Here is a 55,482-nt window from a genome sequence, read left to right as displayed (position 1 = left end):
GCTTGGAGCGCCACCAGAAGCTCGCGGCCGTCGACTACTCGCAGGTCATCACCCCGGACGCCGACACCAAGGAGGCGGAGGAGGCCCGCGAGCGCCACGGCGGCAAGCAGGGTGTCGAGGCGTACACCATGGCGTGGCGGTCCTGGATGCGTGACGGCAACCAGGACCTCACCTCCGAGGAGCGCAGCGTGCTGCGCACCGGCTGGATCGACGGCAAGGAGCTGCGAGCGGCGGGCGTGGCAACCGGCGCCGCCGGCGGCTACGTCGTGCCGACCGAGTTCCGGGCCAAGATGGTCGAGTCGATGAAGTTCTTCGGCGCGATGCGGCAGGTCGCCGAGGTCATCACCACGGAGTCCGGCGCGAAGATCCAGTGGCCGACGAACGACGACACCGCGAACGTCGGCGCGATCCTGTCGGAGAACACGCAGGTCACCGAGCAGGACGTGACGCTCGGCCAGCAGGAGATCGACTCCTACATGTACACCTCGAAGCTGGTGCGGGTCTCGCTCCAGCTCCTCCAGGACAACGTCCTGGACTTCGAGGGCTGGCTGGCCCGCAAGCTCGGCGAGCGCATCGGCCGCATCCAGAACGCCCACTTCACCACCGGCACCGGCTCCAGCCAGCCGGAGGGCATCCAGACGAACGCCGGCATCGGCAAGACGGGCGGCACCGGGCAGACCACGTCGGTCACCTACGACGACCTGATCGACCTCATCCACTCCGTCGACCCCGCCTACCGCCTGTCGGGCCGGGTGCAGTTCATGCTCGCTGACTCCACCCTCGGGTCCGTCCGCAAGCTGAAGGACTCCCAGAACAGGCCGCTGTGGGAGCCGTCGATCCAGGCCGGCGTGCCGGACCGGATCCTGGGCTACTCCTACACCGTCAACCAGGACATGCCGGCCATGGCCGCGAACGCGAAGTCGATCCTCTTCGGCGACTTCTTCGCCGGCTACCTGATCCGCGACGTCCAGGACGTGCAGCTGCTGCGTCTGTCGGAGCGCTACGCGGACTACCTGCAGGTCGGATTCTTGGCCTTCGCCCGGTCCGACGGCACGCCGCAGGACACCGCCGCCTACAAGGCGTACCGCAACTCCGCGACCTGATCGGCCAATCCCCGCCCGCCACGAGGCAGAAGGAGCAGGACATGGCGACCACGCCGAAGAAGGAGGAGGCCCCGGAGTCCGGGGTGCTCCAGGACAAGCCCACCGCCGCCGCGGCGAAGGCGGGCGACCATGACCGGATCGTCATGGCGTCGCGCCGCCCGGACGGCACGCCGGACCAGATCGCGCCGGAGTTCATCGGCGACAAGGACGTGGCGCTCGCCGCGGCCAAGGAGCAGCTCGCTGTGCAGGCCGCGTCCGCCGTGGACGTCGCGGCCCGCGGGGTGTCCTCCTCGCCGGAGGGCGACGGGGCGACCGCACCGCCGGACCCGGAGATCCAGGCGCTGAAGGACGCCCAGGACAAGGCCCGCGAGGAGGCCGAGGCCCGCGCGGAGCGCGAGGTCGGCAAGCTGCACCAGGGCCTGGGGGACTGACCCGTGGCCCGGATCCGCATGCTGACTGGCGTGTCCGGGCCGGGGTTCGTCTGGCGGCCGGGCGAGATCGTCGATCTGCCCGGCCCCGAGGCCTCGGTCTGGGCCGACGGTGTTCGCGCCGAGCTGGTCCGCGACGAGCCGATGGAGACCCCGGAAGGGGCAGCGGCCAAGCCGGAGCGCGCGGCCCGCAAGAAGGCGGCCACGGGGCGTGGCCGCCGCGAGCCTCGCACCTCGTAGAGGGGAGGACCTGTGCCGCTGCTGACCCTCGACGAGGCGAAGTCCATCCTGGCCCTGCCCGCTGGGACGCAGTACGACGACGAGCTGACCGTGTACATCGAGGCTCTGACCGAGGTCATCGAGGGGTTCGTCGGCCCGATCGAGGCCCGCGAGGTTGTCGAGCAGGCCGACGCCCGCGGGCAGACCCTGGCCCTCCTCCAGGTCCCGGCCCTGTCGCTGACGTCCTTCTCACCGGTCCTGTCTGGCGGGTCGGCTGTCGACGTGGCAGGCCTGCACCTGGACGGGGCGAGCGGCGCTGTTGGGCGGCTGGACGGCGCCGCCTGGACCGGCGGCCCGTGGACCGTGACCTACCAGGCCGGCCGGACCACCGTGCCTGCCTCGCTCACCGTGGCTGCACGGCTGCTGCTCCAGCACTGGTGGCGCACCCGGTACGGCGCGGCCCGCGGCAACCCGGGCGGCGGCGAGGACTACGACGTCAACGAGCCCGTGCCCGGCTACGGATATGCGATCCCCAACCGGGTGCTCCAGCTCCTGGAGCCTTACCGCCGTCCGCCGGTGGTGGCGTGATGGCGACCTCCCGCGTCCCGGCCGCCGTCGATGCGCTGCTCGCGATCCTTCGCGCGGATCCCGCCCTGGCCGATGTTCTGGTCCTGGACGGGCCGCCGTGGCAGGACCTCACCGGTACGGAGCGGATCTACGTCGGCTGGCAGCCGTCGGAATCTCCTGCTGTGTCCTTGGTGCAGGACTTCAACTCGGCCGGGGCTCGCACCCGGGACGAGGAGTTCACGATCAGCTGCTACGCCGAGGCCTGGGCCGGGGACACGGACATGCAGCCTCGGCGGGCCCGAGTGTTCGAGCTGGTCGCAGTGGTCGAAGAAGCGCTGCGGGCGACCGACGCGGCACCCGAGGCGCCGACCCTGAACGGCGCGGTCCTGTGGGCCCACATCACGTCCGGGGATCTTGCCCAGGACCAGACCACCGACGGCGCGCGCGCTGGCCTCCCGTTCGCGGTTTCTTGCCGCGCCCGTATCTGACCCCCCCTTCCTGAAGGAGTACTGCCATGGCGCGTGTGCGCTTCATCGGCCCGGAGCCGGTCACCGTGCCGGAGCTCGGGGGCCGAGTAGTCGAGCCCGACCAGCTCGTCGAGGTCCCGGACGACAGGTACGAGGGCTACGTCTGCCAGACCACGATGTGGGAGCCGGTCGAGGAGCCCACCTACCGCGGTGAGGACGAACCGGAGACGGTCGCCTTCACCGGCACCGAGACCGTGGCCGTCAAGAAGACCACCGCGGCCAAGCCGCAGAAGTCGGAGGGCTGATCCATGGCGATCGGATCCGGGCTCGGCGCGCAGATCGGCATCGCGACCGAGAGCAGCTACGGCACCTTCGTGGCGCCGACGCGCTTCATCGAGTTCACGAAGGAATCGCTGGCCCTAAAGAAGACGACGGCCCAGAGCTCGGGCATCGCCGCGGGCCGGCTGATGGCGCTGTCGTCGCGGCGTGTGGTGACGCAGCGGCAGGCGTCGGGCTCCATCGAGATGGAGGTCACCAACAAGGCCATGGGCGTCCTGCTCCAGGCGTTGATGGGGACCTCGGTCACGCCGGTGCAGCAGGGCGTGACGACCGCCTACCTGCAGACGCACACCCTGGCGGACACGTGGGGCCGGAGCCTCACGATCCAGAAGGGCGTGCCGATGACGACCGGCACGGTGACCGACAAGACCTTCCTCGGCTGCAAGATCGTCTCGGCCGAGTTCAGCTGCGAAGTCGGCGGCATGCTGACCGCCAGCTTCGAGTTCGACGCCAAGGACTGCGACGAGACGCAGACGCTCGCGGTCGCGAGCTACTCGTCGATGTCGCCGTTCCACTTCGGGCAGATGGGCCTGAAGACGGGCAGCTTCGGCGCCGAGACCGCGCTCGACGGCGTCCGCAAGGTCAGCATCAAGATCGAGCGCCCGCAGGCCACCGACAGGTTCTACGCGAACCAGTCCGCGCTGAAGGCCCAGCCCATCAGCAACGACTTGGTCAAGGTGACCGGCTCGCTGGAGATGGACTACGTCGCCACGACCGTGGACGACCTCCACACCAGCGACGGTGCGACGTCCCTCGTCTGGGAGTTCATCGGCCCCATCATCGCGTCGACCTACGCGGAAACGTTCCGGATCAAGGTCCCCGCCATCAAGATCGACGACGCTCCGCCGACCGTCGACGGGTACGGCGTGGTCCGCCCGACCTTCAACTTCACGGGTCTGTACGACGGCACGAACCCGGTCGCCATCGAGTACATCAGCTCGGACGTCACTCTGTAGGAGGTCGCTGTGGCCGTCGGCAACGTGCAGATCACCGGGACCGGTCAGCTCATTGAGCTGTCCCGGCGTCTGAAGATGGCTGGCGGCCCACGCCTGAAACAGAACTTCTCCCGCCGGATTCGCCGCGCGGGCGAGCCGCTGAAGAACGACATGCAGCAGACGATTCGGTCCCTGCCAATCACCGCCGACCCACGTAAGCCTGGATCGCGCGGCGGGCCCTCGCCGACTACGCGCCCGCTGCGAGCAACGGTTGCCGAGGCCGTTCGACTGTCCGTCCGAACGGCTGGCAATCCGGGTGCACGGATCTGGATGGACACCAGCCTTCTGCCCTCCGACTTGAAGGGCATGCCGAAGGCCATGAACAAGGCAGACGGCCGGATCCGCCACAAGGTCTTCGGCAACAAGAAGCGCTGGGTGAACCAGCACACCACCCCTTTGTGGTGGGACAAGACCGTCCAGCGTCACCAATCCCGGATGCGCGCCGAGGTCGCCCGCGTCCTCGACGACGTGCGCCGCACCATCACCTAGGAGAAACCTTGATCATCGTGTATGCCCCGGCCGGCGGGGAGGAGCAGCACTTCGACGCCCGGACGATGCGGGTGTCGGAGGTGTCGATCGTCTCGCGGACGATCGAGCAGAAGTGGCCGCAGATCCAGCAGGGCCTGGCCGACGAGGATCTCGACGCGATGCGCGGCGTGGCCTGGGTCCTTGCCAAGCGGGTGAATCCGTCGCTGCGCTTCGGGGACTTCGACCCGGCTGTCGACGAGCTCAGCACGCGGATGGACAAGGCCGAGATCGAGAACTACGTAACCGGCGCAGTGCTCATCGCCCGGCAGGAGCCGGACATCACCGAGGAGAGGGTCCGCACGCTGGTCGAGGGCGTCGTCCTGGCGGTGGCGCTCGACCCCGAGCACGCCCAGCGCATGATCGACAAGGCGCTCGCCGAGGCCCCAAAAGACCAGCCGGAGACGGCCGGCCTGTCGAACGGCGACCCGACACCTGCGTCGACGAGCAGCGATCTCAGTACCTCGGACTCTTCGCCCACCTCCTCCACATCCCCCCTGCCGGAGTCGACGACCTCCTGATCGAGGACTTCGAGCGGCTGGTGGCCTGGATCGACCGGCATCTCGCAGCCCAGACCGCAGGGAGTGACTGATGGCGTCCAGCCGGCTCAGCTTCGTTCTCGATGGCCGCGACAACCTGTCTCGCGTCTTCGACCGGGCTGGGGATGCCGCGACCCGTATGTCTCGCCGGGTCCTGGTTGCGTCCATCAACTCGGACGCGGCTGTCAGACGGTTCGCGAACAACTCCATCCGCAGCATGGCGGAGATGGACACCTCCTCGCACGACAGCGCGAAGGCCATGGAGGCACTGCGGGGTGCCGCGATCAGCCTGGCGCCGGCCGCCATCCCGATCGCGGCGGCTTTCGCGCCGATCGCCGTCAACGCAGGCGCGGCGGGGCTTGCGGTGGGAGCGTTCGGCGCCGCGCTGGCCGGACAGATCGGCCCGCTGGGCGAGGCGGCGGAGGCGGAGAAGAAGTACACCGACACGGTCGCGGAGAGCGGTGCCCGGTCGGAGGAGGCGATCAAGGCTCAGGCTGACTATGTCCGCCAGGTGGGGAAGTTGCCGCCGGCGACACGGCAGGCGGCGGCTGCACTGTCGGTGCTGAAGGACGAGTACAAGGGCTGGTCCGACAGCCTGGCCGAGCAGACCATGGCGCCGGTCACGAAGTCGTTTGCTGTCCTGGGTGCGCTTCTCCCGAAGCTGACGCCGCTGGCGCAGGGAGCCTCGCACGAGCTGGACCGGCTGGTGACGGTCATCGGCGGGGCGGTTGCGTCGCCCGGATTCGACTCTTTCGCGAACCGCCTCGACGGGTTCGCGACGGGGGCGATTCGGCGTGCGAACGATGCGCTGATCCACCTGATGCGGACCACGGACAGCGGGCAGATCGGCGGTGCGTTCTCCGAGTTCATGGACTTCGCCCGCGCTCAGGGCCCCGTGGTCGCGGACACCCTTCGGTCTGTGGCGACCGCCCTCCTCAACGTGCTGCAAGCCGGCACGGATGTCGGCGTGGGGATGCTAACCGTGGTCAACGGGCTGGCGGGCCTGGTGGCCGCGGTCCCGCCGGGGGCGATCACCGCCCTCTTGCAGCTCGCGATCGCTATCAAGGCCGTCCGGCTTGCCGCTATCGGCTTGGCGGCTGGCCGGGCGGCGCTGGCGGGGTTCGCGACCACGGTTCTCGCGATGCGGACCGCGGCGGCCGGGGCGAGCGGCCCTATGGCAACGCTGACCGCGTCGTTCGGCGCCCTGTCCCGGGGCGCGAAGCTCGCCCTGGCTGGCACTGGCATCGGTCTGTTCGTGATTGCGCTGTCTGAGCTGTCGCAGATGGGCCGGCAGGCGCCGCCCGATGTGGACCAGCTGACGCTGTCCCTGAAGCAGCTGAACGCCACAGGGCAGGCGACAGGCGAGGCGGCGAAGACGTTCGGCAGTGACCTCGGCGGCCTGTACGACAAGGTCCGGTCGCTGACCGATCCGAGCACAACGGACGATGTCCAGCAGTTCATCGTCACCCTCGGCGGCCTGGGTAGCTGGGATTCCACCCCGGTCAAGGACGCCAAGGACAACCTGGACGCGATCGACCAGGCACTCGCGAGTCTGGTGTCGAGCGGTCGGCCGGAGCAGGCCGCGGCGGCGCTGGAGCGGTTGACGGCCGAGTACGGGCAGGGTGGCCGGGACACGGCTGCGTTCACGGGGGCGATGGACGCGTACCAGTCGGCGCTGGCCGACTCCAAGTTCGAGCAGGACTTGGCTGCGGCGTCGATGGGGCTGTTCGGTCAGCAGGCGGTCGCGACGAAGGCGAAGCTGGACGCGCAGAAGGCCAGCGCAGACGGGCTGCGGCAGTCGCTCCAGGCGCTCAACGACGTCAACCGCGCGGGCCTGGGCGGGCAGATCGCTTTCGAGGCGGCCCTCGATGCGACGGCCAAGGCGGCGCAGACGAACGCGGGCGCCTGGGGCAAGAACGCCAGCACCTACAACCTGGCGACGGAGAAGGGCCGGGCGGCAGCCACTGCGCTGAGTGATCTGGCGGCGAAGACCGACGCGGCCACGGCGGCCGCGCGCGAGTCCGGGGCGTCGTGGTCCACAGTCAACGGGATCTACGACCGGGGCCGGACCGCACTCATCGCGTCCGCCCAGCAGATGGGTCTCAGCGAGACGGCTGCCCGGAACCTGGCCAATCAGATCCTTCGGACGCCCGACAAGACCGCGCGCCTCAAGGGCAACATGGAGGACCTGCAGGCGAAGCTGAACTCTGCGAAGGCACAGCTTGGCAGGGTCCCGGACTCTCGAAAGGCACAGGTCCGGGCGAACATCGCCCAGCTGGAAGCGCAGCTGGCGGAGGCCCGCCGGAAGCTGGCCGCGATCGACGGCACGGTCGCGACTGCCTCCGTGATGGTCACCTACCGCCAGCAGCACTCCGGAGCCAGCGACTTCACGAAGGCGATCGGCGGCTATGCGGGTGGCGGTGACCCCCGTCCGGGCGAGGTTGCGTGGGTCGGAGAGAACGGCCCGGAGCTTGTCCGGTTCGGCCGGGGCGGCGCTCACGTCTACGACCACGACACCTCGATGGGCATGCTGCGCCAGCTCGGCGCCGGGCAGGATGTGGGCGCCGGCCTGGCGGCCGGGATGCTCCAGTCCCGGACCGGCGTGGAGCAGGCGGCGCGCGGCATGGCGGCCGGTGTCGAGGCCGGCGTCCGGGCCGAGCTCCAGATCGCCAGCCCGTCGAAGAAGATGATCGCCCTGGCCAAGGACACCGGCCGAGGGATGATCGTCGGTCTGACCGGGACGAAGGCCCAGATCAAGGCCACGGCTATGGACCTGGTCAAGGACGTCTGGGCGGCGTGGAAGGGCCAGAAGACCAACGTCGACAACGACTTGGTCAAGCTGATCAACCGCGATCACGCCAAGCTCCAGGCCCTGGCCAGCAAGCGGGACGCGCTGCGGACCAAGCTCGGGAAGGCCCAGGAGCTCCTGAAGTCGCGGATCGAGGAGCGGGACCGGTACTCGTCCGACATCCGGTCTCAGGCGCGGTCGGACTCCGGCCTGTCGAGCCTCGGCCTGGAGGCGAAGCAGGTCACCGCTTCGTCGATCAAGCAGGGCCTCGGGCAGAAGCTCGCCAAGCTGCGGCAGTTCACCAAGTGGGTCGGGATCCTGACGAAGCGCGGGATCAACCGGAACCTGCTGCGGCAGGTCTTGGCGATGGGTCCGGAGGAGGGCTACGCCTACGCGAGCGCGCTGGTCGGCATGTCCAACGCCGACCTCAAGGCCGTCAACTCCCTGCAGTCCCAGATCGACAAGGAGTCCGACACCCTCGGCAAGAACGCTGCGAACACGATGTACGGCGCCGGCGTGGCCTCGGCCCAGGGGCTCGTCGCGGGCCTGAAGTCGCAGGAGAAGGCCGTCGTCGACCAGATGTACAAGTTGGCGAAGGCGATGGAGAAGGCCATCAAGAAGGCCCTCGGCATCAGGTCGCCGTCGAGGGTCGCCCACGGCATCGGCCTCAACTTCGGCCAAGGCCTCAGTGGCGGCACTCTCGCCTCCCTGCCGCTCGTCGGCCGGGCGGTCGACACGGTCGCAGGCCGGATGGCAGGCATCCGGCCCATGGCCGGCGCGTCTGCCGGCCTCGGCGTCCCGGCCGCAGCTGGGGGCGGATCACCGGTGTACATCACGGTCCAGGGGGCGGTCGATCCGGTGTCGACCGCCAAGCAGATTCGGACGCTGCTGCTGAAGGACAAGCGCACCAACGGCGGAAAGGATCTGGGGATCGGATGAGCAGAGTGACCGTGCAGTGCGGGTTCGGGTACTCGCCGATCGCATCGGACATCGCGTGGACCGACATCACCCGGTACATCGCGTTGTCCGACAGCGAGGGAATCTCCATCGGCCGCGGAGCGGGGGATGAGCTGTCGGACACGCAGACCGGGACTTTGTCCGTGGCCGTTGACAACTCGGATGGACGGTTCACGCCCGGAAACGCGTCATCGCCGTACTACCCGAACGTCCGCCGGAACGCACCGATCAGGGTAATCACGACCGTGCTGGGCGGGATCAACTTCCTGACCCAACCGGGCTTCGAGACCAATGACGGGAGCTGGACCGCAGTCGCCGGAGCCGCGCCTGCCAGCGTCGGACTGGACGCGGCTCACGTGAAGTCTGGGACGAACGCGCTGAAGATCGCGTGGGCAACCGCGGGGACCGGCGGCGTGGTGGCTTGCCAGCTGTACGGGCTTACGGTGGGCGTGTCGTACACGGCGTCGGTCTACGTGTGGGTGCCGGCCGGAGATCCGGCGGTCCGGCTCGACGTCGACGGCACCACCGTCGGCGCCGCGTCGACACTGACCGGAACGTTCCAGCGGATCTCCGTCACATGGACCACGACTGCGGCCTCCCATCTGCTGCGGATCACCACGACCACGACGTCACCGTCCGCGGGCGACTTCGTGTGGATGGACGAGGCCCAGGTCGAACAGGGATCCACGCCGACCGCCTGGTCGTCGACTCCGGCCACGCATCACACTCGCTTCTACGGGATGGCCACGTCCTGGCCGATGAGCTGGGAGGGCCTGTACTCGCAGGCGCAGATCACCGCGAGCGACATGCTGAAGTGGACGTCAAGGCGGCCGGCGCTGGGCCCGATGTTGGTCGAGGAGATCCAGTCCGACGGGGCCCAGCTGTACTACCCGCTGTCCGAGCCGGAGTCGTCCGCGACAGCTGGGGATCAGTCGGGGTACTCGCGGCCCTCGATGACGATCGGGCAGTCCGGGGCTGGTGGGACGCTCACGTTCGCGGCCGGGGTCGGGGCGTCGTCCGACGGCCTGGGCGCACCGCTGTTCGCCCCGGCGTCGGCGACGGACGGCAAGTACCTGCGGTGCAGCGTGTCGCCTCTGCTGACCTCCAGCGGAGCGACTGGCACGCCGATCCCGGGAACCCAGATCTACGAATGCTGGTTCAATACGGGCACCAGCGGCCGGACCATCATGACGTGGTCATCCGGGGCCACCCCCGCTTTCGACAGCGGGATCCGCTTCCTTCTGGAGTCCGGCACAGGGAAGCTGCAGGTTACCGAGTTCTTCTCGGTCGGGCCGACGACCTACACCCTCGCCACCCCGAACCTCGCCGACTCGACGATCCACCAACTCGTATGGGACGAGGCTGCACAGAAGGTTTGGGTCGATGGCGTTCAGTACTCCGTGGCTACGAGCACGTGGCAGGACCGCCTCGTCCTGACCATCGGCGCCACCGAGACCGGCACCAGCCTGTGGGTGGGCACCATCAGCCACGTTGCCGCCTACGTCGTCAACGGCGCCGGCCCCGCGACCGCCGACATCGTCGACCACTACGGCGTCGGTACCACCGGCAAGTCGGGCGAGACGGCGGATGCCCGCATGACCCGCCTTGCGTCATATGTGAAGATCCCCGGGGTCGTCACGTCCGGCACGTTCTCGACGGTCGCGTCGCAGGGCGAGCTGGGGGCGAGTCCGCTGTCCCACATGCGGGACGTGGAGCGCACGGAGGGCGGGAAGCTGTTCGCCGACCGGGCCTCGGCTCAGCTGGTGTTCCAGGCGAGGACGGTCCGCTACAACCCGGCCAGCACGGTGACCCTCGCCTACTCCGACCTGGAGACACCCGGCGTGGAATTCTCCGACGATGACCAGAAGCTGATCAACCTGATCACCGCGAGCAGGCCGGGCGGAGCCACGCAGCGGATCCAGGACGCCGACTCGATCAGCCTCTACGGCGTGTACGAGGAACAGCTCGACGTCCTCAAGACGTCGGACTCTGCGGTGATCGACGCCGCGACGTGGGCGATCATCCGATATGCCGACCCTCTGCCGGAGATGCGGCAGCTCCCTGTCGAAGCCTCCACCCTCGGGGTCACTACGTACCGGGCTCTGCTCGACGCGGACATCTCCAGCGTCATGACCGTCACGACTCTGCCGAGCCAGGCCATGGCGTCCACGGTGACCGTGACGGCGGAGGGCTACACCGAGCGCATCCTGCAGAACCGTCACTTCCTCGACTTCCACGTAAGCCGCTCGGACACCGACAGCGTGTGGGTCCTCGACGACTCCACCTACTCGGTCCTGGGCAGCACGACTCGCCTCGCCTACTGAGAGGACTCCCATGGGAGCGATCACCAGGGCGGAGGACTTCTACCGTCCCCCGCCCACCCTCGACCCTGCTGCTTGGGACGGGGATGCCCCGGCGGAACGAGTGATCCGCTGGACCGAGCACCACCAGCAGCGGCGCATCACCACCGACCCGGCCGCCCAGGCAGGCGAGCTGTACGCCCGGATCAACCACAGCAGGTGGGTGGCCGACTGTACCTGTGGCTCCGCGCAGATTGTCACGCCTGCCGACCCGCGCATGTGGTGCGTGGTGTGCGGCGCCGGCTGGTGGTCGCTCGTTTTCCCTGCAGACATCGATGCCGTCGAGGAGTCGCTCGCCGCCCTGCCCGTCATCGAGCGGAACTGGTGGGCGGTAGCTGACCCCGTGTTCCCAACTCTGGAGGTCTGACCCATGGCTCTTGCTGTACCCCGCACGTGGGTTGTCGGTGAGGTCGTGACCGCGGCCTACATGAACGCTGAGATCCGCGACCAGTTCACCGACCTGCTGGCGGCATGGACCGCGTACACGCCGACCTGGACGGCAGCCACCACGAACCCGGTCCTCGGCAACGGAACGATTGTCGGCAAGCACCGGAAGATCGGCCGGCTGGTCAACTTCCAGATTGACCTGACCATGGGCTCGACGACCACCTACGGTTCCGGCGCCTGGTCCCTCACGCTGCCGTTCGCGGCCGCGGCCTCGTCCGGCAGCCGCATCGGCGTGGCGCAGGCCCTCGGCGGCAGCCGCTTCCCGGGGCAGGTCGTCATCAGCCCCAGCGCCACGGGCACCAGCCCGTTCTTCCCGGCATCGGCATCCGTCTCGAACCTGTCGTCCGTGGCCGCGACCACCCCGTTCGCCTGGGCCAGCGGCAACGAACTCCGCATTACCGGCACATACGAATCCGCCACCTGACCCCTGACCACCCCGCACGCCCCGAGCCGTCGGCCGGGGCTTTCGTCATGTATGGAGGCCTCATGGCCTGGTACCCCGGTGCCATCAAGCTGGAGCTGCAACCGGAGTCGGACTCCCAGCCGGCCATCAGGCCGACGCAGTTCATCTTCCACAGCATCGCCGCCCCCTGGGACGAGCGCCGTATCTACGAGTACTGGCGCGACTCGACGAACCTGGAAAGCCACTTCGGGCTCGACTTCGACGGCAGCCTGGGTCAGTTCATCGGAACGCAGACTCGGGCCGACGCGAACTACCGGGCGAACCTTCGCGCCGACGGCACGGGCGCCATTTCTCTCGAGAGCGCCTCGAACCTCGAGCACACCGACCCGTGGACACCGGCGCAGATCGAGGAGCTGATCAACGTCGGCGTCTGGGCTCACCAGACCCACGGCATTCCGCTGCGGATCTGCCGCTCGTGGGATGACCCCGGCTTCGGTTACCACGCGCTGTACCCGGAGTGGGCCGTCTCGGGCACCGCCTGCCCGGGCGCCGCTCGCATCAAGCAGTTCAAGGAGATCGTCTTCCCGGGCATCGTAGCCCGCGCGAACGGACAGCAGGAGGAACCCGACATGGACGCCACGCAGGCCAAGCAGCTCGCCGAGCTCCACAAGGCGCTCGTGCCCTACAAGGGCTGGGACTACAGGGGCAAGGGCACCCTCGACGCCTGGGCCCTGCTCAACAACCTGACCGCGCAGGTCTCCGCGCAGACCGCCGCGATCAAGGCGCTCGCCGGGCAGCTCGGCGACGATGTCGACACTGCCACGGTCGTCGCCGCCGTCGAGAAGGCCATCGCCGACGCCGTCGTGAAGGTGTCCGTCGACGTCACCGGCCCCACCAACTCCTGACCAGAACGGATCACCCATGAGAATCTTCGGACGCGAACCCGTCTACATCCTGGCCCTCGTGGCCATCGCCCTGAAGTTGTCGGCTGCCTACGGTCTCGACGTCTCGGCCGCACAGCAGGGCGCCATCATGGCCGTCCTGTCCCTGGCCGTGGCGCTCGTCACCGCGATCGTGCTGAAGACCGGCGCCGTCGGGGCCGCGATCGTGAACCTCGCGCAGGGCGCGCTCGCGCTCTTCCTGGCCTTCGGGCTGCACATAGACGCTGAGACCCAGTCTTTGTGGATGGCCGCCGTCGAGGGCACTGTGGCCCTCCTCATCCACCGCGAGGTCACCGCCCCCGTCGGCCCGCTCGCGATCGAGCAGCGCAGCCCGGTCAAGGCGGGCGCCTGACCTTGCCCGTGCCCAATCCACCTCAAGGGGGAGAAGCGGCCGTGACCGAGATCCTGGGTTTCACCCCCACCAACATGAGCCTGTCCGGGCTCCTCGCCCTCGTCGTCCTCCTCGTCCTGACCGGCCGGCTCGTGCCCCGCTCCACCCTGCAGGACATGCGGGACGAACGGGACACCTGGCGGGCCGCGCACATGGAGTCCGAGGCGGCGCGGCAGGCCGAGCGGGAGCAGGTCACCGAGCTCCTCGAACTGTCCCGCACGGCAGGCCACGTGCTCACCTCGCTGCCGAAGCCCGGGGAGGTGGCCGATGCTGAGCTGGCTGAAGCGCCTGACACGTAAGCGCCGCTCCACCCCGGGGCAGCGAGCCGCGAGTGGGGCCCTGGCCCGCGCCCAGCGGGACCGGATCGCCGCCGAGGAGCGCCGGCCCGAGGTCGAGGAAACCGCCCGGCTCCTGCGCGCGGCCCGGTACGAGAACCATTTCGCGGAGAGGATCGCCGCCGCGTACCGGGGGGTGCCCGATGCCTGACCTGACCGTCGACCAGTGGATCAACGTGGGCGCGTCCGCCCTCGCGTTCCTGACGTGCTGCGTGTGCGCGCTCGTCTACCACCTGCGGGCGCCGTGGTGGAAGTCGGACGTGGGCCGCAACCTCATGCTGTTCGCCGGCGCTGTGGGCGGCCTGTGCCTCTATACGATGCTCATCACCCTCTGGCCGACGGGCTGCCCTGCGGTCGTGCTGCGGGGCATGCGCACTGTGGTCCTGCTGGCCGTCGCGGCGCTCATGCTGCAGCGGACCCTACTCATCGTCCGTGCGCAGGCTAAGGAGCGCGTGAAGTGACCGATAGCTCTCCCGACCAGCCCGTGCAGCCGCTCGTCGACCTGTCGGTCGCGGACGCCGAGACCCTCGTCGACATGGGCGTCCTTGAGCCACAGCCCGAGCCGGAACCGCACCCCGAGAGCTGACAACGCCCCTCCTTCGCTATGGCGAGGGAGGGGCAATTTTGCGCTAGCCAACTGATATCGGTAATCCCTGTGCACTATCAGCCACTTCGGCTAAAGTTGGCCCCACAACTTCATGCACCTCCCGGTGCGCTGGCCGCGGTTACTTCTTCTGGTGAAAACACCGCAGCCGACATTGATCTCGGGAGGCACAGCATTGGGGGTGCCCGGTGCGAAGGCGACGGATACTTCTCCTGCTAAGAGAGAGACCCGGGTTCGAATCCCGGCCATCGACCCATGCGGTCGAAGGTAGCTCAGCGGCCCAGAGCACTTTGTCCCCGTCGCCGACCTTGATCTCGGGCACCCCACTGCTGCCCTCCCCTCCACGTGAGGGGCTTTTTCATGACCCGCTTCAACAGTCGCGGCACCCGTCCGGCCGTCAGCTCTCCCGTCGCCACGACCGGCGAGCGCACCCGTACCCACGAGGGTGGTGCCGGCCACCTCCGCGACAGCCGCTCCGAGCTGTTCCTCCTCGCCGTCGCCAACATGGTCGGCCAGGACACCTTCTACGAGACCGGCGGCCAGCGCGACGACCGCTACACCGCCCTCGTCCGGCAGCTTGCCGTCGAGGACCCCGCATGGACCGCCGGACTCCTGGCTTGGCTCCGCGGCCCCGGCAACATGCGCACCGCGTCCATCGTCGGCGCCGCCGAGTTCGCCTACGCCCGCCTCGCCGCGGCGAAGGGCGACAGCGGCCTCGGTCACCAGGTCGCCATCGAGCAGCAGGACGCGGGCTGGAACCGCCGCGTCATCGGCTCCGTTCTCCAGCGCGCCGACGAGCCCGGCGAGCTCCTCGCCTACTGGACGTCCCGCTACGGCCGGGCCATCCCCAAGCCGCTCAAGCGCGGCATCGAGGACGCCCTCGGCTCGCTCTACACCGAGCGGTCCCTGCTGAAGTACGACACCGCCGGCAAGGGCTACCGCTTCGGTGACGTCGTCGAGCTCGTTCACCCCACGCCGAAGGCCCTGTGGCAGGGCGACCTGTTCGGGCACGCCATCGACCGCCGCCACAACCGCGACAAGCCGATCCCCGAGTCCCTGCAGCTTCTCCACACCCGCGCCGCCATCAGCGAGTGGGACACCGACAAGCGCCGCCAACTGCTGCGCCGACCGGACGCCGCCGAGTTCCTGAACCACGCCGGGATGACGTGGGAGGCCCTCGCCGGGTGGTTGCAGGGCCCCATGGACAAGGAGGCCTGGGAGGCGATCATCCCGTCCATGGGGTACATGGCCCTGCTGCGGAACCTGCGGAACTTCGACGAGGCGGGCGTCTCTGACGACATCGCCGAGCAGGTCGCGAAGCGGCTGTCCGACCCGCAGGAGGTGGCGCGCTCGCGACAGTTCCCGTTCCGGTTCCTGGCCGCGTACAAGCACGCCCCGTCGCTGCGCTGGGGTCACGCGCTGGAGAAGGCGCTGGGCTACTCGCTCGCGAGCGTACCGGCGCTGCCGGGACGGACGCTGGTCCTGGTGGACCGGTCGGGGTCGATGTTCGGCGGGCTCTCGGAGCGCACCCAGCTGAACCGGGCCGACTCCGCCGCGGTGTTCGGCACGGCGGTCGCCGCGCGCGCGGAGCAGGCCGACCTGGTGGAGTTCGGTACGACCAGCCGACTGGTGCCGCTCGGGAAGGGTGAGTCGGTCCTGCGCGTCCTGGAGCGCTTCCACGACCTCGGCGGCACGAACACCACCGAGGCGGTCCGAGCCCACTACCGTGGCCACGACCGGGTCCTGATCGTCACCGACGAGCAGGCCTCGTACAGCTACTACGGAGACCCCACCGCACAGGTCCCGGCCAGCGTGCCGGTGTACACCTGGAACCTGGCTGGCTACCAGGCCGGGCACGGGCCGTCCGGGAGCGCGAACCGGCACACGTTCGGCGGCCTGACCGATGCCGCGTTCAGGATGGTGCCGCTACTGGAAGCCGGGCGGGATGCGTCCTGGCCCTGGGAAGCCTGACCTGAACAGCACTCCGCCCCCTCCCGCTTCGGCGGGAGGGGGCTGCTTTGTCGTACCTACTGGAGAGTTCTCGCCACACCTCTACCCCGATGGCTGATTTCGGGTGCATGCTGTCGGCACGGCCTCCCCGCCACCCCCGTCGGGGGAACCGCCACGGCCCCGCCTGCTGCTGCGATGCAGGCGGGGCCGGGCGCTGCCCGGACGCGACGGGCCAGGGCGGGCGACTCTACTTCTTCGCCTTCTCCGCTTCCTTGCGCTTCTTCTCCGCGTACTTCTCGGGATGGAGTACGGCGAGCTTCAGCTCGGCCTCCACCTCAAAGCGCGGCTGGCCCGTAGCTTTTGCATGCGTCGTGACGGCTTCCTGGCAGGCCTCTGCGGAGGTGAGCCAGGGCCGCCATGCTTCGGCGCTGTAGGGGCTTGCGGTGGCCTCGCGCTGGGCGTCGACCGCGGCCTGCTGCAGCTGGATGAGTTCGTCGGAGAGTTCGATTGGCACAGCGGGATCCTAGGCCGCAAGGGCCTGCTGGCTCTGCATCGCCTCGCCCCAGGCGGCCACGAGCACCTGGTAGATCCGCTGCTCGTCCGCGGTCAGCGGGCGCCGCTGCTCGCCGGCGCGGGCATGCAGCTCGCAGATGGCGTCGTTCAGAGCTTCGGGACTGAGGCTCTCCCTGTGCGAATCGGGCATGCGCCAAGGCTACGGCCCGGGTCTGACAGTGGCCCGCCTTGCGGGGCGCGCGTAGCCAAATAGATGCACTAGGCCACTGTTGCTGTCCGGAAACGTTCGGCATGCTCGGGTGTCGTGACCGGTGGCGGGGCTGTGGTCAGGGGAGGAGGTCTCGCGTGGGCAGGTTAAGGGCGCGGGCGACGCGGGCGAGGTGGCTGAATTTGGCGTCGTTCTGGCCGCGCTCTATGCGCTGAAGAGTTGAGCGATCGATGCCGGCGCGCTCGGCCAGCTGCTCTTGGGTGAGGTCGGCGTAGAGGCGGGCGTCACGGACTCGCAGCCCGAGCGCCTGCTGGGCGCTGATGATCCATTCGGGCTGGTCGGCGGGCACGCGTCCAAGCTCGAACGGTCATGATCATTTGTCAGCAGCTACTCTGCCGCTTTCTGTGATCATGGTTCAACTCTGGCCGGAAGGGTACGACCGGAAGTGGCTTGTTCGTCCCTAGCCCTGCGGCGCCCTGGCATATGCCGCAGGGCTAGAGGTACCTTTCGGAATAGAACACGTGTTCACTCGAAAGGATGAACCACCAGGTGACAGGCATCTCCGTTGGTCATAAGGAAGGGCAGGCTGAACAGCTGCGCCCTCTATGTACTGGTGCGGCTCCGAGCCGCCACACGGCCACAGCAACGGAGACCGCCATGACTCCAGACGCGATCCTCGCCCTCTACGACTGGACGACCGGAGCCTGCTTCCGGTGTGGCCAGGCGGATCTGTTCGTGACGCGTCTCGACGAGATCATCACCCCGAGAGGGGAGCGGTACGAGCTCTCATCGTGCGGGGCCTGCGTGCTCGACATGGAAGAGGAGCGCCGGCGCTTCGCTGAACGCAGGGGGCGAACCTACGAACCCGGCGAGCTGGGGGGCGCGGGTTCGTAGACAAGGCAGTCGCCTTCGACGCAACGCTCTGACCTGCCTGTAGACACTCTGGATGGCCGACCTGGCGGGGGAGTGGCTGGGGAGAATGTGGGGAGTGGGGAGCGTCAGGGGAGGGGCAGATCGGAACCCGTTTACCCCTCGTCGCTCCCCATCGGAACAGATCGGAACGGGTCGGAACAGGGAAAACGCAAGGGTCGACCGCCCTTGCGTTTCACTCCTCAGGTCAGAAAAGATTGGGGCACAGAACCCGGCGTACAGCCCGACTCGTCTGTCGGCCCGCGTGGGGAGGGCCTTCGACCGGGTTCCGCCCGGTCGGAGGCCCTCCTGCGGTTCCAGTGCTTGAATGGACCGTCCTCTTCGGCCTGACAAGGAGAAGTGCTGTGCCCCTGGTGTCCGTCGTGATGCCCGTGTACAACTCGGCAGCGACGCTCGGTGCGGCGGTTCGCTCGGTCCTCACGCAGACCCATGGCGATCTGGAGCTGCTGGTCACCGACGACAAGTCCTCCGACGACTCCATGGACCTGCTCATGGAGTTCGCCCGGCAGGACGAGCGCGTCAAGCCTGAGTCGGCCCCGGAACAGGGCGGTGCCGGCCGGGCACGGAACCTCGCCATCGAGCGGGCCCGGGGGGACTACGTCGCCTTCCTCGACAGCGACGACATGTGGCTCCCGGAGAAGACCGAGAAGCAGCTCGCCTTCGCCGCGGAGGGCACCGCGCCTCTGACGTTCACCTCGTACTTCAAGATGGACGCCGACCACGAGGGCGAGAGCACCGACTTCGTTCCGAACGGCCGGGTGGTCCGTGCGCGGGAGCACGTGGACTACCGGGCGATGCTGGTCCGGGACCACATCGGTGCGCTCACCGCCATGTACGACCGCAACGTCCTGGGCACGAGGCTGATGCCGGAGATGCGCAAGCGCCAGGACTACGCACTCTGGCTGTCGATCATGCGGGACGGCGCCGACGCCCGGGGCCTGGCCGAGCCGCTCGCGGTGTACAGGGCCCACCAGGCGGGTTCGCTGTCCTCGAACAAGCTGTCTCTCGTCCGGTACAACTGGGAGCTGTACCGCGAGCACGAGCGGCTTTCGGTCCCCCGGTCGACGCGGGCGCTGGCCGGCGCCGCGTGGCAGTCGCTGCGCAACTCGCGGATTTAGCACGTCCGGCGCACGGTGAAGCCCCGCCTGAACCCGTCCGTCGGCATCGCGGGAACGCGGTGTCAGGGGCGCCGGACCTCGAAGTCGAAGCAGCCGTACTCGACCGCCCGGACGTGTACCAGGACCACCGCCGGGTCGGCGAAGGCCTCGGCGAGGGCCCGGTCGAAGCCGTCGGCGGGGACGGCGCGGGCGGTGGCGGTGTGGGTGCTCATGAGGCCAGGGTGCCGAGGGGCGCCCCGTACCGCCGGCGCGATTCGGACGGCGTGCTGAGGCGCCCGGTGTCCGCCGGACGATTGTCAGAGGGCTCCGATACGGTCGGCTCGCGAACCGCTACGAAGGGAGCGAGTCCCCATGAGCAACCGTTTCCAGGTCACCTTCGACGCCCACGATCCCCGTGCGCTGTCCTCCTTCTGGCGTGACGCGCTGGGGTACGTCCATCCCGGGCCGCCCGGGGTCGAACTGCCCGAGGGCACCGACCCGTTGGCGGCCTGGGACGACTTCCTCGCGAGGATCGGCGTACCGGAGGCGGAGCGCGACGCCAGGTCCGCCATCGAGGACCCGGACGGGCGGGGCCCGCGCGTCTTCTTCCAGCGGGTGCCGGAGGACAAGGCCGCCAAGAACCGGGTGCACCTCGACGTCCGCGCCGCCCCCGGGCTCGTGGGGGAGGAGCGCATGGCGGCCCTGGAGGCCGAGTGCGACCGGCTCGTCGGCCTCGGGGCGAAACGGGTGCGCCGCTTCGAGCCCGCCCCGCCGATGAGCGGCGGCCACATCGTGATGACCGACCCCGAGGGCAACGAGTTCTGCCTGGACTGAACCGTCCGACCCCGGGTGCGGGCGGCGAATCCGCAGGTCATACCCTGTGGGCGCTGAGACGTCATCAGGGAGGGGCAGGGGCGCGTGGGCGTGTCGCTGGACAAGGGCCCGGTTCGGGAAGAGCGGTGGTGGCGGCGGCCCGGCTTCGTCGTCTTCTGCCTGTTCCTCGTGCCGCCGGCCGGCATGGTGCTGGCCTGGCGGACCCGTTGGTCGCCCGGCCGGAAGGTCCTCGCGACCGTCCTGTCCGCCGTCTGGTTCGTGGCGGTCGGCACCAGCGACCCGCCGGCGGACCGGCCCGCGGCGGCCGACGCCCGGCCGCGGGCCGCCGCCTTCCCGTCCTTCACCCCGTACACCCCGCCCACGCCCACCCCGCCGCCGGTCGTGCGGCGGGTGGTCGCCGACTACACCGGCCAGAACCTGGAGACGGCGTCGAAGGCGGCGTACGAGGCGGGGTTCCGGACGCGCTCGCACGACGCCACCGAGGACGACAGGTCGCAGTTCGTCGACAGCAACTGGAAGGTCTGCTTCCAGGAGCCGGGCGCCGGGGAGACCACCACGACCCAGGAGGGGCGGCGGGGCCGGATCGAGTTCGCCGTCGTCGGGAAGGCCAGTCCCTGCCCGGCGCGGGACGGCGAGGCCGTCGTCTTCCCCAAGGTGCCGAACGTCGTCGGCAAGACCTTCGCGTCCGGCTCCGCGGTCCTCCGGAAGGCGGGTCTGACCGGGATCCGGGGCGACGGCGTCTATACGGACGTCGACCTGGCGGCCGGTCACGACGACTGGCGGATCTGCTTCCAGGACCCGGAGGCGGGCGAGGACATCGAGGACCCGCGGTACCTGTCCGTCCGGCTCTCCCTCGCCCGTCCCGGCCTCTCCTGCCCGAGCGGGGACCACGCCCGGCTGCACCCGGACCCCGACCCGGACCGTCACGGCGGCAGCGGCAGCGGCTCGGGAGGCTCCGGCTCGGGTTCCGGCGGATCCGACGGCGGCGGCCTCGTCTACTACAAGAACTGCGACGCCGTCCGCGCCGCCGGCAAGGCCCCCATCCACCGGGGTCAGCCCGGCTACCGCTCCGGCCTCGACCGGGACGGCGACGGCAAGGCCTGCGACTGGTCCTGACGGTTCGGAGGCCGCTGTCGGGGGGACTCCACGGCCGGGGCGCCCGGGAACGGGCGCCCGGCGGGTGTACGGGTGGGGCATGACCATTCCCGTGAACCAGCTCAGCGACCCTGCCGTGCGTGCCTTCGTCACGGCCCTCAACGCCAACGACGAGTCCGCCCTCTTCGAGGTTCTGACGCCCGGGGCGACCATGTCCGACGACGGCTCCGACCGCGACGTGAAGGACTGGCTCGACCGCGAGGTGTTCGGCTCGCGCGGGCACATGGACGTCGAGAGCGAGGCGGACGGCGGGCGGGCGCTCGTCGCCCGCTACCGGAACGACACCTGGGGCGAGATGCGCACCACGTGGGCGTTCACCGTCGACGGCGGAAAGGTCTCCCGGTTCGAGACCGGCCAGGCCTGACGCCCCGTCGGCCGGGGGCGGGCCCCGTCCCCGGCCGACGGGAGGCACGGAGGCTCACCCCGGGCCGGCGTGCGGTACGAGGCTCACCCCGGGCCGGCGCCCGGCACGGCGTCTCGGCTCCGGCCGGCGCCCGGCGCGGGCCCTCAGCCCCGCCCGATGTAGGGCATCGTCGTCGCCATCACCGTCGCGAACTGCACGTTCGCCTCCAGCGGCAGCCCCGCCATGTGCACCACCGTCGCCGCCACGTCCGCCGCGTCCATCACCGGCTCCGCCGCCAGCTCGCCGTCGGCCTGGAGGATGCCGGTCTGCATGCGGGCCGTCATCTCCGTCGCCGCGTTGCCGATGTCGAGCTGACCGCAGGCGATCCGGTACGGCCGTCCGTCGAGGGACAGCGACTTCGTCAGGCCCGTCATCGCGTGCTTCGTCGCCGTGTACGCGATCGAGTGCGGGCGCGGCACGTGCGCGGAGATCGAGCCGTTGTTGATGATCCGGCCGCCCTGCGGGTCCTGCTCCTTCATGGTCCGGAAGGCGGCCTGGGCGCAGAGGAAGGCGCCCGTCAGGTTCACGTCGACGACCGCGCGCCAGGTCGCCGGGTCCAGGTCCTCGACGGGGACGCCGCCGCCCGCGAACGTACCGGCGTTGTTGAAGAGCAGGTCGACCCGGCCCCAGTGGTCCCGTACGGACGCGAAGAGGGCCGTCACCTCCTCCTCGGCGGTCACGTCCGTCGGGACGGACAGGAAGTCGCCCGCCGGGAGGGCCGCCGCCGTCTCCTTCAGGGCCCCGGCCCTGCGGCCCGCGAGGGCCACCGACCAGCCGGCCGCCGCGAGGGCCAGCGCCACGCTCCGTCCGATGCCCGAGCCGGCTCCCGTCACCACTGCGATGCTCATGGGCGCGCAGCGTACGCGAGACGCGTGCCCCATGAACTCATCCGTCCGACACGTGGATGTTCTGTACTCGACAAGGGGAGGTCGTCCGACCCCCCTCGAATGACGGAAGGACAGCATCCGTCTGGGGAGGGGAAACATGGACCACGTACAGGACCACTCCGAGGAACTCCGTGTCGCCGCACGTCACTTCGGACGCCGCCGGTTCCTCACCGTCACCGGCGCGGCCGCCGCGCTCGCCTTCGCCACCCAGCTGCCCGCGGCCGGCGCCGCGGCCGCCGCCGAGCTGGACGCCCGGCGTGTCACGGAGGACCCGTTCACCCTGGGCGTGGCCTCGGGCGACCCCCTGCCCGACTCCGTGCTCCTGTGGACCCGCCTCGCGCCCCGCCCCTTCGAGCCGGACGGCGGGCTGCCCGCCGGCCGGGTCTCCGTGCACTGGGAACTCGCCCGCGACGAGCGGTTCGCCCGGATCGTCCGGCGGGGCCTGGCCGTCGCGCACCCCGAGTTCCGGCACGGCGTCCACATCGAGGTCGAGCACCTCGACCCCGACCGCGTGTTCTTCTACCGCTTCCGCGTCGGCGAGTGGATCAGCCCGGTCGGGCGGACCCGCACCGCCCCGGCCCCCGGCGCCCGGAACACCGCCCTCAGGCTCGCCGCCGTCTCGTGCCAGGCCTACCACGACGGGTACTTCACGGCCTACGGCCACCTCGCCCGGGAGGACGTCGACGTCGTCTTCCACCTCGGCGACTACCTGTACGAGTACGCCGTCGGCGCCACCGGCGGCGCCCGCGCCTACACCGACCGCACCCTTCCGGCCGTCTTCGACCGCGAGACGCTCACCCTGGAGGACTACCGGCTCCGCTACGCGCTCTACAAGTCCGACCCCGACCTGCGCGCCGCGCACGCCGCCCACCCCTTCGTCGTCACCTGGGACGACCACGAGACCGAGAACAACTACGCGGGCGACACCCCCGAGAACGACGTGCCGCCGGAGGAGTTCCTGCTCCGCCGCGCCGCCGCCTACCGCGCCTACTGGGAGCACCAGCCGCTGCGCCGCCCCCAGCTGCCCGAGGGACCCGACATGAGGCTGTACCGGCGGCTGCGCTTCGGGCGGCTCGCCCAGTTCGACATCCTCGACACCCGCCAGTACCGCTCCGACCAGGCGTACGGGGACGGCTGGCGGGTCCCGGGCCCCGAGTCGGAGGACCCGGCGCGCACCCTGACCGGCGCCGCCCAGGAACGCTGGCTGCTCGACGGCTGGCGCGCCTCCGAAGCCCGCTGGAACGTGCTGCCGCAGCAGGTGGTGTTCTCCGAGCGCCGCGACCGCCCCACCGCCGACTTCAAGCTGTCGATGGACTCCTGGGACGGCTACCCGGCCTCCCGGCGGCGGGTCCTCGCGGGGGCCGAGGCCGCCGGCGTCGAGAACCTGATGGTGCTCACCGGGGACGTCCACGTCGGCTACGGCCTGGACATCAAGGCCGACTTCCGCGACCCGGCCTCCCGGACGGTCGGCACCGAGATCGTCGCCACGTCCGTCGCCAGCGGCAAGGACGGCGCCGACCGGCCCTCGAACTACGACAGGCTCATGCAGGCCAATCCGCACCTGAGGTTCTTCAACGGGCGCCGCGGCTACGTGACCGTGGAGCTCGGCGAGGAGAGCGCCCGGGCCGACTTCCGCACGGTGCCGTACGTGACCCGGCCGGGCGCCCCCGTCACCACCGCCGCCTCCTACGTCACGGAGGCGGGCGCCCCGGGGCTCACGCCCGCGTGACCGCGAGTTCGGAGGGGTAGCGGACGCCGACGCGGTCCCGTACCGCGTCGAGCGTCCGCATCACCGCGAGCGAGCCCTCCAGGGGGACGAGCGGGGACTCCGTCTCGCCGGCGCGCAGACAGCGCATCACCTCCGCCGCCTCGTGCCGCAGCGAGTGCGGGTCGTCCTCGTTCACGTACTCCTCCGGTTCCGCGCCGTTGCGCAGCAGCGTGAACCGCTCGGGGAAGAAGAAGCCGCGCGGGACGTCGATCCGGCCCTCGGTGCCCGTCACCGAGGCCGTCAGCGGGGTGTCCGCCTCCAGCGAGCAGGACAGCAGGGCCGAGGCGCCCGAGTCCCAGCCGAGCAGCACGCCCGTGTTCAGGTCGACGCCCTCCGGCGAGATCCGCGCGTGCGCGTGGACCGTGGACGGCTCGCCGAGCAGCAGCTGCGCGAACGACACCGGATACACCCCCAGGTCGAGCAGCGCCCCGCCGCCCACCGCCGGGTCCCGCAGCCGGTGGCCGGCGTCGAAGGGCCCCGCGATCCCGAAGTCGGCCTGGACGGTGCGGACTTCGCCGATCGCGCCGTCGCGCACGAGTTCGGCGATCCGTCGGACCAGCGGGTTGCAGTACATCCACATGGCCTCCATCAGGAAGAGGCCGCGGTCCCGGGAGAGCGCGACGAGTTCCTCCGCCTCGCGGGCGTTGAGCGTGAGGGCCTTCTCGCAGAGCACCGCCCTGCCCGCCTCCAGGGCGAGTCCGGCCGCCGCCCGGTGCGCGTGGTGCGGGGTCGCCACGTACACCACGTCGACGTCGTCGTCGGCGAAGAGCCCGGCCCATTCCCCGTACGCCCGCGGGATCCCGAACCGGTCGGCGAAGGCCTTCGCCGACGCCTCCGTGCGGGACGCCACCGCGACGACCTCCGCGCCGTCGAGCGTCAGCACGTCCCTGGTGAACCGTTCCGCTATGCCGCCCGTCGCCAGGATCCCCCAGCGCACCGTCCTGTTCGCGTCCATCCCCACCCCATAGGTCTCGACCATGCCGGTCGAGCTGAGAGCATAGACAAGGATTCAACGAAATGGAGCAGTCGATGCCGGAGAGCGGCCAGAAAACAACACAAGGGCACATAAACGAAACCACCCCGGTCGTCACCGCCACCCGGCGGACGGGGCTCCTCGTCACCCTCGTCCTGGGCGGACTCACTGCCCTCCCCCCGCTCTCCATGGACATGTACCTCCCGGCCCTCCCGGAGGTCACCGGCGCGCTGCGGGCCCCCGCCGCCACCGTGCAGCTCACCCTCACCGCCTGCCTCGCCGGCATGGCCCTCGGCCAGCTCGTCGTCGGCCCCATGAGCGACAAGTGGGGACGCCGGCGCCCGCTGCTCATCGGCATGGTCGTGTACGTCCTCGCCACCGCCGTCTGCGCCCTCGCCCCCACCGCCGAACTCCTCATCGGCTTCCGGCTCCTCCAGGGCCTCGCCGGCGCCGCCGGCATCGTCATCGCCCGCGCCGTCGTCCGCGACCTGTACGACGGCGTCGAGATGGCCCGCTTCTTCTCCACCCTGATGCTGATCTCCGGCGCAGCCCCGATCATCGCCCCCCTCATCGGCGGCCAGATCCTCCGGCTCACCGACTGGCGGGGCGTCTTCCACGTCCTCACCGCGATCGGCCTCCTGCTCACCCTCGTCGTCTGGCGCTTCCTCCACGAGACGCTGCCCCCCGAGCGGCGGCACGAGGGCGGGGTCGGACAGGCCCTGCGCACCATGCGGGGGCTCCTCGCCGACCGGGTCTTCACCGGCTACATGCTGACCGGCGGCCTCGCCTTCGCCGCCCTCTTCGCGTACATCAGCGCATCGCCGTTCGTGGTGCAGGACCTCTACGGCGCCTCCCCGCAGACCTTCAGCCTGCTCTTCGGCCTCAACTCCATCGGGCTCGTCGCCGTCGGCCAGATCAACGGCAAGCTCCTCGTCGGCCGGGTCAGCCTCGACAAGGCCCTCGGCTGCGGCCTCGGCGCCATCCTGCTCGCGGCCGTGGCCCTGACCCTCATGACCAGCGGCGTCCTCGGCGAGGTCGGGCTGGCCCCGATCGCCGCCGGACTCTTCGTCCTGATGTCCGCGATGGGCCTGGCCATGCCCAACACCAACGCCCAGGCCCTCATGCGCACCCCGCACGCCGCCGGATCCGCCTCGGCCCTCCTCGGCACCTCCTCCTTCCTCATCGGCGCCGTCGCCTCCCCGCTCGTCGGCATCGCGGGCGAGCACACCGCCGTCCCCATGGCGGTCGTCCAGCTCGGCTGCGCCGTCCTGGCCCTGGCCTGCTTCCTGGGCCTCTGCCGCCCCTGGCGCACGCCGGAGAACCGGACCGGCGAGCCCGCCTAGACTGACTCGGTGAACGCCTCAGCTCCCTCCGCCGACTCCCTGCGCGCCGCCCTCGCCGGACTCCTCGACGGGCTGCCGCCCCACCGGGCCGCGCAGGCCGTCGAGCGGCTGATCGCCACCTACCGGGGCACCACCCCGACGGACGCCCCCGTGCTGCGCGACCGCTCCGACGTCGCCGCGTACGCCGCGTACCGCATGCCGGCGACCTTCGAGGCGGTGCGGGGCGCCCTCGACGCCCTCCGGGAGGCCGCGCCCGACTGGGCGCCGCGCACCCACACCGACGTCGGCGGCGGCACGGGCGCGGCGAGCTGGGCCGTCGCCGGGGCCTGGGAGGAGGAGCCGCCGCGCACCACCGTGCTCGACTGGGCGGAGCCCGCCCTCGCGCTCGGTCGCGAGCTGGCCGACGGCGTCCTGGACGCGGAGTGGCGGCGCGAGCGGATCGGCTCCGCCCTGGACCTCGCCGACACCGACCTCGTCACCGTCTCGTACGTCCTCAAGGAGCTGACCGGGGCCGACCGGGCGGCGCTCGTCACCGAGGCGGCCCGCGCCGCCCGGGCCGTGGTGATCGTCGAGCCCGGCACGCCCGACGGCTACGAGCGGATCATCGCGGCCCGCACCCTGCTGATCGACGCCGGCTTCACCGTCGCCGCGCCCTGCCCGCACAGCGGGGCCTGCCCGATCGTGCCCGGCGCGGACTGGTGCCACTTCTCCGCCCGGGTCAGCCGCTCCTCGCTGCACCGGAAGGTGAAGGGCGGGTCGCTGGCGTACGAGGACGAGAAGTACGCGTACGTGGCCGCCGTCCGCTTCCCCGTGACTCCCGCGACCTCCCGCATCACCCGCAGGCCGCAGACCCGCAAGGGGCTCGTCCTCCTCGAACTGTGCGGCCCCGACGGACTCGCCCGCGAGACCGTCACCAAGCGCCACGGGCCCCTGTACAAGCAGGCCCGGGACGCGGAGTGGGGCGACTCCTGGCCGCCGGAGGGCCGGGACCGGGACTAGGGCCGCAGCTCCTGGGTGCAGCACTTCACGCTGCCGCCGCCCTTGAGGAGTTCGCCCAGGTCCATGCCGACGGGTTCGAAGCCCCGCGCGCGGAGGGGTTCGAAGAGGCCCACCGCGGCCTGCGGGAGCAGGACGTGCCGGCCGTCGCTCACCGCGTTGAGCCCGAGGGCCGCCGCGTCCTCGCCGGTCGCGATCAGGGCGTCCGGGAAGAGCCGGGCGAGCACCGCGCGACTGCCGGGGGAGAAGGCGTCGGGGTGGTACATGACCTCGTCCCGGGCGTCGTCCAGGACGCACAGCGCCGTGTCCAGGTGGTAGTAGCGCGGGTCCACCAGCTCCAGGCCGATCACCGGACGGCCGAAGAACTCCTGCGCCTCGTCGTGGGAGAGCGGGCTGGAGCGGAAGCCGCGGCCGGCGAGGATCCAGGAGGCGGTGACGGCGAAGTCGCCCTCGCCCTCGTTCACGTGCTCCGGCACGCGCACGTCGTCGTCCGCCCAGCCGTTCCGGCGGAACCAGGACACGTGGGCGTCGGCCTCGCGGGCCCGCTCGGGGTGGGCGAACTTCGCGCCGAGCACCCGGCCCCCGACGACCGTCGCGCCGTTGGCCGCGAAGACCATGTCCGGCAGGGCCGGGTCGGGCTCCAGGAGCTCCACGCTGTGGCCGAGCGAGCGGTAGCGGTCGCGCAGGTCCTCCCACTGGGCGAGGGCGAGCGGCAGGTCGACCGGTTTCGTGGGGTCCATCCAGGGGTTGATGGAGTACGTCACCGCGAAGTGCGTGGGTGGGCACATCAGGTAACGGCGGGGCGAGGGCGTGCGCGGAGTGGGGCGCAATGAGGGCTCCTCACGGACGGGCGGCCGGAACGGCCGGTGATCGGTGGACCCCATGGTCCGCTCTCGACGGGCTCCGCGCTGTGGACCGTTCGGGTGGTTCGGACCCGTTCGGCCGGCGAGACGCCTCGTCTCGTTCGCTGCTAGATTGGGGTCCATGCCCGAGACCAGACCCGCCAAGGCCGCCCCCGACGCCTCCCGCCGCAGCGAGCGCTCCCGCCGCGCCATCTTCGACGCCGCCCTCGCCCTCGTCTCCGAGACCGGCTACGCGAAGACCACCATCGAGGGCATCGCCGCCCGCGCCGGCGTCGGCAAGCAGACCATCTACCGCTGGTGGCCCTCCAAGGCGGCCGTCCTCCTCGACGCCTTCCTCGACCTCGCCGCCCGGACCGGCGAGACGGCTCGGCGGAACGACGCCCACGGCGGGGAGGGCGACAGTGAGATCCCCGACACCGGAGACCTCGCCGCCGACCTCAAGCGCGTGCTGCGCGCCACCGTCGACGAGCTGACCGACCCCGCCTTCGACGGCCCCACCCGCGCCCTCGCCGCCGAGGGCGTCGTCGACCCCGAACTCGGCGCCCGCTTCACCGAGGCCCTGCTCGAACCCCAGCTCCGGTCCTACGTCCGCCGCGTCGAGGCCGCTCAGGCCAAGGGCGACATCGACCCGGGGGTCGATCCCCGCGTCGCCGTCGAACTCCTCGTCGGACCGCTCCACCACCGCTGGATCCACCGCACCCTGCCGCTCACCCACGCCTACGCCGACGCCCTCGTCGACCTCGCCCTGCGCGGCCTCGCTCCCCGCCCCTGACCCCCGCCCGGCCTCCGCTCCCGGACTCCGGGGGCACCCCGGTTCCGCACTCCGGTCACCCGGGGCGCAGGATGGTGGGACCATGGGCAGAGCCGAACGGGCGAGCATGAGGTGTGAGGGGATAGATGGGCGACGGCATCGGCCGCTACCGCGGCACGGAGAGCAGACTCGCACAGTGGCTGCGCAGGCGCCCCAAACGCACCGCGGCCGACGACGAGAACGACCGCGAGAAGCTGCTCCTGGCCACCGCCGCCGCCGGGCTGCCCCTGGCCCCCGCCGCGTACCCCGTGGGCTACAGCTGTTCCTGTGAGCGGATCGGCTGTCCCACTCCCGCCCGGCACCCCGTCTCCTTCGCCTGGCAGACGCAGTCGACCACCGACCGCGCCCAGATCGAGCGCTGGGCCCGCAACGAGCCCGAGGCGAACTTCATCACCGCCACCGGCATGGTCCACGACGTCCTCGACGTCCCGCTGGCCGCCGGCCGCGCCGCCCTGGAGCGCCTCCTCGCCGAGGGCGTGGAGGTCGGCCCCGTCGCCGAGTCCGCCGACGTCGACACGGTCGGCGGGCGGATGCTCTTCTTCACCGCCACCCGCGGCACCCCCGAGGACGAGGACGAGTGGTGGCCGTGCGAGCTGGACTGCCACCCCGAGACGATGGACGAGCACCCGGGGCTGCGCTGGCACTGCCGCGGCAGCTACGTCCTCGTGCCGCCGGCCCGGCTGCCCGGTGACGAGGAGGCCCACCCGGTCGTCGCCTGGGTCCGCGGCCCCGAGCACCCGCTGCCCGACCCGCTGAACCTCCTGGAGGCCCTCCAGGACGCCTGCGCCCGCCACGCGGCCGAGCGCGAGGCGGACGGGGACGGGGAGCACCCGGCCCACGAGATCGCCTGGCCGCTGACGCGCTGAGCCCCCCCACGGGGGCGGCGGGAGGAGGGGAGGGCCCGCCTCCCGGACGGACCGAGGTCCTACGAACCCCCGGACCGAGGCCCTACGAGCCCTCCGCCCCCACCACGCCCTGGAGCCGGCTCGCGACCGTGACCCCGTTCCGGTCCGTGCCCGCCGGCTTCACCAGGGCCGCCTGGCTCGACACCCACTCGCGGGTGACCGTGTTCTTGATCTCGCCGGTCAGCAGCGCCTTGGTGTCGGTGCCGACCTTCGGCCGGTAGCCCTTCGCCGCCGTCTGCCGCTCGAAGTACCGCGTCGCGAAGAAGACCAGCGCGCCGCCGTCCCGCGTCCGCAGCCCGAGCGGCGCGAAGTCCCCCCGGTCGGTGACCCGGTCGAGGTACTGGGTGGCCATGCCCGGCCGCTTGGCGGCCTTCTGCCGCTGCGCCCGCCACTCCGTGGTGTGGGTGCCCGGCGCGAACGGCCCCGGCCGCCCGTCCTTGAGGTACGCGACGTACTCCTTGCCGAGGTCCCGGGGCGCGACCGCCAGCGCGTCGGTGTCCGCGGCGACCGGCACCGCGTACCCCTCCTCCTCGGCGAACTCGGGCACCGCGGTCCGGGAGAGGATCGTGAGGTACGCGACCTCCCACAGCTGCTCGGGCCCGTTGCGCACGAAGACCAGGAGCCAGCGCTGGTCGCCGGAGGCCCGGTTGGAGGCGGTGTCCGCCACGAACCAGCGCGGCCAGCCCGCCTTCCGGGGCAGCACGAACCGCGCGTCGGTCAGCGCGAGGGGCTTGTGGTCCGGATTGCCGCCGGGGGTGTTGATCGACCGGGCGCGCAGGCCCGCCTGGTTGACCTCCCCGAGCGGGCCGGTGACCCGGCCCGCGTCCAGGGCCGGGTCATAGGCCTTGTCGGCCTTGTTGTAGGCCGCCGTGAAGTCCGCGAGGGCCTGCGCGGCCTCGGACTTCGTCGCCGGCGGCAGCAGCGCCAGTTCGCCGTGGACGGTCACGCAGCCGCTCGCCGTCAGCGACAGGACGGTCGCCGCCGCCGTGGCGGCAAGGAACCTCGCGGGCCGCGACGACAGCCGCTCAAGCGGTCGTCTCGGCGCTCGCCTCAGCCTCAGCCTTCTCATCGGTCGCCTTCTGCTTCTTCACCCGCACGGACGGACCCGACCCTATCGGGGCCAGGAACAGCGCGAGAGTCGGGATCAGATACAGCGCCCACACCGTGACCTGAAGGACCGTCGGGTCCGGCTGGAAGTTGAAGACGCCCTTGAGGAGCGTGCCGTACCAGCTGTCCGGCGGGATCGTCGCCGAGATGTCGAAGGCCTTGTCCGCGAGGCCGCCGAGGAAGCGGGCCTCCTGGAGGTCGTGCACGCCGTACGCGAGCACGCCCGCCGCCACCACGACCAGCATCCCGCCGGTCCAGGTGAAGAACTTCGCCAGGTTGATCTTCAGCGCGCCCCGGTAGAACAGCCAGCCGAGGAGGACGGCCGTGAGCAGGCCGAGGACGACGCCGATCAGCGGCGCGTACGAACCGTCCGAGGAGGCCCGTACCGACGCCCACACGAAGAGCGCCGTCTCCAGGCCCTCGCGGCCCACCGCCAGGAAGGCGGTGGCGACCAGCGCGCCCGTGCCCATCTGCAGGGCCGCGTCCAGCTTGCCGTGCAGCTCCGCCTTGAGGTGCCGGGCCGTCCGCCGCATCCAGAAGACCATCCAGGTCACCAGGCCCACGGCGAGCACCGACAGCGAGCCGCCGAGCGCCTCCTGCGCCTCGAAGGTCAGCTCCTGGGAGCCGAACTCCAGGCCCGCGCCGAAGGCCAGGGCGACGCCGACGGCCACGCCGATGCCGATCCAGATCGGCTTCAGCGCGTCCCGGCGCCCGGTCTTCACCAGGTACGCGATGAGGATGCAGACGACCAGACTGGCTTCCAGACCCTCGCGCAGGCCGATCAGATAGTTACCGAACACGTCGGTTTCCCTCCTCGATCACGAGAACAGCGCCCGGCCCCACCAGTCGTCCTTGTCGCGGACGCCCGGCGGGATCGCGAACAGCGCCGAACCCACGTGCTGTGTGTACTCGTTGAGCGCGTCGGACTTGGCCAGCGAGCTCTGCACCGGGATGAAGCCGGTGCGGACGTCCCGCTGGTACGCCAGGAAGAACAGGCCCGCCTCCAGACGGCCGAGGCCGTCCGTGCCGTCGGTGAAGGAGTAGCCGCGGCGCAGGATCGTCGCCCCGTTGTTGCTGTCCGGATGGGCGAGCCGGACGTGCGAGTCCGGCTTCATCGCCTTCAGGAACGGCTCGTCGTGCTCCTTGGCCTTGCCGACCGGGGCGCCTTCCCTCTTGTCACGGCCGAAGATGTCCTCCTGCTCGGAGAGCGGGGTGCGGTCCCAGGTCTCGACGTTCATGCGGATGCGGCGGGCGACGAGGTACGAGCCGCCGTCCATCCAGGCCGCGGCGCCCTCGGCGTCCTTGCCGGACACCCACACGTGCTTCGCGAGCCGCTCGGTCTCGGTGCCCGCGATGTTGCGGGTGCCGTCCTTGAAGCCGAAGAGGTTGCGGGGGGTCTGGGCGTCCGGGGTCGTCGAGGACGTCTTGCCGAAGCCCAGCTGCGACCAGCGCACCGCGACCTTGCCGAAGCCGATCCGGGCGAGGTTGCGGATGGCGTGCACGGCGACCTGCGGGTCGTCCGCGCAGGCCTGCACGCAGAGGTCGCCGCCGCTGCGCGCCGGGTCCAGGTTGTCGCCGGGGAACTTGGGCAGGTCCACCAGGGCCCCGGGCCGCTTGTCCTTCAGCCCGAAGCGTCCGTCGAAGAGCGAGGGGCCGAAGCCGATCGTGAGGGTGAGGCGGGAGGGCTTCAGGCCCAGGGCCTCGCCCGTGTCGTCCGGCGGGGCCTCCGGCAGGCCGCCGTAGGCGCCCTCGCCGACCTCGGCGCCGGCCGTCATGCGCTCGGCGGCCCGCGTCCAGTCCTTGAGGAGCTGGATCAGCTCGTCGCGGTCCTTCGTCTTCACGTCGAAGGAGGCGAAGTGCAGCCGGTCCTGCACGGCGGTGGCGATGCCGGCCTGGTGCGGGCCGTGGAAGGGGACGGCCCCGCCGCTCTCGGCGACCGGGGCGGTGGAGTCGCCGTCACGGGTCAGGGCGACGGCGCCGCCGGCCGCGGCGGCACCGAGCGCGAGCCCGGCACCGCCCCAGCCGATGACCTTGCGGCGGGAGGGCGCGGCGGTCTGCTCCGCGGCGGTCTGCTCCGTGGTGGTCTCGTCGGTCATGGTGGCTCCCCCTGCTTACTTCACGACCGCGGCGGCGAGCTTGGAGAGCGGCTCGGCCAGCGCGTTGACGCCGTCGGAGAGCTCCTTGCGCTCGGCCTTGCCGACCTTGTCGTACGACGTGAAGACGTAGCTCGCCTTGTCCGTGCGGTACTTGTCGAGCAGCGCGTTCAGGGCGGCGAACTGCTCGTCGAGTTCGGCGACGAGCTTCGGGTCGTTCTTCGAGGCGACCGGCTTGAGCAGCTCGAAGGACTTCTGCGCGCCCTCGACGTTCGCCTTGAAGTCGACGAGGTCGGTGTGGGAGTAGCGCTCCTCCTCGCCGGTGACCTTGCCGGTGGCGACCTCGTCCAGGAGCTCCTTGGCGCCGTTGGCCATGGAGGTCGGGGTGATCTCGGCCTTGCCGACCCGCTTCTGCCAGTCCGCGAGGTCCTTGTCGAGGAGGCCGGCGAGCTGCTTCTCGTGGTCGCCGATCTTCTTGTCCTGCCAGAGGGCCTTCTCCAGGCGGTGCCAGCCGGTCCAGTCCTTCGCCGGGTCCTGGCCGTCCTCCAGGCCGTCCTCGCGGACGTCGACCTTGGGGTCGATGTCGCCGAAGGACTCGGCGACCGGCTCGGTGCGCTCCCAGCCGATGCGGGACTCGGCGTAGGCCTTCTTGGCGGCCTCCACGTCACCGGCGCGGACGGCGTCGGTGAAGACCTTGACCTTGGGGAGGGTTCCGTCGGCCTGCGCCTGGACGTACTGGCGGTAGGCGGCGACGGCGCCGTCCATCTCGGGGGAGCGCTTGGCGGCGGCCTTGCCGCCGGTGGCCTTGACCTCCTGGCGGATGCCGTCGCCCTTCATGCCGGGCTTGCAGGCGATGGCGTAGTCGCCGGCCTTGACCTCGGCGGTGATGGTGGCCTTGGTGCCGGGGCCGATGTTCTCGCGCTCGGTGACGATCCGGTCGTCCGGGAAGAGGACGTAGACCTCGGTGATCTTGGAGCCGCGGTTCTCGACGGCCAGCTTCACGTGCCCGGCCGGGAACTCCTTCTTCGAGACCTCGCAGGCGTCGTCCTTGGCGACGACGGTGATCGCGTCGTCGGCCGCCTTGGAGTCGCTTTTCTCGGCGCAGCCCGTGACGGCGGTCAGAGCAGCCGCGGTCGCGGCGGCGGTGACGACGGAGAGACGGACGGCTCGCATGGGGACTCCAGGAACGCGGGGACGGACTGAGGCGGACCTAACTTAACCGAGGCTTACCTCAGCAACGCCCGCGCGTCCAGTGATTCAGCTCTCAGGCGGGGCCCGGCGGACACGGTGGGGTCACGGAGGATCCACGGGGCCCTCATGACTTGGTCAAGGGAAGGTCAAGGGGGGCGGATTGTCCCGATTCCGGTTACGCCCCGGTAGGGCTGCGGGGAAACGGTCGTACGCCCCTGCGGGCGCGCCGCGGGTGGTTCAATTCGGTCATGAACACGACCGCCACTGACATCGACGTCCTCCGGGTCTTCTGTGCGGGCGACGGCCGGCACGGCAACCGTCTCGGGGTCGTACGGGACGCCCGCACCCACCCCGACGAGGCCTCCCGGCAGGCGCTCGCCAAGGAGCTCGGCTTCAGCGAGACGGTGTTCGTGGACGACCCGGAGCGCGGGACCGTCGACATCTACACGCCCGGCGTACGGCTGCCGTTCGCCGGACACCCGCTCGTCGGCGCCGCCTGGCTCCTCGACCTGGAGGTCGTCCACCCGCCCGCCGGCGAGGTGTGGGTGCGCGGGGACGGCGAGTTCACCTGGATCGAGGCGCGCGCCGAGTGGGCGCCGCCCCGCATCCTCCGCCAGTACGGCTCCGTCGCCGAGGTCGAGGCCCTGGAGGTGCCCGAGCCGGGACAGTGGATCTACGCCTGGGCCTGGGAGGAGGAGGCCGCGGGCCGGGTCCGGGCGCGCGGCTTCCCGGGGCGCGGGGACGGCATCGACGAGGACGAGGCGACCGGCGCGGCCGCCCTGCTCCTCGCGGCGGAACTGGGACGGGCCCTGAACATCACGCAGGGCCGCGGCTCCCAGCTCCTCACCGCCCCCGGCCCCGACGGCGTCGTGGAACTGGGCGGCCGGGTCCTCCTGGAGGGGACGCTCACGCGCTGAGGGAGTACTCCCCGCCCAGCTCCCGGAAGACCGCGGTGTTGAAGGCGAAGGCGCGTCTGCACTCGTCGACGATCCGCTGCTTCTCCAGGTCGTCGACGTCCACCCCGTCGAGCAGCTCCCGGTACGCCCGCTTGAACGCCGCCGGGTTGGGGATCTCCTCGAAGACGTAGAAGCGGACGCCGTCGCCCTTGCGGTCGAAGCCCCAGGTCCGCTCCGCCCTGTCCCGGATGATCTGACCGCCCGACAGGTCGCCCAGGTAGCGCGTGTAGTGGTGGGCCACGTACCCGGCGGGCCAGGCGCGGACGCACGCGGCGACCCGCTCGGCGTACGCGGCGGTGGCGGGCAGCGGGGAGGCGCCGGCGCGCCAGCCGGGGCCGCGCAGATGGGCGAGGTCCCGCTCCAGGGCGGCCGTGCGGAAGAGCTCGGGCCGTATGAACGGTCCGGCGACCGGGTCCTCGCGGAGCGTCTCCGCGCCCTCCTCCAGGGCCCGGTAGACGAACCAGAGCTGCTCGGTGTAGCGCGCGTACGCGTCGACGGCCAGCCGTCCGCCCAGCAGGTCGCCCATGAAGGACGAGGTCTCCGCCTCCGTGTGCTGCTCGTGCGAAGCCGTGCGGATCAACGTGGAGAAGGGCGTGTCCAAGGCGGGCCTCCGAGACCGATGGGACGGGAACCACTGACGATCCTGCCGAGTTAGGCTCGCCTAAGTCAATGGTTCCCGACGTCCTGTCGGTAAAACGCTACCCGTTCGAGGGGTCAGGGCAACGTGAGGATCTCGGCCCCGCTCTCGGTCACCACGAGCGTGTGCTCGAACTGCGCCGTCCGCTTCCGGTCCTTGGTCACCACGGTCCAGCCGTCGTCCCACATGTCGTAGTCGTGGGTCCCGAGCGTCAGCATCGGCTCGATCGTGAACGTCATGCCGGGCTTGATCTCGGTGGTGTGGTGGGGCGAGTCGTAGTGCGGCACGATCAGGCCGGAGTGGAACGACGCGTTGATGCCGTGCCCGGTGAAGTCGCGCACGACCCCGTAGCCGAAGCGCTTGGCGTACGACTCGATGACCCGCCCGATGATGTTGATCTGGCGGCCCGGCCTCACCGCCTTGATCGCCCGGTTGAGGGACTCCCGGGTGCGCTCCACGAGCAGCCGCGACTCCTCGTCGACGTCGCCGCAGAGGTACGTGGCGTTGTTGTCGCCGTGGACGCCGTGGATGTACGCGGTGACGTCCAGGTTCACGATGTCGCCGTCCCGCAGGACGGTGGAGTCCGGGATCCCGTGGCAGATGACCTCGTTGATCGAGGCGCACAGCGACTTCGGGAAGCCGCGGTAGCCCAGCGTGGACGGGTAGGCGCCGTGATCGCACATGTACTCGTGCGCGACCCGGTCGAGCTCGTCGGTGGTGACGCCCGGGGCGATGTGCTTGGCGGCCTCCTCCATCGCCTGCGCGGCGATGCGGCCGGCGGTCCGCATCCGCTCGATGGTGTCGGAATCCTGCACTTCGGGCCCGGTGTACGGGGCCGGGGCGGGCTTCCCGACGTACTCGGGGCGGCGGATGGAGCCCGGAACGGAGCGAGGGGGGGAAAGCTCCCCCGGTACGAGAAGCGACTGGCCAGACATGCCAGCGAGTCTAACGACCGGGTCTGGGGCAGCATGGTCCCGAAGGAAGGAGCCGAAGACGATGGCCCTGTTCAAGAAGCGCACCACGGGCAAACCGGGCGAGTGGTACTACTGCCTGGAACACAAGAAGGTCGAGGAGGGCCCCGAGTGCCCGGCGAAGAACCGCTTCGGCCCGTACGCCAGCCGTGAGGAGGCCTCCCACGCCATGGAGACCGCCCGCGACCGGAACCTGGAGTGGGAGACCGACCCCCGCTGGCACGACGCCGCGGGGAAGGACCGCGCGGAGGACGAGTAACGCCCCCGCGGGGGCGGCCGGGGCCCGTCAGACGGTTCCGGCCGCCCCCTCCCGCGTGCCCTCCTCCCGGACGCCCTCCCGCCGCGCCCCTTCCCGCTGGGCCTTCCGGCGCAGCGCGTCCTCGTCCGTCGCGGAGTCGTACGTGAGGAGCTTCGGCAGCGCCAGGCAGAGCAGACCCACCGAGGCCACGCACGCCACGCCACCCGTCCAGACGGCCGCCCGGGTGCCGGTCCAGCCGGCCGTCGCGCCCGCCCGGACCTGGCCCAGCTGCGGGCCCACGCTGTAGGAGAGCACCTCGATGCCGGCGAGCCGGCCGCGCAGCTCCTCCGGGATCGTCTGGTTCCAGATCGTGGCGCGCCCGAGCCCGCTCAGCATGTCGCCCGCGCCCGCCAGACCCAGGCAGAGCAGCACCAGCCACACGTCCCCGAACCGGCCGGCCGCCGCGATCGCCAGGCCCCAGCCGGCCGCGCCGCCGGCCACGAGCAGCCCGTGCCGCCGCACCCTCGAGGTCCAGCCGCTGGTCAGACCCAGGACCAACGAGCCGATCGAACCCGCCGCGTACATCAGGCCCAGCGACCAGTCCGCGTCCAGCTCGTCCGCGAGGAACGGGAAGATCGTGTTCGGGAAGGCGAAGAACATCGCCGCCAGGTCGATCACGTACGTGCCGAGCAGCACCGGCCGCGACCAGGCGTACCGCGCGCCCTCCGCGATGCCCCGCAGCGAGGGCTTCTCCGCGTCGTGCGCGGCCGGCGCGGGGGAGAGCCCGCGGCACATCAGCACCGAGACCGTGAAACAGGCGACCGTCACCCCGTACGCGGGCGCGTGCCCCGCGTACGCCACCACCAGACCCGCGACCGCCGGGCCCGCGATCGAGCCGATCTGCCAGCGCAGCGAGTTCAGGGCGGCCGCCGCCGTCTGCTGCTCGTGCGGCACGATCCGGGCGAGCAGCGAGTCGAGCGCCGGACGCTGGAGCCCCGCGAGCGCCGACACCCCGGCCGCCACCACGTACAGCGGCCAGAGCATCGGCTCCGGGAGCAGCGAGTCGACCAGCAGGAGCACGGCGATCAGCCCGAGGCCCGCCTCCGTCCAGAGGATCACCTTCCGCCGGTCGACCGCGTCCGCGAGCGCCCCGCCGTACAGGCCGAACACCACCAGCGGCACCAGCTCGACCGCGCCCATCGCGCCGACCGCCAGCGGCGAACCCGTCAGCGCCTTGATCTGCAGCGGCAGGGCGATCATGGCCATCGCGCTGCCGAAGTAGGTGACGAGCCCCTGCACCCACAGGAGCCGGAAGTCGCGGGAGGACCGCCAGGGCGCCGGATCGGGCAGCAGGGCGGCGAGCCCGGCGAGGAGGGAAGCGCGGGGGGAGGACACGAGAGGCCATGCTCCGTCCGCCCGGGGGCGGGGACAACCGAATTACCGCGGCAGGGGCGCGGCCCGCCGGGGACACCGGCCGGTCGGAGGGGCACGGGCCCCGGGGGTCTCCCGGCGGGGCGCGTCGGCCGGTCGCCGCCGTGCGGGCCCCGGGCGGACTACCAGCGGGTCGGCGGCGGGGCCGTCAGACGGTCCGCGAGGGCCGAGAGCCGGTCCCGGAAGCGGCGGCCGCCACGCGGCGACGGCAGGCTGTTCTCCCCGGCCGCCGCGCTCACCAGGTGCTGCACCGTGTCCAGGTCCACCTCCGCCCCCTCCGCCACCGTCAGCGTCTCGTGCGCGAGCCCCCGGACCTCCTCGTCGCCCCCGTCCAGCGCCAGCACCGTCGCCCCCGCCCGCCGGGCGTCGTGCACCCGCTGGAGCAGCCCCGCGCCCGGCCGCTCCGGAGTCACCATCAGCAGCGTCGCCCCGCGCCCCGCCGCCTCCAGCCGTCCGAGACCGACGGCCAGGTGCGCCGGCGCGCCCGGCCGCACCCGGTGCCGCACGAGCGTCGGCGCCAGCTCCGGCAGCCCCGACCAGGCGGACTCGTCGACCAGGTGCGCCGCCAGGTGCCACGGCTCGTACTCCTCCGTGCCCACCAGGAGCAGCCCGCCCCGGTGCGGCACCACCGACGACCGGAGCGCGCCCGCGAACCGGCGGGCCGCCGCCGGCCACTCCGTCCCGGCGAGCACTTCCCGCAGCAACGCGACCCGTACGGCATCCATGGGCCCGCATCCTGCCCCAGCCCGGCCCCGCGCGCGGCCCGGTCGCGGCGGTTCCACCCGTACGGGAGAGGCCCCACGGCACCGACCGGTCGGTAATGTCGGGGCCATGACTACGACTGACAGCAAGCCCGCCCCCAAGGACCCGTGGGACCTCCCCGACGTCTCCGGCCTCGTCGTCGGCGTCCTCGGCGGCACCGGCGACCAGGGCCGCGGCCTCGCCTACCGGTTCGCCAAGGCCGGCCAGAAGGTGATCATCGGCTCCCGCGCCGCCGAGCGCGCGCAGGACGTGGCCGCGGAGATCGGCCACGGCGTCGAGGGCGCCGACAACGCCGAGACCGCCCGCCGCAGCGACGTCGTCATCGTCGCCGTGCCCTGGGACGGCCACGCCAAGACCCTGGAGTCGCTGCGCGGGGAACTCCGCGGCAAGCTCGTCGTGGACTGCGTCAACCCCCTCGGCTTCGACAAGAAGGGCGCCTACGCCCTCAAGCCCGAGGAGGGCTCCGCCGCCGAGCAGGCCGCCGCGCTCCTCCCGGACTCCCGGGTCGCCGCCGCCTTCCACCACCTCTCCGCCGTCCTCCTCAAGGACACCTCCGTCGAGGAGATCGACACGGACGTCATGGTCCTCGGCGAGGAGCGCGCCGACGTCGAGATCGTCCAGGCCCTCGCCGGCCGCATCGCCGGCATGCGCGGCGTCTTCGCCGGCCGGCTGCGCAACGCCCACCAGGTCGAGTCGCTCGTCGCCAACCTGATCTCCGTCAACCGCCGCTACAAGGCCCACGCGGGGCTGCGGGTCACCGACGTCTGAGCCGGAGAACGGACCCTTCGGGGCATGGGGGACACTGGACGGGCACCATCAGCCGCACCCGCCCGACAGGAGCCGACCCCATGCCCCGCCTCGCCCTCTACTCCCTCGTGGTCTGCGCCCTGGCCGCCGCCGCGGCCGTCGTCTCCTTCGTCCAGGGCAGCTTCCTCGGCGTCGTCTGGGTGCTCCTCATGGGCCTCTCCTCCAACATGGCCTGGTACTACCTCCGCCGCGCGAAGGTCGAGAAGGCGGAGAAGGCCGCGGCGGCCCAGGACTGACCGGGGTCTAGACCCGGCAGAACTCCGGGGCCTCCTCCCAGATCCGGAACAGCTGCGAGCCGCAGTACCGGGTCGACTCCGGCACCCCGAGGGACCGCATCAGGGCGTCGATCGCGTCGAAGAAGGCGGCGTTGACCGCCGGCACGAACAGCAGCCCGATCACGATGAAGAAGCCGTACGGCGCATACGGCTCGATCTGCCGCTTCACCCCGTGCGACAGCCAGGGCTCCACCACGCCGTAGCCGTCGAGCCCCGGCACCGGCAGGAGGTTCAGGAGCGCGGCCGTCACCTGGAGGAACGCCAGGAACGCCAGCGCGTACCGGAACGCGACGGGCACCCCGTCGAGCGCGCCCAGCCAGAACGGCGCCGTGCAGACGAGCGCGAAGAGCACATTGGCCAGGGGGCCCGCCGCCGAGATCAGGCTGTGCTTCCAGCGCCCGCTGATCCGGCCCTGCTCGATGAAGACCGCGCCGCCCGGCAGACCGATCCCGCCCATGATCACGAACAGCACCGGCAGGACGACGCTCAGCACGGCGTGCGTGTACGCGAGCGGGTTGAGCGTCAGATAGCCCTTCGCGCCCACCGTGACGTCCCCGCCGTACAGGGCCGCCCGGGCGTGCGCGTACTCGTGCAGACACAGCGACACGACCCACGCCGAGGTCACGAAGAGGAAGACCGCCAGACCGGGCGAGGCGGCGAAGTCCGTCCACACCGCCCAGCCGGTGACGGCCATGACGGCGAGGATCGCCAGGAAGACGGGGCTGATCCGCCGCTCGTGGTGCCGGGTGGTGGCCGTGGTCATCGCGGGGGCTCCCAGGGGGGCGAAGGGGCTGCTGCCGGGGAAACGTACCGCTCCCCGGGGGGAGTTCCACCCCCGCCCCGGGCGTCGCCCGCGCGGCGGGCGGTCCCGGCGGGGAGGTCGTGGAGGTCCTCGCGGAGAATGGGGTCGTGCGTTACTCCGTCCTCGGCCCCACCCTCGCCCGCACCCCCGACGGCACCGACGTGCCCGTCGGCGGCCCCCGCGTCCGCGCGCTGCTCACCGTCCTCGCCCTGCGGGCCGGCCGGATCGTCGCCGTGCCCGACCTCGTCGACGAGGTGTGGCACGGCGACGAACCGCCCGCCGACGCGCCCGCCGCGCTCCAGGCCCTCGTGGGGCGGCTCCGCAGGGCCCTCGGCCGGGACCGGGTGGTCTCCGCCGAAGGCGGTTACCGGCTGGACGCCCGGCCCGAGGACGTGGACGTCCGCCGCTTCGAGCGCCTCGCCGCCGAGGGCCTGGCCGCGCTCGGCGCGGCCGATCCCGCACGCGCCGCCGCCCTCCTCGACGAGGCCCTCGGGCTCTGGCGCGGGCCGGCCTTCGCCGACCTGCCGGACCGGGAGGCGGAGGCCGCCCGCTGGGAGGCCCGCCGACTGGACGCCCGCCGGGCGAGGCTCGACGCCGCCCTCGCGCTCGACGGCGCCGCGGCCGCCCTCCCCGAACTCACCGCCCTCTGCGCCGCCCACCCCCTCGACGAGCCCCTCCAGGCCCTCCGGATCCGCGCCCTGCGGGACACCGGCCGGGCGGCCGAGGCCCTCGCCGCGTACGAGTCGGTCCGCCGCGCCCTCGCCTCCCGCCTGGGCGCCGACCCGTCACCCGCCCTGCGCGCCCTCCACGCCGAACTGCTGACCCCGGAGCCCCCGCGCGCCCTCCTCCGGGGCAACCTGCGCGCCCGGCTCACCAGCTTCGTCGGCCGCGAGGAGGAGATCGCCCTGGTGCGGGACGACCTGCGCGGCGCGCGGCTCGTGACGCTGCTCGGGCCCGGGGGCGCCGGGAAGACCCGGCTCTCGCAGGAGGCGGCCGAGCGGGGGACCGAGGACTGGCCGGACGGCGCCTGGGTGGCGGAGCTCGCCCCCGTACGGGACCCCGAGGCCGTGCCCGAGGCGGTCCTCGCGGCCGTCGGCGCCCGCGAGACCGTGCTCCGCGGCGCCGGGGCCGAGGAGCTGCGGGGCGGCGGCGACCCGCTCGCCCGGCTCGTCGAGCACTGCGCCGGGCGCCGGATGCTGCTCCTCCTCGACAACTGCGAGCACCTCGTCGGCGCGGCCGCCGCACTGGCCGAGACGCTGCTCGCGCGCTGCCCCGGGCTCAGGGTCCTCGCGACGAGCCGGGAACCGCTGGGCGTCCCGGGGGAGACGCTCCGCCCCCTCGGCCCGCTGCCGACCGGGATGGCCCTGCGGCTCCTCGGCGAGCGCGGCGCCGCGGTCCGTCCGGGGTTCCGCGTCGAGGACGACCCGGTCGCCGCGGGCGAGGTCGTGCGGCGCCTCGACGGCCTGCCGCTGGCCATCGAACTGGCGGCGGCCCGGCTGCGGATGATGACCCTGCGCCAGATCGCGGACCGGCTCGACGACCGCTTCCGGCTGCTGACGTCGGGCGCGCGGACGGTACTGCCCCGCCAGCAGACCCTGCGGGCGGTCGTCGACTGGTCCTGGGACCTCCTGGACGGGGCGGAACGGGGCGTCCTGCGCCGGCTCTCGGTCTTCACGGGCGGCTGCGACCTGGAGGCGGCGGAGGCCGTCTGCGCGGGCGGGCCCCGAGCCGGCGGACCCCACGCCGCCGGACCGCCCGCGCACGAGCCCCCCGTCCTCGACCTCCTCGGCGCCCTCGTCGACAAGTCGCTCGTCGTCGCCGCGCCCGGCGAGGACGGCATGCGGTTCCGGCTCCTGGAGACCGTCGCCGAGTACGCCGGGGAGCGGCTCGACGAGGCCGGGGAGCGCGCGGCGACGGAACGCCGGCACCTCACGTACTACCGCGAACTCGCCTGCCGCACCGACCCCGAGCTGCGCGGCTCCGGACAGGCCGGGGCCATCGCCCGGTTCGGAGCCGAGTACGGGAACATCCGCACCGCCCTGCGCCGGGCCGTCGACGCCCGGGAGGAGGACGAGGCGCTGGTCCTCGTCCACTCCCTGCTCTGGTACTGGGAGATGCGCGACCTCCGCGCCGACGCGCTGTACTGGGCGGAGTCCGTCGCCGCGCTCGGCCCCGACCCGTTCGGGACGCCCGCCGCCCCCGTCGTACCGCTGCACGAGCCGTGCACGGCCGCGCCTCCGCCGCTCTCCGAGGAGCAGCGCTGGGAGGCCCGGCGGGGGGTGCGGCTGATCGAACTGATCAACATGGACTACGAGACCGGCCGCTGGATGACCCCCGCCGGCGTCGAGCGGCTGCGGCGGATCAACACGATCTATCCGCCGGGGCTCCCGCAGACCTGCCGGCTGCCCGGCTCCTTCACGGTCTTCGCGGTCCTCCTCATGGGCGAACCGGACCGCATGGGCGAGGCCCTGGAGGCGCACGTCGACGCCTGCCGCCGCCACGGCGACGAGTGGGAGCTCGCCCACGCCCTCCAGCTGCGCGCCAACATGCTGGCCAACCGGGGCGACCTGGCCGAGCGGGCGAGCGCCGACGCGGAGGAGAGCCTGGAGATCTTCGTCCGCCTCGGGGACGCCTGGGGAGCGGCCGAGGCGCTGTCCTCGCGCGCCGAGGCCCGCGAGCGACGCCTCGAGTTCGAGGGCGCGGCCCAGGACTTCGCCGACGCCATCGCGTACGCGGAACGGATCGGCGCCCAGTCCCAGATGGCCCTGCTGCGCGCCCGTTACGCCGACATGCTGATCGAGACCGGCCGCGGCGAGGAGGCGGAGCGGATCCTGCGCCAGGTGGTGGAGGGCGAGCACGGACGCGGCCACGAGCCGATGCTGGCCGGGCGGATCTTCCTGGGGCTGCTGCTCGGCCGGACCGGCCGGACGGCCGAGGCGCGCGAGCAACTGGAGCGGCTGCTCGACGAGTTCCGTGCCGACAGCCTGTTCGCCTCCGAGACGTTCTCCATCTTCGAGGGCTTCGCGCTGGGCAGCCTGGCCTGGGTGTACGCGCTCGAAGAGCGGTACGACACGGCGTTCGAGCTGTCCTGGCGGGCGTACGGGCGTTCCCTCGGCGGTCTGTCGCTGATGGTCGCCCCGCAGATGCCGGCGATCCACCTGATCATCGCGGCCTGGGCGCTCGCCGGGCTCGGCGGCCCCCGTGCCCGTACCGCCGCGGTCCTCCTCGGCGGGTACGAGGGGCTGCTGCCGCCGGGACACCTGGCGCCGCCGATGGAGCGGGAGAACCTGGCGCGGGCGACGGAGCTGTGCCGGTCCGCCCTCGGGGACGCGGAGTTCGAGGCGGCGTACGCGGAGGGCGACGGCCTCTCCAAGGAGGAGGCCGCCGCCCTGCTCGGTCGCGCCGCCGACGCGATCAGTGAGCGCGCCGAGTCATGATCCCCCGGTCGGGACTCAGGTCTTCTTGCGGAACTTGGCGACCGCGAGCGGTGCCGTCACGACGGTGATCAGCGCCGCCCAGCCGAGGACCATCCACACCGAGTGGGCGACCGGGCCGCCGTTGATCAGGCCGCGGGCGGCGTCGGCGAGGTTGGACAGCGGGTTGTAGTCGGTGAAGGCCTCCAGCCAGCCGGGCATCGAGGTCGGCGGGGCGAAGATCGACGAGCCGAACTGCAGCGGCATCAGGACGAGCATGGCCACGCCCTGGACGGCCTGGGCCGTCTTCATGGTGAGGCCGAGCAGGATGAAGATCCACATGAGGGACGCCCCGAAGACCATCGACAGGCCGATGGCGGCGAAGAGGTGCAGGACCGAGGTGTGGATCTCCAGGCCGAGCAGGAAGCCCATGCCGAGCAGGATCGAGGTGGCGATGAGCATCCGGCCCGCCTCGACGACGATCTTCGCGACGAGGACCGAGGACCGGGCGATCGGCATCGTCCGGAACCGGTCCATGACCCCCTTCTTGAAGTCGTCGTTGATGCCGACTCCGACGGCCATGGCGATGTTCATGCCCATCATCGCCATCAGGCCGGGCGTCACGTAGTTCACGTACGCGTCGTTGTTGCCCTTGCCGGCGATGGCGCCGCCGAACACGTACACGAACAGCAGGATGAAGATGATCGGCATCAGGACGGCGTCGAACATCGACTCCGGATCCTGCTTGATCTGGAGGGCGTTGCGGCGGGCCAGGGCGCCGATGTGGCGGAGGTTGGCCCGCAGGCCGATCCGGCCCTCCGCGACGGGCGCGGGACGTGCCGCGGCCGGGCCCGGGTTCCGGTTGCCGGCGGGGGACTTGGTGACAGTGGTCGTGCTCACGCGGCGACCTCCTCGGTGATCGCGTCGGAAAGCTCGGAGTCGGCGGTCTTCTGACCGGTGATCGCGAGGAACACCTCGTCCAGGCTGGGCAGATGGGTGCCGATGTGGGCGATGCCGAAGCCGCGCGCGCCGAGCAGGCCCACGACGGCGGTCAGCTGCTCGTCGGTGAGGATCGGCACGTACAGCACGCCCTCGTCGGGCACGACGGTCGAGCCGGCGACCCCGTCGAGGCCGGTCTCGCGGAGCGCGGCGGCCATCTCGGGCAGCCGGTCCGGGTCCGTGGGGCGGACCTTCAGGGTCCGGCCGCCGACCTTGGCCTTGAGCTCGTCGACCCCGCCCCTGGCGATGACCCGGCCCCGGTCGATGACGGTCAGCTCGCTCGCGAGCTGCTCCGCCTCCTCCATGTACTGGGTGGTGAGCAGGACGGTCGCGCCCTCGGAGACCATGCGCTGCACCTCGTCCCACACCTCGTTGCGGGTGCGGGGGTCGAGGCCGGTGGTCGGCTCGTCCAGGTAGAGGACGGCCGGCTGTCCGATCATGGAGGCGGCGAGGTCGAGACGGCGCCGCATGCCGCCGGAGTAGTTCATGGCCGGGCGCTTGGCGGCGTCGGTGAGGGAGAAGCGCTCCAGCATCTCGTCGGCGCGGCGGCGGGCGTCGGCGCGGGAGAGGTCGAGCAGCCGCCCGATCATGTAGAGGTTCTCCCGGCCGGACAGCTTCTCGTCGACCGAGGCGTACTGACCGGTGAGGCCGATGGTGCGGCGCAGCTGGCGGGGGTGCTTCACCACGTCGTAGCCGGCGACGGTGGCGGTGCCGGCGTCCGGGACGAGGAGGGTGGACAGGCAGCGGACGAGGGTGGTCTTCCCGGCGCCGTTGGGGCCGAGGACCCCGAGGACCGTGCCCTCCCGGACGTCCAGGTCGACCCCGTCGAGGGCCTTCGTCGCGCCGAAGTGCTTCACGAGGCCCCGGACCTCGACGGCGTTGGTGTGTGATCGCGTCATGTCCACCATGGAACAGGGCGTCACCGACAAGCCCCCGACAGACGACCGACAGCCCCGCCGACACCGGTCGGCGGGGCTGTCGGGGAGCTGTCGGCGGGCTTGTCGGTGACGCGGCCGGCAGGCCGGGGCGCGCTCGGTGGGCCGAGGTGTCGCCCCACCGCGAGGTGCCGCCCGGGGCGTTGCCGGCGGCGCCCTCGGCGCACGGGGCGGTGGTGACCGTTCCGCACGCCGGATCCGCCGGACGACGCCGTCCCCGTCCCCTCCGGCCCCGTCCCCTCCGGCCCCGGGGCCGGAGGGGACGGGGCCGGCGCACGGGACGGCGAACGGGCGTCCCGCGCGCCTCAGTGGAAGGTGTGCTCCTCGGCGGGGAACGCCCCGCCGCCCACGTCCTCGGCGAAGGCGCGGGCGGCGTCGCCGAGCGTCTCGCGGAGGTTGGCGTACTGCTTGGTGAAGCGCGGCACCTTGCCGCCGGTCAGACCGGCCATGTCGGTCCAGACGAGGACCTGCGCGTCGGTGCCGGCGCCGGCACCGATGCCGATGGTCGGGATGTGCAGGGAGCGGGTGACCTCGGCGGCCAGTTCGGCCGGTACGAGCTCCAGGACGACGGCGAAGGCGCCCGCGTCCTGCGCCGCCTTGGCGTCGCTGAGGAGCCGGTGGGCGGCCTCGTCGGAGCGGCCCTGCACCCGGTAGCCCATGGTGTTGACGGACTGCGGGGTGAGCCCCAGGTGGGACATGACGGGGATGCCGGCCTGGACGAGCAGCTCGGTCTGCGGCAGCGAGCGTTCGCCGCCCTCCAGCTTGATCGCGCCGACGCCCGCGTCCTTGACGAGGCGGGTGGCGTTGCGCAGGGCCTGGACGGGCCCTTCCTGGTACGAGCCGAACGGCAGGTCGCCGACGACGAGGGCACGCCTGGTGCCCCGGACGACGGCGGCGGACAGGAAGGTCATCTCGTCCATCGTGACGGGCACGGTGGTGTCGTATCCGAGGTGACAGTTGCCCATCGAGTCGCCGACGAGGATGACCGGGATGCCGGCCTCGTCGAAGACCGACGCGGTCATCGCGTCGTAGGCGGTGAGCATGGGCCACTTCTCGCCACGGGTCTTGGCGGCGGCGATGTCGTGGACGGTGATGCGGCGCGTGCCCTTCCCCCCGTACAGCGCCTTGCTGCTGTCGGCGGGCGGTTTCTGGGCAGCCTGAAGCGTCATGGTGAACGGCTCCTCTTGTCATCTCGAGGCGCCCTGTGGCGTCCCCGGACCACGTCCATGGTGGCACTTCACCGGGTGGGCGGGGAAGTGGGCCGGAGTGGCGCTGTTCACACCGCCGTGACACCGGGCCCCGCCCGCCGCCGCACCGTAAAGCCTCCGTCAGTTTTTTCGATACGAGACGGTCTCGTATCGAAATTGCCCTAGGGTGGTGCTCATGTCACAGCCGTCCACCGCACCCGTCCCGCCCGCAGGGCCCCGCGTCCCCGAGGCCCTCCACCGGCGCCGCTGGGCCGTCCTCGGCGTCCTCATGCTCAGCCTGCTGATCGTCGTCCTCGACAACTCCATCCTCAACGTCGCGGTGAAGACGATCGCCGCCCCCGCGCCCACCGGCATCGGAGCCACCCAGAGCGAGCTGGAGTGGTCCATCAACTCCTACACGCTGGTCTTCGCCGGACTCCTCTTCACCTCCGGCCTGCTCGGCGACCGCCTCGGCCGCAAGAAGGTGCTGCTCTTCGGCATCACCGTCTTCGGCATCGGCTCCGCCCTCGCCGCCCTCTCCGGCTCCCCCGGCGAACTCATCGCCTACCGGGCCGTCATGGGCCTCGGCGCCGCCTTCGTGATGCCCGCGACGCTCGCCGTCCTCATGAACGTCTTCGAGCGCGACGAGCAGCCCAAGGCCATCGGCATCTGGGCCGGCAGCGTCGGCCTCGCCATCGCCGTCGGCCCCATCACCGGCGGCATCCTCCTCGAACACTTCTGGTGGGGATCGATCTTCCTCGTCAACGTGCCCGTGGTGCTCCTCGCCCTCGCCCTGATGCTGTGGCTCGTGCCCGACTCCCGGGACCCCGACCCCGGCCGCATCGACATACCCGGCGTGCTGCTCTCCGTCGTCGGACTCGTCCTCCTCGTGTACGGGATCATCCGCGGCGGCGAGCTGGCCGACTTCACCGACGTGACCGTCCTCGCCCCCGTCCTCGGCGGCCTCGCGGTCCTCGTCGTCTTCGTCCTCCACGAGCGGCGCAGCGACCACCCGGCCATCGACATGTCGTACTTCAGGAAGCCCGCGTTCTCGGCGGCCGTCGCCGCGATCGCGCTCGTCTTCTTCGCCCTCATGGGCGTGACCTTCTTCTCCGCCTTCTACCTGCAGAGCGTGCGCGGCTACAGCGCGCTGGAGTCCGGGCTGCTCATCCTGCCGCTCGCCGTCGCGCAGATGGTCTTCGCGCCCCGGGCCCGGCTCGTCGTCGAACGCTTCGGCGCCCGGGCCGTCTGCACCGGCGGCATGCTGCTCGTCGCCGCCGGCCTGGCCGCCTTCGCCTTCTTCGAGGCCGACACCCCCGTCTGGGTCCTGGAGGTCGTCTTCTTCCTCCAGGGCGCGGGCATGGCGCACATCATGCCGCCGGTCACGGTCTCGATCATGCAGGCGCTGCCCCGCGAGAAGGCGGGCTCCGGCTCCGCCATCAACAACACCTTCCGGCAGGTCGGCGGCGCGCTGGGCGTGGCCGTCCTCGGCTCGGTCCTCTCCTCCACGTACCGGGGCGAGATCGAGGGGCACCTGGGCGGCGTCCCCGCGGCCCTGCGCGACACGGCGGGCGAGTCCGTCGAAGCCACGCTCGCGGTCGCGGCGAAGCTCGGCCCGGCGGGCAAGGACCTGGTCGGCCCCGCGTACACGGCCTTCCTGGACGCCATGCACGTCACGGCGATCGCCTCGGCGGCGATCGGCCTGGCGGGTGCGGTGGTCGTGGCCCTCTTCCTCCCGGGCCGGGCGCCCGGCGGTGCGGGGGGCACGGGTGCGGCCGCCGGCGCTGCCGCGGCCCCCACCTCCGACGAGACCCCGACCCCGGCCCAGACCGGCTGACGCCGACCCCGCCCGTGTGGGGCCCGCATCCACCGGGGCGGCACCCCCCCCCGCACCTCCGTGTGGGCAATCGTCCCGCTGGGGCGGGACGGGTGGGCACACGGGACGGCGCCCTGAGTGGCGCCTCCGCGTTCCGGGCCCGGACCCGCACCACGTCGTGCGGCGCACGTTCGGTGCGGGTCAAGGCGCGGGAGCCTCGGGCGCCGGCAAGGGCGCCGTTCCGTTGTGCCCACCCTCCCCCGAGCTCTCGGCTTCGCTCGAGCAGGGGGGACCCCCTCGCCCCAGTGGAACGATTGCCCACAACGGGCGGGCACCGCCCCGGCGGGCGCGGCCCGCAACGGGGGCGCGAGGGGTGGGCGCCGTCCGCCGGGTGCGGCCCGCACGGAGGGGGCGCCCCGGTGGGGCGGTTGCCCGTGGCGGCGGGGGCCGGCGGGCCGCGGGGGAGAATCGGGGGGCGACGGGCAGTACCTGACGAGAGGCGGAGCGCACGTGTCCCTGCAGGACAGCGGGAACCCCGGACCCCAGCACGACGGGCCGACGGAGCCCCGCCCCGCGCCGGAGGCGACCCGGCGGGGGCGCCCGCGTTCCGAGGCGGTCGAGCAGGCCATCTTCGACGCGGTCACCGGCCTCCTGGAGGAGGGCGTCCCGCTCGCCGAGCTGTCGATCGAGCGGATCGCCCGCACCGCCGGGGTCGGCAAGGCCACCATCTACCGCCGCTGGCCCGGCAAGGAGGCACTCTTCGTCGAGGTCCTCCGCTCCGTGGAACCCGAGGACCCGGTGCTCACCGGCGCCTCGGTCCGGGACGACCTCGTGACGCTCCTGGAGGCGCTGCGTCAGCGCGGCCTCGTCAAGCGGGCCTCCGCCCTGCTCCACAACGTCTTCTCGCAGATGCAGGCCTATCCCAAGCTGTGGGAGGCCTACCAGAACACCGTCATCGAACCGCGCCGCCGCCTCGGCATGGACACGGTGCGGCGCGGCATGGAGCTGGGCGAGATCCGCGACGACCTCGACGTCGAGTTCGTGAACGACCTCTTCATAGGGCCCCTGCTCCTGCGGACCGTCATCCGGCCCGGCGCCACCCTGGAGCCGGGGCTCGCCGAGCGGGTCGTCGACACCGTCCTGGCGGGCCTGCGCCCCCGTCCCTGACAGACCCCCGCACCCCCGCCCCGACCCGTACGAATGTGCGCGTTCTGTCACAGCCTCCCCGCCGACGCCACCTGCAGGAACCCGCCACGCGCCGGTGTCGTCCCTGGGTGAGTACGACGGACCCGTCATCGCCTAGTGTCGATGCCGGGTCACGGAGCGGGACAGCACCACAGCAAGGCAGTGAGGACAGTGCGATGGCGCGGGTGGACATGACGGAGACCGACCACGGAGGCGCGGGGAGCGAGCGTCCCCGGTCCCGGTTCCGGACCGCGCTCGACGGGCTCCGCCGTGACCGCGGGATCTGGCGGCGGGGCATCCTGCTCGCCCTGACCGCCGTGGCGCTCACGCTGCTCATGGTGTTCCACTCCGACATCCCCAACCGGATCGGCAACCTGGGCAGCCTCACCGAGACGTTCCTGCCCTGGCTCGGCGTCTTCGTGCCGCTCCTGCTGGTGCTCGCCCTCGTGCGCCGCTCCGCGACCGCGCTGATCGCCCTGCTGCTGCCGGCCGCGGTGTGGCTCAACCTCTTCGGCGGTCTCGTCGCCGACAAGTCGGCCCCGGGCGGCGACCTGACCGTCGCCACCCACAACGTGAACGCCGACAACCCCGACCCCGAGGGCACGGCCCGTCTCCTCGCCGCCTCCGGCGCCGACGTGCTCGCCCTGGAGGAGCTGAAGGGCGACATGGTCCCGGTCTACGAGAAGGGCCTCGCCGAGACCTACCCGTACCACTCCGTCCAGGGCACGGTCGGCCTCTGGAGCAAGCTGCCGCTGCGGGCCGCGCAGCCCGTGGACATCCACATGGGCTGGACCCGCGCCATGCGCGCCTCGGTCGTCACGCCGAAGGGCGAGGTGGCCGTGTACGTCGCCCACCTCCCGTCCGTCCGGGTCAAGCTGAACGCCGGCTTCACCGCCAACCAGCGCGACACCAGCGCCAACGCCCTCGGCGAGGCCATCGCCGACGACCGGCACGAGCGGATCGTCCTCCTGGGCGACCTCAACGGCACCATGAACGACCGCGCCCTCAACGCCGTCACCTCGCAGCTGCGCTCCACCCAGGGCGCGGCGGGCGACGGCTTCGGCTTCAGCTGGCCGGCCTCGTTCCCGATGGCCCGGATCGACCAGATCATGGTCAAGGGCGTGGAGCCGGTGAGGTCCTGGGCGCTTCCGGAGACGATGAGCGACCACCTTCCGGTCGCCGCCCGCGTGGGGCTCTGAACCCCCTCCGCGTGGAGCTCTGGACCTCCTCCGCGTGGAGCTCTGGACCTCCTCCGCGTGGAGCTCTGGAACCCCCGCTCCGCGTGGAGGACCGAAACCTCCTCTTCATCCTCCGGAAGCCGCCGGGAAGAAAACGTCCGAGACGATTTGTTTCGTCGAAGAACTAATTCCGGAAAGGCTCTCCCCATGCCCCTGGCGCTGCTCGCGCTCGCCGTCTCCGCCTTCGGCATCGGCACCACCGAATTCGTGATGATGGGCCTGCTCCCGCAGGTCGCCGACGACCTCGGCACCTCCGTCCCCACCGCCGGGCACCTCGTCTCGGCGTACGCGATCGGCGTGGTCGTCGGCGCCCCGCTCCTCACGGCGCTCGGCTCGCGGGTCCCGCGCAAGCGGATGCTCCTGTCGCTCATGGCCCTCTTCACGGTCGGCAACCTCGCCTCCGCGCTCGCCCCCGGCTTCGGCTGGCTCGTCGCCGGCCGGGCCCTCGCCGGCCTCCCGCACGGCGCGTTCTTCGGCCTCGGCGCGGTCGTCGCCGCCCGGCTCGTGCGCGAGGACCGGCAGGCGCGGGCGGTCGCCACCATGTTCCTCGGCCTCACCGTCGCCAACGTCCTCGGCGTACCGGCCGCGACCCTGCTCGGCCAGCACCTCGGCTGGCGGGCCACCTTCCTCGTGGTCTCCGCGATCGGTCTGCTCGCCATGGCCGCGCTCGCCCGCCTCGTCCCGCACGTCCCCGTGGACGGGCGGCAGGGCCTCGGCCGCGAGGTGCGCGCCCTCGGCAGGCCGCAGGTGCTCCTCGGCCTGCTCACGGCCGTCTTCGGCTTCGCGGGCGTCTTCGCCGTCTACGCGTACCTCGCCTCGATGACCACCGAGGTGATGGGCTTCGGCGACTCCACCGTCACGATCGTCCTCGCCCTCTTCGGCCTCGGCATGACCGGCGGGGCGCTCGTCGCCGGACCGCTGACCGACCGGGCGCTGCGCCCCACGCTGTACGGCTCGCTCGCGGCCCTCGTCCTCGCCCTGGCCGCCTTCCGCCTCACCGTCCACGTGCCCTGGCTGGCGCTCGTCACGGTCGTCGTGCTCGGCGCGGTCGGCTTCATGACGACCACCCCGCTCCAGATGCTGGTCATGAACAAGGCGAAGGACGCCCCGACGCTCGCCTCGGCCTCCAACCACTCCGCCTTCAACCTCGCCAACGCGGGCGGGGCCTGGGCCGGCGGGGCCGCCGTCGCCGCCGGCTGGGGGTGGACCTCCCCGGCCCTCGTCGGCGCGGGCCTCACCGCCCTCGGCCTGCTGGTCGCGGCCGTGGCGGGCCTCCTCGACCGGCCCGGTACGGGGAAGGGGGCCTCCCGCGTCGTCGCGGGAAGCCCCCTCGGGGACGAGCGGGTCACCGAAGCGGCGTCTCCCGCCAGCGGTTCGTGATCGGCAGCCGCCGGTCCTTGCCGAAGCCCTTCGCCGAGATCTTGGTGCCCGGCGGGTACTGGCGCCGCTTGTACTCGGCCCCGTCCACCATCCGCAGCGTCCGCGTCACCAGCTCCTCGTCGAAACCGGCCGCCACGATGGCGTCCCGGCCCTGGTCCTGGTCCACGTACAGGGAGAGGATCGCGTCCAGGACCTCGTAGTCCGGCAGCGAGTCCGTGTCGACCTGGCCGGGGCGCAGCTCGGCGCTGGGCGGCTTGCTGATCGAGCTCTCCGGGATCGGCGGCGTCTGGCCGCGGTCCTCGGCCGCCCGGTTCCGCCAGCGGGCGAGCCGGAAGACGGTCGACTTGTAGACGTCCTTGATGGGGCCGAACGCGCCGACGGAGTCGCCGTACAGCGTCGAGTAGCCCACCGCCAGCTCCGACTTGTTGCCGGGCGCGAGGACGAGGTGCCCCTCCTGGTTGGAGAGCGCCATCAGCATCGTGCCGCGCAGCCGCGACTGGAGGTTCTCCTCGGCGAGGCCGGTGAGCCCCAGCGCGCCCATGTACGCGTCGAACATCGGCTCGATCGACACGGTGCGGAAGTGCAGCCCGGTCCGGCGTGCCAGCTCGGCCGCGTCGCCGCGCGAGTGGTCGGAGGAGTACTTCGAGGGCATCGACACGCCGTACACGTCGTCCGCGCCGAGCGCGTCGCAGGCGATCGCCGCGACGAGCGCCGAGTCGATGCCGCCGGAGAGCCCGACGAGCACCGAGCGGAAACCGTTCTTCGCGACATATGCCCGCAGACCGATCACCAGCGCCGAGTAGATCTCCTCGTCGTCGTCGAGCCGGTGCGCGTAACCGCCCAGCAGCTCCGGCTCGTACGCCGGCAGCGGCTCCTCCGACAGCACCACCCGGTCGATCCGCAGCCCGTCGTCCACGCGCTGCCCATGAGCGGCTCCGTCGCGGGCCCCGGGGTCCGCCGCCGGCAGCTCCAGGTCGAGGACCACGCTGCCCTCCACGAACTGCGGGGCGCGCGCGATCACTTCGCCGGCCGCGTCCACGACGATCGAGTCGCCGTCGAAGACCAGGTCGTCCTGACCGCCCGTCATGGCCAGGTACGCGGTGACGCACCCCGCTTCCCGGGCCCGCTTGCGGACCAGTTCGAGCCGGGTGTCGTCCTTGTTCCGCTCGTACGGCGAGGCGTTGACCGAGAGCAGCAGCCCCGCCCGGGCGCTGCGCGCCGCCGGGACCCGGCCCCCCTCCTGCCAGAGGTCCTCGCAGATCGCCAGCGCCACGTCGACGCCGTGGACGCGGACGACCGGCAGGGTGTCGCCCTGCACGAAGTAGCGGTACTCGTCGAAGACGCCGTAGTTCGGCAGGTGGTGCTTGGCGAACCGCAGCACCACCTCGCCGCCGTACAGCACGGCCGCCGCGTTCTCCGGCGACCCGGCGGGCCGGCCGAGCCGCGGCTCGGCCCGCTCGGAGCGGTCGAGGTAGCCGACGACGACCGGCAGCCGCCCGAACCCCTCGTCCGCGAGGCGCCGGGCGAGACCGCGCAGGGCGGTCCGGGACGCCTCGACGAAGGAGGAGCGCAGGGCGAGGTCCTCGACGGGGTATCCGGTCAGCGCCATCTCGGGGAACGCGACGAGATGCGCGCCCTGCCCGGCGGCGTGCCGGGTCCAGTGCACGATCGCCTCGGCGTTCCCGGCGAGGTCTCCGACGGTCGAGTCGATCTGATTCAGGGCGAGGCGTAGTTGAGGCACCCGCCCAGTGTAATCGTCAGACCGACGCTATGTCCTGGGGACAGCACGCGGAACCGCGCCCGGCCCCGCCCACCGGGCGCCCTCGACGGGGCGCCCCGCCCCCGGACGCCGCCCCCCGGACACCGCCGCCCGGACACGAAGGTCCGGGCGGCGGACCGGGCGGCGGCCCGAAACGGGATCGGGGCACCCGGGTGGAGAAGGGCGGCGGGAACCGGGTCAGGAACCGGAGTAGACGCTGGAGACGAACGCCTTGATCTGCTCGTCCGACAGGTGC

General features: G+C 71.9%; 59 protein-coding genes and 1 pseudogene (2 of these 60 cut by a window edge). 39 read left to right on the top strand and 21 right to left on the bottom strand.

From position 1 onward, the window contains the following. The 20 genes from IE180_RS14800 to IE180_RS14710 form a co-directional block, all read left to right on the top strand. Positions 1 to 1,103: the 3' portion of a phage major capsid protein gene (locus IE180_RS14800; RefSeq protein WP_190157324.1), read on the top strand. It extends 166 nt beyond the left edge of the window; only the last 1,103 of its 1,269 coding nucleotides appear in the window; its start codon lies off the left edge, out of view; its stop codon occupies positions 1,101 to 1,103. Positions 1,104 to 1,144: 41 nt separating this feature from the next. Continuing rightward, positions 1,145 to 1,534, top strand: coding sequence for a hypothetical protein (locus IE180_RS14795; RefSeq protein ID WP_190157323.1), 390 nt, complete (start codon positions 1,145 to 1,147; stop codon positions 1,532 to 1,534). A 30-nt stretch (positions 1,535 to 1,564) separates the two neighbouring features. After that, positions 1,565 to 1,771: a hypothetical protein gene (locus IE180_RS14790; protein ID WP_190157322.1), complete on the top strand. Its 207-nt coding sequence runs from the start codon at positions 1,565 to 1,567 to the stop codon at positions 1,769 to 1,771. Between the two features lie 12 nt (positions 1,772 to 1,783). Next, positions 1,784 to 2,338 carry a head-tail connector protein gene (locus IE180_RS14785; RefSeq protein ID WP_190157321.1) on the top strand — a complete coding sequence of 185 codons (555 nt, stop codon included), beginning with the start codon at positions 1,784 to 1,786 and terminating at the stop codon, positions 2,336 to 2,338. Beyond that, positions 2,338 to 2,805: a hypothetical protein gene (locus tag IE180_RS14780; RefSeq protein WP_190157320.1), complete on the top strand. Its 468-nt coding sequence runs from the start codon at positions 2,338 to 2,340 to the stop codon at positions 2,803 to 2,805. The genes IE180_RS14785 and IE180_RS14780 overlap by 1 nt, the downstream gene beginning before the upstream one ends. A gap of 26 nt (positions 2,806 to 2,831) precedes the next feature. Continuing rightward, positions 2,832 to 3,089, top strand: a complete 258-nt coding sequence (locus IE180_RS14775) for a hypothetical protein (protein ID WP_190157319.1) — start codon at positions 2,832 to 2,834, stop codon at positions 3,087 to 3,089. 3 nt (positions 3,090 to 3,092) lie between these two features. After that, entirely contained in the window at positions 3,093 to 4,079 is a 987-nt protein-coding gene (locus tag IE180_RS14770; protein ID WP_190157318.1) for a phage tail tube protein, read from the top strand. A 9-nt stretch (positions 4,080 to 4,088) separates the two neighbouring features. Beyond that, the gene (locus IE180_RS14765) at positions 4,089 to 4,607 is read left to right on the top strand and encodes a hypothetical protein (protein WP_190157317.1); all 519 of its coding nucleotides are present in this window, start codon (positions 4,089 to 4,091) and stop codon (positions 4,605 to 4,607) included. Positions 4,608 to 4,615: 8 nt separating this feature from the next. Next, positions 4,616 to 5,164, top strand: a complete 549-nt coding sequence (locus IE180_RS14760; RefSeq protein ID WP_190157316.1) for a hypothetical protein — start codon at positions 4,616 to 4,618, stop codon at positions 5,162 to 5,164. 70 nt (positions 5,165 to 5,234) lie between these two features. After that, positions 5,235 to 8,909, top strand: coding sequence for a hypothetical protein (locus IE180_RS14755; protein WP_190157315.1), 3,675 nt, complete (start codon positions 5,235 to 5,237; stop codon positions 8,907 to 8,909). After that, positions 8,906 to 11,251 carry a carbohydrate binding domain-containing protein gene (locus IE180_RS14750; protein ID WP_190157314.1) on the top strand — a complete coding sequence of 782 codons (2,346 nt, stop codon included), beginning with the start codon at positions 8,906 to 8,908 and terminating at the stop codon, positions 11,249 to 11,251. The genes IE180_RS14755 and IE180_RS14750 overlap by 4 nt, the downstream gene beginning before the upstream one ends. A gap of 10 nt (positions 11,252 to 11,261) precedes the next feature. Further along, the gene (locus IE180_RS14745) at positions 11,262 to 11,654 is read left to right on the top strand and encodes a hypothetical protein (protein ID WP_190157313.1); all 393 of its coding nucleotides are present in this window, start codon (positions 11,262 to 11,264) and stop codon (positions 11,652 to 11,654) included. A gap of 60 nt (positions 11,655 to 11,714) precedes the next feature. Next, a complete protein-coding gene (locus IE180_RS14740) occupies positions 11,715 to 12,158 on the top strand; it encodes a hypothetical protein (RefSeq protein ID WP_229860480.1) in 444 nt (147 codons plus the stop codon). A 62-nt stretch (positions 12,159 to 12,220) separates the two neighbouring features. Then, positions 12,221 to 13,042 carry a peptidoglycan recognition protein family protein gene (locus IE180_RS14735; RefSeq protein ID WP_190157311.1) on the top strand — a complete coding sequence of 274 codons (822 nt, stop codon included), beginning with the start codon at positions 12,221 to 12,223 and terminating at the stop codon, positions 13,040 to 13,042. Between the two features lie 16 nt (positions 13,043 to 13,058). Further along, complete coding sequence (locus tag IE180_RS14730; protein ID WP_190157310.1) at positions 13,059 to 13,430, top strand: hypothetical protein; 372 nt, start codon at positions 13,059 to 13,061, stop codon at positions 13,428 to 13,430. 41 nt (positions 13,431 to 13,471) lie between these two features. Then, positions 13,472 to 13,768: a hypothetical protein gene (locus IE180_RS14725; protein WP_190157309.1), complete on the top strand. Its 297-nt coding sequence runs from the start codon at positions 13,472 to 13,474 to the stop codon at positions 13,766 to 13,768. Next, entirely contained in the window at positions 13,737 to 13,955 is a 219-nt protein-coding gene (locus IE180_RS14720; RefSeq protein ID WP_190157308.1) for a DUF7620 family protein, read from the top strand. Before IE180_RS14725 ends, IE180_RS14720 begins: the two co-directional genes overlap by 32 nt. Further along, positions 13,948 to 14,265 (top strand): putative phage holin, encoded by a 318-nt coding sequence (locus IE180_RS14715; RefSeq protein ID WP_190157307.1) that lies wholly within the window; start codon positions 13,948 to 13,950, stop codon positions 14,263 to 14,265. The genes IE180_RS14720 and IE180_RS14715 overlap by 8 nt, the downstream gene beginning before the upstream one ends. Next, positions 14,262 to 14,390, top strand: coding sequence for a hypothetical protein (locus tag IE180_RS37190; RefSeq protein WP_268255452.1), 129 nt, complete (start codon positions 14,262 to 14,264; stop codon positions 14,388 to 14,390). The genes IE180_RS14715 and IE180_RS37190 overlap by 4 nt, the downstream gene beginning before the upstream one ends. A gap of 378 nt (positions 14,391 to 14,768) precedes the next feature. Continuing rightward, a complete protein-coding gene (locus tag IE180_RS14710; protein WP_190157306.1) occupies positions 14,769 to 16,379 on the top strand; it encodes a TROVE domain-containing protein in 1,611 nt (536 codons plus the stop codon). Between the two features lie 226 nt (positions 16,380 to 16,605). Here IE180_RS14710 and IE180_RS14705 read toward each other — a convergent pair whose 3' ends face one another. From IE180_RS14705 to IE180_RS14695, 3 genes are all read right to left on the bottom strand, one after another. Then, entirely contained in the window at positions 16,606 to 16,872 is a 267-nt protein-coding gene (locus IE180_RS14705; protein ID WP_190157305.1) for a hypothetical protein, read from the bottom strand. Positions 16,873 to 16,881: 9 nt separating this feature from the next. Continuing rightward, positions 16,882 to 17,061, bottom strand: a complete 180-nt coding sequence (locus IE180_RS14700) for a hypothetical protein (RefSeq protein ID WP_190157304.1) — start codon at positions 17,059 to 17,061, stop codon at positions 16,882 to 16,884. A 136-nt stretch (positions 17,062 to 17,197) separates the two neighbouring features. Further along, positions 17,198 to 17,428 (bottom strand): helix-turn-helix domain-containing protein, encoded by a 231-nt coding sequence (locus IE180_RS14695; RefSeq protein WP_190157303.1) that lies wholly within the window; start codon positions 17,426 to 17,428, stop codon positions 17,198 to 17,200. Between the two features lie 308 nt (positions 17,429 to 17,736). Here IE180_RS14695 and IE180_RS14690 point away from each other — a divergent pair, with 308 nt between their 5' ends. Further along, positions 17,737 to 17,973, top strand: coding sequence for a hypothetical protein (locus IE180_RS14690; protein WP_190157302.1), 237 nt, complete (start codon positions 17,737 to 17,739; stop codon positions 17,971 to 17,973). A gap of 380 nt (positions 17,974 to 18,353) precedes the next feature. Continuing rightward, complete coding sequence (locus IE180_RS14685; RefSeq protein WP_190157301.1) at positions 18,354 to 19,127, top strand: glycosyltransferase family 2 protein; 774 nt, start codon at positions 18,354 to 18,356, stop codon at positions 19,125 to 19,127. A gap of 62 nt (positions 19,128 to 19,189) precedes the next feature. Here the strand turns inward: IE180_RS14685 and IE180_RS14680 are convergent. Further along, positions 19,190 to 19,306: pseudogene (locus tag IE180_RS14680) on the bottom strand (DUF1203 domain-containing protein); the annotation flags it as partial. Between the two features lie 172 nt (positions 19,307 to 19,478). Between IE180_RS14680 and IE180_RS14675 the strand changes: the two are divergent. The 3 genes from IE180_RS14675 (at position 19,479) to IE180_RS14665 (ending at position 21,459) form a co-directional block, all read left to right on the top strand. Beyond that, on the top strand, positions 19,479 to 19,940 hold the full coding sequence (locus IE180_RS14675; RefSeq protein WP_190157300.1) for a VOC family protein: 462 nt from the start codon (positions 19,479 to 19,481) through the stop codon (positions 19,938 to 19,940). A 90-nt stretch (positions 19,941 to 20,030) separates the two neighbouring features. Next, positions 20,031 to 21,056 (top strand): excalibur calcium-binding domain-containing protein, encoded by a 1,026-nt coding sequence (locus IE180_RS36415; RefSeq protein WP_229860479.1) that lies wholly within the window; start codon positions 20,031 to 20,033, stop codon positions 21,054 to 21,056. Between the two features lie 79 nt (positions 21,057 to 21,135). After that, positions 21,136 to 21,459 (top strand): nuclear transport factor 2-like protein, encoded by a 324-nt coding sequence (locus IE180_RS14665; RefSeq protein WP_190157299.1) that lies wholly within the window; start codon positions 21,136 to 21,138, stop codon positions 21,457 to 21,459. 143 nt (positions 21,460 to 21,602) lie between these two features. Here IE180_RS14665 and IE180_RS14660 read toward each other — a convergent pair whose 3' ends face one another. After that, positions 21,603 to 22,379 (bottom strand): SDR family oxidoreductase, encoded by a 777-nt coding sequence (locus tag IE180_RS14660; RefSeq protein WP_190157298.1) that lies wholly within the window; start codon positions 22,377 to 22,379, stop codon positions 21,603 to 21,605. 103 nt (positions 22,380 to 22,482) lie between these two features. Here IE180_RS14660 and IE180_RS14655 point away from each other — a divergent pair, with 103 nt between their 5' ends. Next, the gene (locus tag IE180_RS14655; protein WP_190157297.1) at positions 22,483 to 24,114 is read left to right on the top strand and encodes an alkaline phosphatase D family protein; all 1,632 of its coding nucleotides are present in this window, start codon (positions 22,483 to 22,485) and stop codon (positions 24,112 to 24,114) included. Here the strand turns inward: IE180_RS14655 and IE180_RS14650 are convergent. Then, positions 24,101 to 25,132: a Gfo/Idh/MocA family protein gene (locus IE180_RS14650; protein ID WP_229860478.1), complete on the bottom strand. Its 1,032-nt coding sequence runs from the start codon at positions 25,130 to 25,132 to the stop codon at positions 24,101 to 24,103. The genes IE180_RS14655 and IE180_RS14650 overlap by 14 nt on opposite strands. 50 nt (positions 25,133 to 25,182) lie before the next feature. Here IE180_RS14650 and IE180_RS14645 point away from each other — a divergent pair, with 50 nt between their 5' ends. Further along, on the top strand, positions 25,183 to 26,469 hold the full coding sequence (locus IE180_RS14645) for a Bcr/CflA family multidrug efflux MFS transporter (protein WP_190157385.1): 1,287 nt from the start codon (positions 25,183 to 25,185) through the stop codon (positions 26,467 to 26,469). Between the two features lie 9 nt (positions 26,470 to 26,478). Further along, entirely contained in the window at positions 26,479 to 27,468 is a 990-nt protein-coding gene (locus IE180_RS14640) for a small ribosomal subunit Rsm22 family protein (RefSeq protein ID WP_190157296.1), read from the top strand. Here the strand turns inward: IE180_RS14640 and ddaH are convergent. After that, positions 27,465 to 28,295, bottom strand: coding sequence for a dimethylargininase (ddaH, locus tag IE180_RS14635; RefSeq protein WP_373302766.1), 831 nt, complete (start codon positions 28,293 to 28,295; stop codon positions 27,465 to 27,467). The two genes, IE180_RS14640 and ddaH, sit on opposite strands and share 4 nt — an antisense overlap. A 154-nt stretch (positions 28,296 to 28,449) precedes the next feature. On the opposite strand from ddaH, the gene IE180_RS14630 reads away from it, so the two are divergent. Both IE180_RS14630 and IE180_RS14625 read left to right on the top strand, forming a co-directional pair. After that, positions 28,450 to 29,100, top strand: a complete 651-nt coding sequence (locus IE180_RS14630; protein WP_190157294.1) for a TetR/AcrR family transcriptional regulator — start codon at positions 28,450 to 28,452, stop codon at positions 29,098 to 29,100. A 125-nt stretch (positions 29,101 to 29,225) separates the two neighbouring features. Beyond that, positions 29,226 to 30,005, top strand: coding sequence for a bifunctional DNA primase/polymerase (locus IE180_RS14625; protein ID WP_190157293.1), 780 nt, complete (start codon positions 29,226 to 29,228; stop codon positions 30,003 to 30,005). Positions 30,006 to 30,087: 82 nt separating this feature from the next. Here IE180_RS14625 and IE180_RS14620 read toward each other — a convergent pair whose 3' ends face one another. From IE180_RS14620 to efeO, 4 genes are read right to left on the bottom strand one after another with little or no spacing between them, the layout of a single operon-like run. Then, a complete protein-coding gene (locus tag IE180_RS14620) occupies positions 30,088 to 31,113 on the bottom strand; it encodes an SCO2278 family lipoprotein (protein ID WP_190157292.1) in 1,026 nt (341 codons plus the stop codon). Further along, complete coding sequence (efeU, locus tag IE180_RS14615; RefSeq protein ID WP_190157291.1) at positions 31,070 to 31,951, bottom strand: iron uptake transporter permease EfeU; 882 nt, start codon at positions 31,949 to 31,951, stop codon at positions 31,070 to 31,072. The genes IE180_RS14620 and efeU overlap by 44 nt, the downstream gene beginning before the upstream one ends. A gap of 18 nt (positions 31,952 to 31,969) precedes the next feature. Then, the gene (efeB, locus tag IE180_RS14610) at positions 31,970 to 33,247 is read right to left on the bottom strand and encodes an iron uptake transporter deferrochelatase/peroxidase subunit (RefSeq protein WP_190157290.1); all 1,278 of its coding nucleotides are present in this window, start codon (positions 33,245 to 33,247) and stop codon (positions 31,970 to 31,972) included. 15 nt (positions 33,248 to 33,262) lie between these two features. Further along, complete coding sequence (gene efeO / locus IE180_RS14605; RefSeq protein ID WP_190157289.1) at positions 33,263 to 34,417, bottom strand: iron uptake system protein EfeO; 1,155 nt, start codon at positions 34,415 to 34,417, stop codon at positions 33,263 to 33,265. A gap of 266 nt (positions 34,418 to 34,683) precedes the next feature. Between efeO and IE180_RS14600 the strand changes: the two genes are divergently transcribed. Further along, positions 34,684 to 35,352 (top strand): PhzF family phenazine biosynthesis protein, encoded by a 669-nt coding sequence (locus tag IE180_RS14600; protein ID WP_190157288.1) that lies wholly within the window; start codon positions 34,684 to 34,686, stop codon positions 35,350 to 35,352. On the opposite strand, the gene IE180_RS14595 is transcribed toward IE180_RS14600, so the two are convergent. Further along, positions 35,342 to 35,992 carry a biliverdin-producing heme oxygenase gene (locus IE180_RS14595; RefSeq protein ID WP_190157287.1) on the bottom strand — a complete coding sequence of 217 codons (651 nt, stop codon included), beginning with the start codon at positions 35,990 to 35,992 and terminating at the stop codon, positions 35,342 to 35,344. The genes IE180_RS14600 and IE180_RS14595 overlap by 11 nt on opposite strands. A 113-nt stretch (positions 35,993 to 36,105) precedes the next feature. Further along, on the bottom strand, positions 36,106 to 36,963 hold the full coding sequence (gene map, locus IE180_RS14590) for a type I methionyl aminopeptidase (protein ID WP_190157286.1): 858 nt from the start codon (positions 36,961 to 36,963) through the stop codon (positions 36,106 to 36,108). A 61-nt stretch (positions 36,964 to 37,024) separates the two neighbouring features. Between map and IE180_RS14585 the strand changes: the two genes are divergently transcribed. Next, positions 37,025 to 37,258, top strand: coding sequence for a hypothetical protein (locus tag IE180_RS14585; protein WP_190157285.1), 234 nt, complete (start codon positions 37,025 to 37,027; stop codon positions 37,256 to 37,258). 27 nt (positions 37,259 to 37,285) lie between these two features. Here the strand turns inward: IE180_RS14585 and IE180_RS14580 are convergent, their stop codons facing one another. Both IE180_RS14580 and IE180_RS14575 read right to left on the bottom strand, forming a co-directional pair. Beyond that, positions 37,286 to 38,632: an MFS transporter gene (locus IE180_RS14580; protein ID WP_190157284.1), complete on the bottom strand. Its 1,347-nt coding sequence runs from the start codon at positions 38,630 to 38,632 to the stop codon at positions 37,286 to 37,288. A 158-nt stretch (positions 38,633 to 38,790) separates the two neighbouring features. Beyond that, the gene (locus IE180_RS14575; RefSeq protein ID WP_190157283.1) at positions 38,791 to 39,393 is read right to left on the bottom strand and encodes a hypothetical protein; all 603 of its coding nucleotides are present in this window, start codon (positions 39,391 to 39,393) and stop codon (positions 38,791 to 38,793) included. Positions 39,394 to 39,499: 106 nt separating this feature from the next. Here IE180_RS14575 and npdG point away from each other — a divergent pair, with 106 nt between their 5' ends. Both npdG and IE180_RS14565 read left to right on the top strand, forming a co-directional pair. Then, positions 39,500 to 40,198 (top strand): NADPH-dependent F420 reductase, encoded by a 699-nt coding sequence (gene npdG / locus IE180_RS14570; RefSeq protein WP_190157282.1) that lies wholly within the window; start codon positions 39,500 to 39,502, stop codon positions 40,196 to 40,198. Positions 40,199 to 40,278: 80 nt separating this feature from the next. Next, positions 40,279 to 40,473, top strand: a complete 195-nt coding sequence (locus IE180_RS14565; protein WP_190157281.1) for a hypothetical protein — start codon at positions 40,279 to 40,281, stop codon at positions 40,471 to 40,473. A gap of 7 nt (positions 40,474 to 40,480) precedes the next feature. Here IE180_RS14565 and IE180_RS14560 read toward each other — a convergent pair whose 3' ends face one another. After that, complete coding sequence (locus IE180_RS14560; RefSeq protein ID WP_190157280.1) at positions 40,481 to 41,275, bottom strand: site-2 protease family protein; 795 nt, start codon at positions 41,273 to 41,275, stop codon at positions 40,481 to 40,483. Between the two features lie 146 nt (positions 41,276 to 41,421). On the opposite strand from IE180_RS14560, the gene IE180_RS14555 reads away from it, so the two are divergent. Further along, on the top strand, positions 41,422 to 44,751 hold the full coding sequence (locus IE180_RS14555; protein ID WP_190157279.1) for an AfsR/SARP family transcriptional regulator: 3,330 nt from the start codon (positions 41,422 to 41,424) through the stop codon (positions 44,749 to 44,751). A 15-nt stretch (positions 44,752 to 44,766) separates the two neighbouring features. Here the strand turns inward: IE180_RS14555 and IE180_RS14550 are convergent, their stop codons facing one another. The 3 genes from IE180_RS14550 to panB all read right to left on the bottom strand — a co-directional run bounded on the left by IE180_RS14550 (position 44,767) and on the right by panB (position 47,830). Further along, positions 44,767 to 45,627, bottom strand: a complete 861-nt coding sequence (locus IE180_RS14550; protein ID WP_190157278.1) for an ABC transporter permease — start codon at positions 45,625 to 45,627, stop codon at positions 44,767 to 44,769. Further along, entirely contained in the window at positions 45,624 to 46,634 is a 1,011-nt protein-coding gene (locus IE180_RS14545; protein ID WP_190157277.1) for an ATP-binding cassette domain-containing protein, read from the bottom strand. Before IE180_RS14545 ends, IE180_RS14550 begins: the two co-directional genes overlap by 4 nt. Positions 46,635 to 46,966: 332 nt before the next feature. Beyond that, positions 46,967 to 47,830: a 3-methyl-2-oxobutanoate hydroxymethyltransferase gene (panB, locus tag IE180_RS14540; RefSeq protein WP_190157276.1), complete on the bottom strand. Its 864-nt coding sequence runs from the start codon at positions 47,828 to 47,830 to the stop codon at positions 46,967 to 46,969. A gap of 214 nt (positions 47,831 to 48,044) precedes the next feature. On the opposite strand from panB, the gene IE180_RS14535 reads away from it, so the two are divergent. The 4 genes from IE180_RS14535 to IE180_RS14520 all read left to right on the top strand — a co-directional run bounded on the left by IE180_RS14535 (position 48,045) and on the right by IE180_RS14520 (position 53,467). After that, positions 48,045 to 49,685, top strand: coding sequence for an MFS transporter (locus tag IE180_RS14535; RefSeq protein ID WP_229860476.1), 1,641 nt, complete (start codon positions 48,045 to 48,047; stop codon positions 49,683 to 49,685). A 489-nt stretch (positions 49,686 to 50,174) separates the two neighbouring features. Then, positions 50,175 to 50,831, top strand: coding sequence for a TetR/AcrR family transcriptional regulator (locus tag IE180_RS14530; RefSeq protein WP_190157275.1), 657 nt, complete (start codon positions 50,175 to 50,177; stop codon positions 50,829 to 50,831). A gap of 194 nt (positions 50,832 to 51,025) precedes the next feature. Then, the gene (locus IE180_RS14525; RefSeq protein WP_190157274.1) at positions 51,026 to 52,048 is read left to right on the top strand and encodes an endonuclease/exonuclease/phosphatase family protein; all 1,023 of its coding nucleotides are present in this window, start codon (positions 51,026 to 51,028) and stop codon (positions 52,046 to 52,048) included. Positions 52,049 to 52,234: 186 nt separating this feature from the next. Beyond that, positions 52,235 to 53,467 (top strand): MFS transporter, encoded by a 1,233-nt coding sequence (locus IE180_RS14520; RefSeq protein ID WP_190157273.1) that lies wholly within the window; start codon positions 52,235 to 52,237, stop codon positions 53,465 to 53,467. On the opposite strand, the gene IE180_RS14515 is transcribed toward IE180_RS14520, so the two are convergent. Next, positions 53,433 to 55,208: an NAD+ synthase gene (locus tag IE180_RS14515; RefSeq protein ID WP_190157272.1), complete on the bottom strand. Its 1,776-nt coding sequence runs from the start codon at positions 55,206 to 55,208 to the stop codon at positions 53,433 to 53,435. The genes IE180_RS14520 and IE180_RS14515 overlap by 35 nt on opposite strands. 216 nt (positions 55,209 to 55,424) lie before the next feature. Beyond that, a protein-coding gene (locus IE180_RS14510; RefSeq protein ID WP_190157271.1) for a CBS domain-containing protein crosses the window boundary here: on the bottom strand, positions 55,425 to 55,482 show its 3' portion. 362 nt of this gene lie beyond the right edge of the window; 58 of the gene's 420 nt are visible here — the last part of the coding sequence; the start codon falls outside the window, past its right edge; it ends in the stop codon at positions 55,425 to 55,427.

Origin of the sequence: Streptomyces litmocidini (genome assembly GCF_014649755.1) — a bacterium.
Lineage (GTDB): Bacteria > Actinomycetota > Actinomycetes > Streptomycetales > Streptomycetaceae > Streptomyces > Streptomyces litmocidini.
This window is presented reverse-complemented; position numbering and strand designations above follow the sequence as displayed.

Coding starts and splice junctions, on each gene's coding strand:
- IE180_RS14795 (WP_190157323.1), top strand. CDS start 1,145: ATGGCGACCACGCCGAAGAAGGAGGAGGCCCCGGAGTCCGGGGTGCTC.
- IE180_RS14780 (WP_190157320.1), top strand. CDS start 2,338: ATGGCGACCTCCCGCGTCCCGGCCGCCGTCGATGCGCTGCTCGCGATC.
- IE180_RS14775 (WP_190157319.1), top strand. CDS start 2,832: ATGGCGCGTGTGCGCTTCATCGGCCCGGAGCCGGTCACCGTGCCGGAG.
- IE180_RS14770 (WP_190157318.1), top strand. CDS start 3,093: ATGGCGATCGGATCCGGGCTCGGCGCGCAGATCGGCATCGCGACCGAG.
- IE180_RS14755 (WP_190157315.1), top strand. CDS start 5,235: ATGGCGTCCAGCCGGCTCAGCTTCGTTCTCGATGGCCGCGACAACCTG.
- IE180_RS14750 (WP_190157314.1), top strand. CDS start 8,906: ATGAGCAGAGTGACCGTGCAGTGCGGGTTCGGGTACTCGCCGATCGCA.
- IE180_RS14745 (WP_190157313.1), top strand. CDS start 11,262: ATGGGAGCGATCACCAGGGCGGAGGACTTCTACCGTCCCCCGCCCACC.
- IE180_RS14740 (WP_229860480.1), top strand. CDS start 11,715: ATGAACGCTGAGATCCGCGACCAGTTCACCGACCTGCTGGCGGCATGG.
- IE180_RS14735 (WP_190157311.1), top strand. CDS start 12,221: ATGGCCTGGTACCCCGGTGCCATCAAGCTGGAGCTGCAACCGGAGTCG.
- IE180_RS14730 (WP_190157310.1), top strand. CDS start 13,059: ATGAGAATCTTCGGACGCGAACCCGTCTACATCCTGGCCCTCGTGGCC.
- IE180_RS14720 (WP_190157308.1), top strand. CDS start 13,737: ATGCTGAGCTGGCTGAAGCGCCTGACACGTAAGCGCCGCTCCACCCCG.
- IE180_RS14715 (WP_190157307.1), top strand. CDS start 13,948: ATGCCTGACCTGACCGTCGACCAGTGGATCAACGTGGGCGCGTCCGCC.
- IE180_RS14710 (WP_190157306.1), top strand. CDS start 14,769: ATGACCCGCTTCAACAGTCGCGGCACCCGTCCGGCCGTCAGCTCTCCC.
- IE180_RS14700 (WP_190157304.1), bottom strand. CDS start 17,061: ATGCCCGATTCGCACAGGGAGAGCCTCAGTCCCGAAGCTCTGAACGAC.
- IE180_RS14690 (WP_190157302.1), top strand. CDS start 17,737: ATGACTCCAGACGCGATCCTCGCCCTCTACGACTGGACGACCGGAGCC.
- IE180_RS14675 (WP_190157300.1), top strand. CDS start 19,479: ATGAGCAACCGTTTCCAGGTCACCTTCGACGCCCACGATCCCCGTGCG.
- IE180_RS14665 (WP_190157299.1), top strand. CDS start 21,136: ATGACCATTCCCGTGAACCAGCTCAGCGACCCTGCCGTGCGTGCCTTC.
- IE180_RS14660 (WP_190157298.1), bottom strand. CDS start 22,379: ATGGGGCACGCGTCTCGCGTACGCTGCGCGCCCATGAGCATCGCAGTG.
- IE180_RS14655 (WP_190157297.1), top strand. CDS start 22,483: ATGGACCACGTACAGGACCACTCCGAGGAACTCCGTGTCGCCGCACGT.
- IE180_RS14650 (WP_229860478.1), bottom strand. CDS start 25,132: ATGGTCGAGACCTATGGGGTGGGGATGGACGCGAACAGGACGGTGCGC.
- IE180_RS14645 (WP_190157385.1), top strand. CDS start 25,183: ATGCCGGAGAGCGGCCAGAAAACAACACAAGGGCACATAAACGAAACC.
- IE180_RS14630 (WP_190157294.1), top strand. CDS start 28,450: ATGCCCGAGACCAGACCCGCCAAGGCCGCCCCCGACGCCTCCCGCCGC.
- IE180_RS14625 (WP_190157293.1), top strand. CDS start 29,226: ATGGGCGACGGCATCGGCCGCTACCGCGGCACGGAGAGCAGACTCGCA.
- IE180_RS14620 (WP_190157292.1), bottom strand. CDS start 31,113: ATGAGAAGGCTGAGGCTGAGGCGAGCGCCGAGACGACCGCTTGAGCGG.
- efeB (WP_190157290.1), bottom strand. CDS start 33,247: ATGACCGACGAGACCACCACGGAGCAGACCGCCGCGGAGCAGACCGCC.
- efeO (WP_190157289.1), bottom strand. CDS start 34,417: ATGCGAGCCGTCCGTCTCTCCGTCGTCACCGCCGCCGCGACCGCGGCT.
- IE180_RS14600 (WP_190157288.1), top strand. CDS start 34,684: ATGAACACGACCGCCACTGACATCGACGTCCTCCGGGTCTTCTGTGCG.
- map (WP_190157286.1), bottom strand. CDS start 36,963: ATGTCTGGCCAGTCGCTTCTCGTACCGGGGGAGCTTTCCCCCCCTCGC.
- IE180_RS14585 (WP_190157285.1), top strand. CDS start 37,025: ATGGCCCTGTTCAAGAAGCGCACCACGGGCAAACCGGGCGAGTGGTAC.
- IE180_RS14575 (WP_190157283.1), bottom strand. CDS start 39,393: ATGGATGCCGTACGGGTCGCGTTGCTGCGGGAAGTGCTCGCCGGGACG.
- npdG (WP_190157282.1), top strand. CDS start 39,500: ATGACTACGACTGACAGCAAGCCCGCCCCCAAGGACCCGTGGGACCTC.
- IE180_RS14565 (WP_190157281.1), top strand. CDS start 40,279: ATGCCCCGCCTCGCCCTCTACTCCCTCGTGGTCTGCGCCCTGGCCGCC.
- IE180_RS14560 (WP_190157280.1), bottom strand. CDS start 41,275: ATGACCACGGCCACCACCCGGCACCACGAGCGGCGGATCAGCCCCGTC.
- IE180_RS14545 (WP_190157277.1), bottom strand. CDS start 46,634: ATGGTGGACATGACGCGATCACACACCAACGCCGTCGAGGTCCGGGGC.
- panB (WP_190157276.1), bottom strand. CDS start 47,830: ATGACGCTTCAGGCTGCCCAGAAACCGCCCGCCGACAGCAGCAAGGCG.
- IE180_RS14535 (WP_229860476.1), top strand. CDS start 48,045: ATGTCACAGCCGTCCACCGCACCCGTCCCGCCCGCAGGGCCCCGCGTC.
- IE180_RS14525 (WP_190157274.1), top strand. CDS start 51,026: ATGGCGCGGGTGGACATGACGGAGACCGACCACGGAGGCGCGGGGAGC.
- IE180_RS14520 (WP_190157273.1), top strand. CDS start 52,235: ATGCCCCTGGCGCTGCTCGCGCTCGCCGTCTCCGCCTTCGGCATCGGC.